The organism is Sphingomonas sp. PP-F2F-G114-C0414 (assembly GCF_003688595.1).
Taxonomy (GTDB): domain Bacteria; phylum Pseudomonadota; class Alphaproteobacteria; order Sphingomonadales; family Sphingomonadaceae; genus Sphingomonas.
The window spans coordinates 285,603-342,810 of record NZ_RCWT01000012.1 but is presented as its reverse complement, the minus strand read 5'-3'; the positions used below and the strand labels follow the sequence as shown (position 1 = coordinate 342,810).

The window sequence follows — 57,208 nt, the reverse complement described above, 5'->3', positions numbered from 1 at the left end:
TCGGGTGCGAGCTGGAACGTCACCGGGTTGCGCGGTTCGACCGGCTTGGCGACCATCGACGGCGCCAGCCGCAGCAGCAACAGGATGATCAGGATATGTGCGACGATCGTCAGGCCGACCGCAACGCTCCGCCGCCGTACCGACCCGCGCGTCTCGATCGACGAAGAATGGTACGCCGACCGCATCGGCTGTCCGCCTACTCGCGCACGGTCGCGCCTGCAACCGCCACCCGCGCCATGACGAAGACTTCATCGAAGCAAAGCCAACTGCCGAGCGCATAACTCTTCGCCTGCCGCAGACCATAAGCGGCGGGATGTTGGACCAGATGACAAGGAGAAATGGTGCACCCGACTGGTCTCCGTTAATCCCGCTGGTTCAATATGTTGCCTTGGCTAACCGGCAGGGTGCCGGTCACGGAATTTTGCGGCTCTCCGACAAACTGGCTAACCGGTCGTGAGCACTCTCGCGCGCTCTTTCAGCGAGGTCACGACAGGCATCCGTGACCGTCCGCGCTCAAGGTCGCACGTCCGTCGTAATAGCAGCAATGCTGGTGGTTCCGAGGCATCCCTGTGGCGCACGCACAACACGTTTCCGAAGGCTGAACACAACGCGCGGATGCGTGCGGCCGAGGCGTTCGAGCATGAGACCAAGCTTCCGGGGAAGCGCAACGGTGCCCTCGGTTCGATCGGGCTCGACGTCCTGCGCTGCCTGCTGCGCCTGCGCGGCCGTAAGGACGGCCGGCTCGATCCGACCTACAAGTGGATCGCTGACAAGATACGCAAATCGCGTAGCGCCGTTGTAGAGGCCGTCGCGCGCCTAAAGGGATGCGGCTTCCCCGACTGGATCGGGCGGTGCGTACCGATCGAGGACGCCCTGCCTGATGAGCAGCAGAGCGAGCAGATCTCGAACGCCTTCATCTTGCTCCAGCCGCCGACGGTGCGCGAGTGCGTGCGGCGCATGCTCCGTAAGCCTAACGAGTTCGTCCCTGCTGTCGCCGAGAAGCTTGCGCGGCAGAAGAAGCTGGACACTGCGACGGTCGTCGACGTGATCGCCGAGGTCGAGAACCCCGAGCTGCGCGCTATCCTCGCCCGCGTCCGCGCCTTCGTTGATAGTGCAAATCCGCCGAGCGGTCACACAGAGGCCCGGTAAGATCTAAATATCGAAGGAACGCCTATGGCGCGCGCAGTTTGAAGCTCCACCAAGCCCCCGAGGCCCCGAACCCAACGGGTTCAGCATCCAGCGACCACAGGTGAGCGTGCCGGCTTGCGCCGTCCCGTGCATCCTGGGGAGGATGCGCAAATTGGGTGCCGTTCAACCCGTTTACTTCGCGCCTCTTTGGTCTGTTGCGAAGTAGGATAGAGAAGTATCGCAGGATATCCGAAGGATGATTACCTTCGCGGGTTCCGAGCATGCCAACGCCATGTGGCATTTGGCATCAGCGTGAGTCCGGCCCAATGGCTTACCCCGCCATTTCGAGGTGCTGTTCTCGGGTATTGTGCGCACGCGGGGCAGTTTCAGCGTTCGTGTTGAAACGTGCAGCCTGTTCGGCAAGCGCCAGCACCTCACTCGATAGAGTCCGCGCAGCAGCGGAGGTTTGCTCCACCATAGCGGCGTTCTGCTGGGTCGAACGGTCCATCGTGCCGATGGCGGCGTTGATCTGCGACACAGCGGTAGATTGAGCTTGGTTGTCATCGGCGATGCGTTTGAGCAGGCCATGCACTTCCACCACATCTGTAGAAATGTCGGCGAGTGCGCCGTCGACCCGCTGCACCATGCCGACTGCCGTGAGGATACCGGCCTGCGTCGCGGTAAGCTGTTCACGGGCCCGGCCGGCCTCCTCCTCTGCGCGCATTGCCAGCGCTGAGACGAGATCCGCAACCACGGCGAAACCGCGGCCCGCGTCCCCGGCGCGGCCGGCTTCCACTGCGGCATTCATGGCGAGGACGCGGGTCTGGAAAGCGATCTTGTCGAGCCCTTCGATCACGTCATCGATGTCCTTGGCGCTGTCCGACACGCGGGTCATCGCCTGCACCGCTTCTCCGGCAACGGTGCGGCCATTACCGACGCTGACAATGGCGCCATCGGCACGTTCCACGGTGCGAATTGCCGATGCGGCGGTTGCTCCGAGCCGGGTATCCATCTGCGCCACGGAGGCGGAGGTTTGTTCGAGACTGGCGGCGTTCGATTCAGTGCGACGCGCTAGGTCTTCGGAAGCGTGCGCGATCTCGCCCGAACCGGTGCTGATCCTGGCCGCACTTTCGCTCACCGCCGCGATCAGAGTGCGCAAGCCCGCCAGTGCGGCGTTGAAGTTCGTTTTGAGTGCAACATAGGATTGCGGGAAGTCGCCGCGAATCTCGGCGGTGAGGTCGCCGCGGTGGAGCGCCAGCAGGCCGCTGCTGAGCGCAGCCGTTACTTCCTGCTGTTCGGCTGCGGACCGGGCATCCTGCGCGGTGCGCGCGGCAGATGCCGAACGGAACTGTTCCACAGCATCGGCGATACGGCCCAGTTCGTCGCGGCGGCCGCGGTGCGGCACGGTTGCCTGTTCCCCAACCGCGAGCCGTGCGGTTACATCCGACACCTCCACCAACGGGCGGACCACCTTGCGGAGCAGCGTGTAGGATGCCGTGATGATCAGCACGAGCAGCAGCGCCGCCAACCCGCAAAGCCAGATTAGCGCCGTCCGCAGCACCGCAGCAGCCTCGACTTCAAGCGCCGACTGATAGGTCGTGGCGGTCGTCACGAGCGCGTCCACCTGCTGGCGGTGCGCGGTATAATAGCCGCTCAGAGTTGCATAGCTGCGGTCCGCCGCAACCCGGTCGCCGCGTTGGATCGCGGGAAGGTAGTTGCTTTCGAGTTCATGCCAGAAGGCGGCAGCGGGGGCGTGGGTGGCCTCGGTGACACCCCGTTTTAGTTCTGGTGCAAGGTTTGCTCCGACCCAGTAATTATGACGGGTCGTATAGTCCGCGTGGAGCTTTTGCAGGCGGGCTCGTACCTCCGCTATCCGTTGCGGCTGTTCACGCAGCAACATGACCTCCAGATAGGGCTCGATCACATATTCCGGCGGCGGAAGGACGTCAGCGATCAGATCGGCCGCCTGTTGCGACTTGACCTGCATGTCACCCCCCATGCGGATCGCATTAACCCTGGTAGCCGCCACTAGGGCCGCAACCAGCAACAAAGTTATCAACGCCGCCGTTCCGGCGCGTACCATGTTCGCGATCGACATCTGCTTCGTAGGCCCGTTTCAGTAATATTCCTACAATCATAGGAGGATCGAGTCAGGGAGCGGGCACTGTTGACTATTTAAGTGCTGACCCGCTTGTTGCAGGGGGGTAATTTGCATCAGGAATGATCGGGTTGCTCCGTCCCGTGCATCCTCGGAAGGATGCAATTCCAGTGGTAAGAAAAACCGTGGGATATCAAAGAGATTGGGGGTGTTCAGCAGCAAAATTTAGGAGGTATTAGGATCGCGGCCTAATAAAATTATCGTCCGATCTCAGATGCTTGAGCGGCAATAACAGCTAGGATTAGTGATGTTATAGTTTTCTCGGGTAGTAAGCTATCCATCGCCCCCATCGGAACGAGCTACGCGAGTGAGTTCCTCGAGTCTGACTGGCGGATGCACAGCGTTTTGTCCTGGCTTATGGATAAATCTGGAGCGCCAGTCCGTGGCGGCGACCGCGTGCGATGCCCAGCCATCGTTCGGAGCTTTGTTTCCACCGTCTGAGCTTATCTCTTCGCACCTCAACTTGAAGCTTTCACAAACTATCTCAGCCTTGTGCAAAAAGCCCAGAGCGGAGACGTCAGCCGGAGTATTTCCCAATTCTCCTGGCGCATCTAGCGCTGCACAATATGAAACCTTATAAAATCCCTGACCAGACCCAATATCTCCACGCCATCTAAGTATGTCTATCTCCTTGCTCAGATAGTTACATTGGCCCATCAAAATATCTATACTTGCAGTTGGCAGTCTAAGTTCAATATCTCTCACATCGGCGGACGCTGCCACCTTTATGCCTATATCATGTTTTTTGTTTATTATAGTCGATATATCTCTTATGAACGTATCACCTCTGCCGTCGGGATTAGAGGCGTATGGCGCTTGAATTCTGATCAATTCTTGAAATTCTGTCGGCATCTTCATTTGCTTGAATCGACCTTCCAATTGCGTTGGATTTGTCGCCCACGGATAACTTGATTTCTCTATCGGCTTTCCAATGGCATCACAGCCGGCGTGAATGATTTGATCGAAGGCATGCTTCGTATGCATGAGAGCTTCGGACACGTGCTGATGATAGTCACACGGTATTTCAGCTAATAATCGAACCTTGAGCGTAGTCATGCCGGTACGCTTGTCAAAGGAAGTAAACTGTTCAGTGTGTTTCGGATTTAGGAAAAAACCATAAATTGCAGTTTGAGCTAGCTCAATAGATTTTCGTGCCCACGTCAGGCTGACAGTGACTGGTTTGAAAAAGGGATCAACTTTGATCATGATTTGTGACCTTACTAACGGGCTGAGTTGAATAGACTGGTACGGTGAGCTGTCCCCATCATCCGGTCAATCGGTGCACTTGATGAGTTGACGGCTTTTGTCAGAGAAAGGCTGATCAACGAGCGCCGGTAGCGGGGAGCCAATTTCGCCGAACCGACCATCCCCATTCCCCCCAAACGTCTCAGTCGAACTTGTGACGTTGCACTACATAGTATTCATCCACGTGCAGCAATTTGCATCCAACCGACAGGCTTAGGATCGCCCCTAAAGGCTAGAGTTTCCGCGATCTGCGGCACATCCGCAAACTGCATCCATAGCCACCCGAAAAGCTCGGGGGCGAGGCGGGGGTTCTTGCGCCATATTTGGGGTAGACGGGCCGAAGGGCGGCGTCGGGCCGCCCCCGCGGGTCGGGGAGGGCGGGACGATGATCAGGTTGCTCCGATCGCTCGAGCCGGTCGTCATGACCGGCCTATGCGTCGCGGGTCTGTCGAGCGGACTCTATGGGATGATCCGGCTGTTCCTCGCGTGAGGCGAGGACCTGATCGAACCGGCGCCAGACCATGTCATAAGTGAGCTTGCCGCGCGCACGGCTCAGTTCGATCATGAGGTCGACGCTGAGCGGCACGCCTACCTCGCGACAGATCCCCGTCAGGTACGTCCGCGCATAGGTCTGGCGTGTATCGTTCTCCATGCTGTGGGTGATGGAACCGAAATCGTCGATGACGATCTGCCAGAATCCATCGAACACCTCGCGGTTCGCCGAATTGCTCGGCGCACGGCCTGCGCAAAGCCGCCGCGCGGCGCTGAGGCCGGTTGCTCGAACCAAGAGATCAAGGCGTGGACCGGTCATACGACCGACAGCGAGGTCGCGCGGTACACTGCAGCGGCTGATCAGCGCACGCTTTCAGACACTGCCGCAGACAAGCTTTTGGCTAACCTTGCGGAAAGGTTAGCCAAAGATGCCGCTAAGGCGTTAAATTAGGGGGAAATAAATGAAGTTTGGTGCACCCGACTGGATTCGAACCAGTGGCCTCTGCCTTCGGAGGGCAGCGCTCTATCCAGCTGAGCTACGGGTGCCGGATGGCTCGCCTAGCAAAGCGTGGCGGGCTGCGCCAGCCGTTTTCATGCTGATCGCTGTCGCGCTGTGTCGGTCGCGCGCGTATTAGTCGCACGAGACGGTGATATGCATCCGTTAGACCTGTGCAAAACGCGTCATGACTCCGTATTTGGCATACTTGGCAAGCTCGCCGTTCCGCCCGTGCTCTTGCCCCGCTCCTTGGGCCGCGGCGTCTTGGGTTTGTAGGCGCACAGGTCGTTGACGATGCACCGCCAGCATTCGGGCGTCCGTGCCTTGCAGACATAGCGGCCGTGCAGGATCAGCCAGTGGTGCGCGTGCAGGCGGAACGGCTGCGGCGTCGCCTTGTCGAGTTTCAGTTCGACCGCGAGCGGGGTCTTGCCGCGGGCGAGGCCGGTGCGGTTGCCGACCCGGAAGATATGCGTGTCGACCGCGAACGTCTCCGCGCCGAACGCGACGTTCAGCACGACGTTGGCAGTCTTGCGACCGACGCCCGGCAGCCGCTCGAGCGCATCGCGGTCGTTGGGCACTTCGCCGCCATAGTCGTCGATCAGCATCTGCGAGAGCGCGATGACGTTCTTCGCCTTGGTGTTGTAGAGCCCGATCGTCTTGATGTGCCCCTTCAGTGCATCGAGCCCGAGCGCGACCATCTTCGCGGGCGTGTCGACCTCGCGGAACAGCGCGCGCGTCGCCTTGTTGACGCCGACATCGGTCGCCTGCGCCGATAGCGCGACCGCAACGACCAGCGTGTACGGATTGACGAACTCGAGTTCGGTCTCGGGATGCGGATCGGCCTCAGCCAGCCTCGCATAGAATTCGACGACGTCGGCCTTTTTCACCGCGTTAGAGACCGAGCACGTCGCCCATCCGGTATCGACCGGCGGGCTGTCCGGCGAGCCAGATCGCCGCCTGCACGGCGCCGCGCGCGAAAATCGACCGGTCATCGGCGCGGTGGTTGAGCTCGATCCGCTCGCCTTCGCCCGCGAAGATCACGCTGTGGTCGCCGATCACCGACCCGCCGCGCACCGAGGCGAAGCCTAGCGTGCCCTCGCTGCGCGCACCGACCAGACCGGCGCGGCTGTCGACGCGGAGTTCCGCCAGCGTCGTCCCGCGGCCCTTCGCGGCGGCCTCGCCGAGCAGCAACGCGGTACCCGATGGCGCATCGACCTTGTGGCGGTGATGCATCTCGACGATCTCGATATCCCAGTCGGCGCCGAGCCGTGCGGCGGCATCGCGCACCAGGATGTTGAGCAGCGTCACGCCGAGCGAGGTATTGCCGGTCTGCAACACGGCGATGTCCGCTGCTGCGGCATCGATCAGCGACTGGTGCTGCGGTGACAGGCCGGTGGTGCCTATCACGATCGCGGTGCCGGCGGCGCGTGCCGCGGCGAGATGTGCCTCGATTGCGGACGGCGTCGAGAAATCGACCATCACGTCAGCAAGCTTTGCGATCGGGCTCGGGTCCTCACCGGCGTCGACACCGCCGGCCAGCGTCGCGCCGGCACTCTCGATCGCATCGGCGATCGCGCGACCCATCCGGCCGGCGCTGCCATAGATGCCGATCGCGGTGGTCGCGGACGCGGCGGGGCGGTTCGGGCGGGCGGAAAGCGTTGTCGTTTGCATGCCGCCGCTCTGCCACAAAACCGGCCGGCGGGGCAGGGTGGTTCTGCCTGTTAGCGGTAAATTAGTGGACGGCGCGCTGCTCGGCGAGGAGTGTGCGGACCAGATCGAGATCGCCGGGTTTGTCGACATCGACCGCCGCGAGACCGTATGGGGTGGCGATCGCGGCGGCGTTCAATCCCGCCATTCGGCCGAGATGGGCGACCGCATCGACCAGCGTCAGCCTGCCCGACAGATAGCGCAGCAACGTGCCGACGCCCAGCCGACGAACGATCCGCCACGGCCGTTTGCGGTCCGCCTCGACCTGCGCCCATAGATCGAGCGCGGCGATCGAGCGCGGGGTGGCGAACTGGAACAGGTTGCAGCCCGACCAGGCGCCATCGGCAAACCGCAGATAGGTGCGTTTGGTCCCCGGCGCCGCGCGTTCGATCACGTCGCGCCGCGCGAGCAGCACCGCGACGTCGGCACGCGGCGGCGCATCCGCCCGGAACCGGCGAACCCAGTCGGGGTGGAGGAGGGCGTGGTCGGCGGTTGTCACCATCAATGGCGTGCCCAGCGCGGCGATGCCCTCGCGCACGCTGAGGCTGGGGCCGTTGGCGGCGGTCAGCACGGTGAGCCCCAACGCGGTCGCCTCCGCGCGGACCGCGTCGTCGGATACCGAGACGGCGATCCGCGTCGCCCCCGCATCGCGCAACGCCCGCGCGACACGCGCGAGCAACGTCTCGCCCTCGAGCACGATCAGCGCCTTGTGCGAAACGCCCGCATACCCCGCGACGGGATCGACCCCGCCGCGCGAGCCCGCCAGGATCAACGCACTGAACCCCTCGCTCATTCCGGTTTCCCCCGCGCGCGCCAGACCCGCCAGAATATGCCGGGCGCGGCGAGGATGGGGTGCTTCTCGCGCCACGGGGTGAGCGGCACGGCGATCCCGGTATGGCGCTCGACCTTCCACAGCCCGTATTGCGCAGCGCCCTCGAAGGTGAACGCGGCACGGACCAGCCGCGCGACGTTGATCGGTTTGCCGGCCCGGCGGCGGCGGCGCCAGGCACGCAGCAGCGCGCGGCGTGTCTCGGCGGCAAGGCTCGGGCGCAGCACGCCCGCGTCGTCGGCGAACGCGATCCCGTCGGCGGTCCACGCGAGCGGCAGCAAGCGGGCGTAGCGGTCCGGATCGAAGCCGAGGATCTGCCCCTCGCGTCCCTTGCGTTCGACGCGCAGCTCGGCGGCGTAGGTCTGGCGGAACAGCGCGCGCCAATAGTCGTCCGCCGTGCCCGCCTCGGGCCCGAGCGCCGCCGCGAACCTTGCCGCAGACTTCGTGGCCTCGCCGATCGCCGCGGCAACCGCATCGGCGACGCTGGAGTCGCGTGCCCAGACCAAGGCCGACGGTTGGACGAACCGTGTCCAGATGGTGGTATCGAGCGACTTGGCCGCGGCGGCCTTCGCAAACGTCGCCATCCGCATCGTCGCGATTTTGGCGCGCAGCGTTTCGCCCGCCATCGCGAATTCGCGGTAGCTGACGGTCGGCCAGATGCCGCGCTCGGGCGGACCGGCGGTCAGCACGTAAAAATCGAGCACCCCTTCGGTCGCGCCGGTCCGCAGGTTCGACCCGTAGAACAGCACCGCGACGACGTCGTCATGGGCGGCGAGAGTTTCGGCGACATCGCGCACCGGCTGAATCGTCGGGGCCGCCAGTTGACGCCGCACGACGTCGGCCAGCACGCTCAAGGGACGACGAAGCGGAGCGGCTTGCCTTCGCGCACGGTCAGGTCGCCACCGGGATAGACTTCGCCGTCGAGGATGAACCCAGAATCCATCGACAGGTCGAGCGACGCCGAATCGATCCGGTGATAGCCCGCACGGTCGAGCCACGCGGCCGGCGATCCGGTCACGATCAGCGGGGTCGCAGCCGCAAGCCAGCGCGGCGGGGCGTCGACCACCAGCGTCTTCAGCCCTTCGCGCGGCGTGCCGAACGGCCGGATACCGACGGGCATATGCTGGAGCGTCGACGCCAGCATCAGATACCGCGCACGATCGGTGTCGGCATTGGCGCCGGCGGCATAGGCGGGCGCCGCGCCACCCTGATACCGGATCCGCATGCGATCGCCCGCGCGCCACGCGCTGTTGGCGCCGCCGAACAGCGTCTGCAGGATCGCCCAGCACAGCGCCAGTCCGACCGCGACGCCGTTGAACGCGCCGGCCCGGTGGGTGCGCTGCGCCAGCGCCGTCGCGTGGACGAACGCACCGGCGCCGAACAGGAAGCCGTGCAGGCGGGTGCCGTCGGTCTTGCGCACCACTTCGATCGGGCTGCGGACCTTGACGGTCCCGTCGCGCGCCGCGGTCAGCGCCTGATCGAGCGTCCAGTCGTCGGGAATGCCGAGATCGAGCGCGAGCGCGTTGGTCTTGCCCGACGGAACGATCGCGACGCGCGGCGCGGCACCGGTCCAGACGCGGGCGGCCGCGGTCAGCACGTCGCGGATCGTGCCGTCGCCGCCGTCGATCACCAGCAGTTCGATGCCGTGGCGCGCGAAATCGGTCAGCACTTCGGCGAGTTCGGCCTGGGTGCGCGGCGTGACCGCGAGCACGGTGCCCGACAGGAACGGCTTGGTCGCCTCGACGCTGCTGCGGTTGCGATGGCTCTTGGGATTGCAGATTATACCGGTACGGATCTTCGCGGCGGCCTCGCGCGGGGTCACGCCGTACCGATCGGCGACGGCCGGATCGAACAGGCCGTCAGGCCGCCATGCCGGCGGCGCCGGTGGCGAGAGCGAAGGCCCGCTGAATGCATTGAAGTTCGAAACGACATTAGCCACGATAGTAGATACCCGTCGCGGCACATAACCGCTACAAATTTGTGTCAGGAAGATTTCCGTTCAATGTCTGTGAACGGGGTTTAGTTCATCGACGATACCGCATCTTCATCCGCACGGTCGTGCCCGAGGGGGGCAAGGCGGTGCGGACCGACGCGAACGATGGCAGTCCGATCGACGTCGGAGCGTCGTTCGAAAAGCCGAATCCCTCCTTCGGCACGAACAGCGTCCGGTTGAAATCATGATCGCTGTTTTCGTCGTGATATTGCGCGATCGCGTAATAGCCGGGCTTCAGCCAGAAACAGGCGCGCGGGCTGGCGGCGGATACGCGCGCCCGGACGAGCTTGCCGCCCTTCGCCAGAAACCGTTTCTTGTCATCGGGATACACCGTGAAGGCGACCTCGCCGACGGCGTTGTGCATCGTCGTCGCTTCCAGGATCAGCCTGGCGTTGCCATTGCCCGGCGTACCTTGGCAGCTCTCGGCCGCATGCGCCTGGATCGGCGCGAGCACCGCCGCCGCGCCCAGGATCATAAGGAATAAAGGGTTCATCAGCAGACTAAGACCGGGTAAAAGTGGCGATACAGCGGCGCGCAGATGACATTTACGCCGTGAACGCAGCCTTTATCGCCGTCTTTGTCGCAGCATGGGGTGCAACGGCATGCGCCGTCGGGCCGGGCTGATTACGCCGCTTCCGCCTCGACGCGTGGCGCGCGGGTCATTCGCGCTGCGGCAAATCCGAGCAGGATCGCGACCGCCACCGATCCGACGCCGACTGCCGCAGCGATTCCCGTCGAACCGTAGGTCGGCATCAGCGCGAACGCCGCGGCGAACAGAAGCAGCACGCCGACTGCGCGGATCGCGAAGACGGTGCCGGCGCGGTGCAGCGCGGTCATCACCGTATCGAGGCTGACGGTCGCGAGGTCGAAACAGCCCGCCGCCGCCAGCCACAGCAGCACCGGATAGGCATGGCCGAACGACTTGCCGCCGACGAGCTTGAGGATCGGCTCGCCGACCAGCGCGACGATCGCCAGGATCACCAGCGCCGCAGCGGTGCTCGCCAGCATCGTCCGGATCAGGATACGGCGCAGGCGCGACGGTTCGGCGGTACGGACGGCGCGGACGATCTCGGGGAAGGCGGCGCGCGACAGCATCTGCGACAGTTTCGCGAGCGCCTGCGCCAGCTGCGTCGCGAGCCGGAACGCGCCGGCCGCGGCGGGGCCGATCGATGCGCCGACCAGCAGCAGCGGGATCTGCTTGCTCGACAGGCCTAGCGTCGCGCTCGCGTTGGTGCTGAGCGAGAAGCGGACGATGCCGGGGTTCTCGTCGCGCACCTGCCGCCACGGGCCCCGGCCGCTCGCGAGCAGGCGCAGGTCGCCGCTTTTCGCGACCATGACCCAATAGGTCGCGGCGGTGACGATCTCGGCGAGTGCCCAGGCGAGCATGAAGCCGCGGATCGTCGGTTCGAAGAGCATCGCCGCGCCCGCGCCGACGAAGCGCATGATCGGCGTCATGCTGTCCGCCACCGCCGACAACGAGAATTTGTCGCGCAGCCGCAGGATGCCGAGCGGGGTCGAGCGGATCGTGATCAGCTGCACCACCGCGAACATCAGCGTGTCGCGCATCAGGTCGGGCGGAATGCCGAACCCGTCGCTCCACGCGAACAGGATCGCGACGGTCAGTCCGGCGCCGACCAGCGCGCTGCACATGTCGAGGATTGCCGACAACCGTAGCAGCCGTGCGAGCCGGGGCGTGTCGCCGTGCTGGATCGGCTCGACGCCGTATTGGACGATGATCTGCCAGGTCTGGAAGCCGACAAACGTCGCCAGCGCCTGCGCGGCACCGGTGATCAACGCGAACCGGCCGAAATCGACGACGCCCAGCGTGCGCGTCGCAAAGCCGAGATAGAAAAGCGACAGGATCGCCAGCACGCTGCGGCTTGCGAGCAGCCAGCCGAGATTGCGCGCGGCCGCGCGGAATATCCCGGTCGTGCCGGCGCGCGCCGACGCATCCGCCGGGGCCGGAGAAGGAGCGGGGTCCTGAACCATCTGCGACCGGCCCCTAGAGTGCGGCGACGACTGCGGCAAGATGCGCGGGGGCGGAGCGCGCCGACGGGGGCGGGGCGCGCAGCCGGGGCGGAGGTGACAAAGCGGCGGGCGGCTCCTAGACCGCGCGCGATCGGGCGGCGGTGCCGCCGTCATGCGAGGGATCGTTCGTCATCTGCGGAATTGCCGGCCTTTACGCGCGAGGTAGCGCTGCCGTCTCGCCCCGCCTCGTCACCGCGCCCCTCATTACCGCGCAGTGCGACGCGATCCTCCACCGCGGGCCCGATGACCAGGGCGTGATGACCGACGGCGATTTCGGCTTCGGGATGCGCCGGCTGAGCATCATCGACATCGAGGGCGGGCATCAGCCGTTCCATTCGCCCGACCACCGCTACGCGCTCGTCTTCAACGGCGAGATCTACAATTTCCGCGAATTGCGGCGCGAGTTGCAGGCGCTGGGCCGCGTGTTCGAGAGTGCGGGCGATACCGAGGTCATCCTCGCCGGCTATGAGCGCTGGGGCGACGACGTCTGGGCAAGGCTCGACGGCATGTTCGCGGTCGCGGTGTGGGATACGCATGCCCGCCGCCTGACGCTCGCGCGCGATCCGATCGGGATCAAGCCGCTCTATTACACCGATCAGGCCGCCGGGTTCGCGTTCGGTTCCGAGCTGAAGACGCTGACCCTGCTGCCCGGCATGGCGTTCGACGTCGATCGGCGCGCACTCCACGATTATTTCAGCTTCGGCCACGTCCGCACCCCGCGCTCGATCTACGCGCAGGTCCGCACCCTGCCGCCGGGCCATGTAATGACCGTCGAGGCGAGCGGGACGCCGACGATGCGCGCCTATTGGACGCCGGCCTATCATCCCGCCGAGCCGCTGTCCGACGCGCAGTGGATCGAGCGCTTCCGCGACGAGTGGCTCGACACGATCGGCAAGCAGATGGTCGCGGATGTCGATGTCGGCGCGTTCCTGTCGGGCGGCGTGGATTCGTCCGCGGTGGTCGCGGCGATGGCGCAGGTCTCGGATCGGCCGGTCCGCACCTTCACGATCGGTTTCCCCGATCCGCGCTTCGACGAATCGCCGCACGCCGAGGCGATCGCGCGGCATCTCGGCTGCCACCACGTCACGCGCACGCTGGAACTGGCGGATGCGCAGGCGATGCTGCCCGAGGTTCAGCATTGCTATGACGAGCCGTTCGCCGATCCATCCGCGGTGCCGACCTGGTACGTCAGCCAGATCGCCGCGCAGGAGGTGAAGGTCGCGCTGTCGGGCGATGGCGGCGACGAACTGTTCTTCGGCTACAAGCGCCACGCGACCGAGCGACGGATCGGGGCGCTGCCGGCCCCGTTGCGTCGACTGGCGCGGGCGCTCGACGCGGTGCCGACCTTGCCGTCGCGGCACGCGAACGCAGTGCTGCAACGCTGGCGGAAGACCACCGGCAGTGCCGCGCTGCCGAACGGCATCGCACGGTTCTTCGCCAAGACGCAGATCACCAACGAAGCTTTCCGCCGCGAGATATTCTCCGCGGAGTTCATCGCCGAGGAGGAGGGCGGGATCGCCGCGCTGGTCGCGGAATATTTCCCCGATCCCGCCGCGATCTCGACCGACACGCTCGAGCAGTTCGGCCTAGCCGACCTCGCGCTCAACCTCCCCGGCGCGATGCTGACCAAGGTCGACCGCGCGAGCATGGCGCATTCATTGGAGGTGCGCGTGCCGATGCTGGGGCAGGGGATGGTCGACCTCGCTCTGTCGATGCCCGCGAACATGAAGCTGCACGGCAAGATCGGCAAATACGTTATCCGCCAGGCGATCGCGCCGTGGTTGCCCGAAGGGATCCTCGACCGCCGCAAACAAGGTTTCCAGATGCCGCTGGCGGCGTGGTTCGCGGGCGATTTCGGCGCGTATGCGGAGCAACTCTGGCGCGACAGCGGCGTGCGCGAGCAAGGCATCTGGCGCGCCGGCGAGGTCGACAAGGTGTTCGCCGATCACCGTGCGGGGAAACGCGACCATAGCCGCTTCCTGTATGCACTGGCGATCTACTGCCTCTGGTGGATCGGACGGCCCAAGAGCGTCGTAACCTGAAGTTTTCCACCCCGGCGGAGGCCGGGGCCCAATTGGGGGACGATGGTAACGGAAGTATGCGCCCGGTTACTCCAACCTTTCCAATTGGGCCCCGGCCTCCGCCGGGGTGGTGTGAGTATTTGGCTAGCTCAAGCCAGCCAACTCGTCAGCGTCTCACCCTTGGCCTTGCGCACCATCGCCTGCACCAGCCTTACCAGATGCACCACCAGCGAGATCGCGGTCCACGCCGCGACCCCGATGATCCCCCAGTCCGGCCGCGTCACCAGCAGCCCCGCGAACAGGATCACCATGTTCGGATTGCGCCGCGCGGTGATCAGCCGGAACCAGCTGTCGAACCGCTCCCAGACATGGATGTGCATTCCGAACCGGACGATGAACGCCCCCTCGATCAGCCGCTGCGCGACATAGCCGAACAGCATCGTCCCGATCACCGCCCAGAACACGCCGTCCTCGAGCGGCCGGCCGTACGGCGCGCACCCCGCCGCCCAGGCCCACCACCAGAACGGCGGATGCACCAGGTCGACCCCGTGGTCCCACGCATTCCCCAGCTTCGACGAGGTGATCGTGCACCGCGCCAGCTTCCCGTCGACGGTGTCGAGCACCATGAAGAACAGACCCGTCGCGAGCCCCGTCCAGAACCAGCCATACCAGAACGCCACCGTCGCGACGATGCACAGTACCGAGCCGAGCGCGGTCACCTGGTTTGGCGTGATCCCGGCGCGCGCGCAGACCCGCGTGATCGCGAGCGCCCATTCCGGCCACAGATACTTGGTGAGCAGGTCGGTGACGCCCTTGTACGCACCGACATAGCTCGCCCGCTCGATCGTCGGCACCGCGGCAGGGGTCAGCAGTTCGGCGAACGGGCGTTCGCGCTTGCGCAACGCCTCGTTGAAGATGCCTTCCTCGGCTTCGGCGGCGATCACCGTCAGCCCGGTCACCAGCGGCGCCTCGCCGAGCATCGCCGCGGTCATCCGCGCACGCTCGTCGACATCCCGGACATGCGCGAGCACGGGTACGCCGGTGCGAGCCACGACGGTACCGGGCCGCGTCTTCAGATACGCGATCCACATCGGGTCGAACGCGTAGGCGAGATTGGCGAGGATCACCGGACCGGTGTCGCCGTCGCCATCGGCCGGCAACCCTTGCGCGACGCCGATCCGCCGGATCCGCTCGGCATTGGTCATGCCCCAGAGCAGCGTGTCGTTCGCCCGGACGGTCCGGAGCGCTGGCGTGGGGGCTGTCGAATCTACCATGCCGCACCCGTTACCCGATCTGGTCGTGAAAGCGAGAGGGGTGGGGACATCCGCTCTCAAGTCCACCACCCCGACTGCACCACCCAGGCGGAGGCCGGGGCCCAATTGGAATGACCAGAGTAAGCTCGCGCAGTCCTTCGTTGGCAACGTCCCCCAACTGGGCCCCGGCCTCCGCCGGGGTGGTGGGGTTTAGCGGAGCGGCGTGTGCTCCAACATCCGAACGATCTCGCCCGCCGCTCTCGCCGCGCCACCCTCGACCGCCCCTAGCGACCGCCCAGCAAACTCCGCCTGAACCGCCGCATACCCAGCATGCAGCAACGCCGACCGATCCACCGCCGCCACCACATCCGCAACGTCGCCAACGACCTCCCCACACACCCACATCGCGTAGTTCGGATCGCCCTCCCAGGCGGCACCCCCCGCGTTGAGAAACACGCAAGGCCGCGGGCGCATCAGGAATTCGATCACCTGGCTCGACGTATCGCCCAGATACACGTCCGCCACGCCGGTGTAGCTCCCATCGACCATCGCGAACCCGTCGATGTCGCAATGCACATGCGGCAAGTCCCCGATCTCGCGCATCAGATCCGCCACCTCGGGCGCGCGCTCGACCAGTCGCTGGTGCGGCGCGAAGATCAGATTGTAGCGCCCGTCCGCGACGATGCGCCGCACCACCTCCGCCCCCCAGCGCCACCAGGACGAGCGATGCTGCTGCCAATGCGGCGTATACAGGACGACCGGCCGCGTATCCGCGAACGGCGGCGCGGCGTGCGTCCGGTGCGTGAAATCGGCCTTCACATAGCCGGTCGCGACGAACCGCTCGGGCGCGAACCCGCGGTCGAGATAGGTCCGCCGCTCCAGTTCGCTCGGCACCAGGGTCAGCGCCGCCGCGCGCCGCCTTGGATCGTCGCGCGCGCTCATCGAGCCGACTCCGTGCGACGTCTTCACGAACTTCGCGCGCAGCGGAAACAGCCGCGGCAGCCACAGGCTTGTCTGCTCGGCACACACGACGACGGTCGCGCTGCGCAGATACGGCAGCAGCCGCAGCAGCATCGGCATCTTCGCCGGCAGCACCGGATTACGCCCGCTGCCGTCGTCCGCAACGATCCGAAATCCCGGCGCGCGGCGAATGCGGACGGTCGGGAAGGGCGCCGTCCACCGCGTCAGCAACGTCTCGTGCACCGACGTGCTCACCCAGAGCTCGATCGGCACGTCCGACCTCACGGCGAGCGCCTCGACGATCGGATACAGATGCGGGATCAGCAGCGTCTCGCCGAGAAACAGGAACGCGACTTTCTGCGTCATGACCCCGAAGCGGCGTCCGCAGACGCGTCATGATCGTGCTGCCACAGCGCGATATCTTCCGGGCGGTCGATCTCCTGCCAGCGGACATCGCCCGCGACCCGCACCGCGCGGACGCCGACGGTTTCCGCGACGCGCCGGACGACAGCGTGATGATACGCGTGGATGCCATCCTCCTCGCCGATCACCGCGCGCAACGCTTCGGCATAGGCGCTGCCGCCGGTCGACACGATCAGCCCAAGCGATCGGTCCGTCGCCTGGTGCCCGACCAGATGCTTGCCGACCGCGACGACAGCGTCGCAGTCCGCCTCGACCAGCATGTCGTCGAGCCCCGGCGTCACCAGCGGCTCGATGACCAGCTTCACGCCCGATCCCGAATCGACGCCCCGATCGGCCAACGCGGCGCGCAAAATCGCGGCATCGAACAGCGTGTCGCCATTCATCAACGCGAACGGCGCCTCGAGATACGCCCGCGATGCCCACACGCTGCCGATGCTGTTAGCAATCGACCAGAACGGGTTGAACACGAGTTCTGTCGGCACGCTACCGTCACGTGCCGCCAGATGCGCCGCGACCTGCTCGATCCGATAGCCGCCGACGATCACCGCGCCGTCGAACCCCGCATCCGCGACCGCGTCGAGCTGATGATCGAGGATCGCACGACCGCCGACCTGCACGAGGCATTTCGGCGTCGTCAGCGTCAACGGCAGCAGCCGCGACCCGTGGCCGGCAGCAAGGATGATGGCCTTCATAGGCGCAGACTTACGCACGAAGTGTGGCAGGAAAAAAGCTGTCCCGTGTTGTGCGGCCATGCTGCACTGCAGCGGAACATCCACGGCCACGCACCGTTGCGCCTTGATGCGCATATTCAGATCGCTTCACATACCCCATGAATGGGTCTGGCTGGAGAGCGTCGCCGTCGTCGCGGCGGCCGTCCTCGTCGCGCTGATCGCGCACTGGCTGACGATGCGGATCGGCGGCCACGCCCAGCGCCGCTCGACCGCCAAGACCGATGGCCTCGTCCTCGCCCGCGTCCGCCGCCCGTTGCGCGCGGTGTTCGTCTCGGTCGCGGTCGCGTTCGTCGCGCGGATCCTGCCGATGGACAACGACGTCGAGGATCTGTGGAAGCAGTTGCTCGGCTTCCTCGTCCCAGCCTTGCTCGGCTGGCTCGCGGTCGCGGCGCTGCGCGCGTTCCAGGACGTCATCGAGATCCGCGCCGACATCTCGGTTGAGGACAATCTCCGCGCCCGGCGGAAACGCACGCGGGCGGCGATTCTCGGACGGATCGGGACGTTCTTCATCGTCTTCATCAGCGTCTGCCTGATGCTGCTGAGCGTCCCCGGCATCCGCTCGATCGGCGTCACGCTGATGGCGTCGGCGGGTATCGCCGGCCTCGTCGTCGGCGCCGCCGCGCAGCCCGCGCTGAAGAACCTGATCGCCGGCGTGCAGATGGCCTTCACCGAGCCGATCCGGATCGACGACGTGCTGATCGTCGACGGCGAATGGGGGCGCGTCGAGCAGATCAACCTGACCTTCGTGGTCATCAAGATCTGGGACGAGCGCCGCCTCGTCGTGCCGGTGTCGAAGTTCCTCGAACAGAGCTTCCAGAACTGGACGCGCGAGACGAGCCAGCTGATGGGGTCGGTGTTCTGGTATCTCGACCCTTCCGCGGATGTGCCGCGGCTGCGCGAGAAGCTGGGCGAGATCGTCACGTCCAATCCGCGCTGGGACAAGAGGTTCTACAACCTGCAGGTGACCGACGTGAAGACGGACTGCATCGAACTGCGCGGGCTGATGACCGCCAAGGACGCTGCGATCGCGTTCGATCTGCGGTGTGATGTGCGGGAAGCGTTGCTGAAGTATATCCGCGAGGAAATGCCTGAGGCCATCCCACGCAACCGCCTGCTGATGGCGCCGGATCCGGTGACGCACTCCCCGTCATCCTGACGAAAGTCAGGATCCAGAGCCACGGAGGGCGCGCCTGTTACTCTGGATCCTGACTTTCGTCAGGATGACGACTGGGGGTGAACCTATGCCTCGACGGACTCCGGTATCGCTTCAAGGGCGGTAATCAACGCCTTACGTCGGCGATGCACTGCGTATGTCCGCGAGGGAATGCCCGAAGCGATCCTACGCAACCGCCTGCTTATGGCGCCCGACCTTTCCACACACGCCCCGTCATCCTGACGAAAGTCAGGACCCAGAGCCAAAAACGATAGCGCTCGTGACCCTGGGTCCTGACTTTCGTCAGGATGACGGAGTGGGTCTGGGAACGGTCCTAAGCCTCGACGTGCTCGGGCACCGCCTCGAGCGCGGTTATGAACAGCTCGCACCACCACATCACGTCCTCCTTGCGGACGTTGTCGATCAGCTTCTCCCAGCGTTCCTTCCGCTCGGCCAGCGGCATCTTCAGCGCCCGGTCGATCGCGTCGGACATTTCCTCGGGGCTGTACGGATTGACCAGCACCGCGTCCTTCAGCTGCGTCGCCGCGCCCGCGAAGTGCGACAACACCAGCACGCCCGGATCCTCAGGATCCTGCGCCGCGACATATTCCTTCGCGACCAGGTTCATCCCGTCGCGCAAAGGCGTCACTAGCCCGACACGCGCCGCGCGGTAGATCCCCGCCAGCACGTCGCGCGGGAAACCCTGGTTGACGTAGCGGATCGGCGTCCAGTCGATGTCCGAATATTCGCCGTTGATCCGCCCCGACATCGAATCGAGGTTCGCGCGGATCTCCTGGTACGTATCGACCTTCTCGCGCGAAGGCGGCGCGATCTGAAGCATGTAGACCAGCCCGCGCCGATCCGGATGCGACCCCAGGAACCGCTCATAGCCGGCAAACCGCTCGGCGAGACCCTTCGAATAATCGAGCCGGTCGACCCCGACGATCAGGCTGCGACCTGTCGCGGACATGTACATCCGCTCCTTGGCGTGCCGCGCCGCGTCGCTGTTCGCCGACTTCTCGAAGTCCGCGGTCTCAATGCCGATCGGCGTGGTGATCGCCTTGATCGTGCGGTCGCCGACCGTCACCCAGCCATCCTCGCCGACCACGCCGTCGAGCTGGCTCGTGACGTAATGCAGGAAGCTGTCGAGCCAGTCCTGCGTCTGGAACCCGATCACGTCGTACGCGAACATCGACTCGACCAGCGCACGGTGGCTCGGCAGCGACAGCAGCATCGCCATCGGCGGCCACGGGATGTGGAGGAAGAACCCGATCTTGTTCTCGACGCCGAGCTTGCGCAGTTCCTGGCCGAGCGGGACGTGGTGGTAATCGTGGACCCACACCAGATCCTCGGGCTCGATCAACGGCAGCACCGTCTCCGCGAACCGCTTGTTGACGCGAGCATAGCCGCTGGAAAAGTCGCGTTCGAACTCGGTCAGGTCGATCCGGTAATGGAACAGCGGCCACAGCGTGCGGTTCGCATAGCCGTTGTAATATTCGTCGAAATCCTGCTCTTCGAGGTCGATCGTCGCGGTGGTGACGCCCTTGCCCTGCTGGAAATTGATGTGCCCGGTGAAGGTCTCGGTGGTCGATCCCGACCAGCCGAACCAGACCCCGCCCTTTTCGCGCAGGGCGGCGAGCAGCGCGACGGCAAGGCCGCCCTGGTTGCCCGAGGGCGCATCGACCGACTGGACGCGGTTCGAGATGACGACGAGGCGGCTCATCGGACGGCACTCCACGGCTTGCTGAGCAGGACCGCGCAGTTGATCAGCCCCACCAGCGAATAGGTTTGCGGATAATTGCCCCACAGCTCGCCGGTATTCGGGTCGATATCCTCCGACAGCAGCCCGGCAGGCGTCCGCCGCGCGACCATCTCGCAGAACAGCGCACGCGCGTCCGCGGTCCGGCCGGTCGCATGCAGCGCCTCGATCAGCCAGAAGGTGCACACGTTGAACGCGGTATGCGGCAGGCCGAAATCATCCTCGGTCGCATAGCGCAGCATGTGGCTGCCGCGCCGCAGACCCTCCTCGACCGCCTTCAGCGTCGACTGGAACCGGGGATCGTCGGGCGCAAAGAAGCGCAGGTCGAGCAGCTGGATCAGGCTCGCGTCGAGATCGTCGCCACCGAACGTCGCGGAGATACGCTGCGTATCCTCGCGCCACGCCGAATGCTCGATCGTGGTGCGGATCGTGTTGGCGCGCTCTTCCCAGAACGTCCGGCGATCCTCGAGCCCAAGAACCTCCGCCGCGTTCGCCAGCCGATCGCACGCCGCCCAGCACATCGCCGCCGAATAGGTGTGGACGTGCGCCTTGGTGCGCAGCTCCCACAGCCCCGCGTCGGGCTTGTCGTACGTCTCCCAAGCCCGGTCGCCAACCAGTTCGAGGCTCTTGAAGTCCTCTTCGCTCGACATCCGGAACAGCCGCTTGTCGAAGAACGCCTGCACGTCCGACAGGATGATCTGGCCGTATGCGTCGTGCTGGATCTGTTCGTACGCCTGGTTGCCGACGCGGACCGGACCCATGCCGCGATAGCCGGGCAGGTCACTCTCGATCCGCTCGATCAGCGTCGCTTCGCCGCCGACGCCGTAGAGCGGCTGGACGTGGCCACCCTTCGACGCATCGACGATGTTGCGCAGATATTCGAGATAGCCCTCGAGCACATCGAGCGCACCCAGCCGGTTCAGCGCCTGGACGGTATAATAGGCATCGCGAATCCAGCAGTAGCGATAGTCCCAGTTGCGCTCCGACCCCTCATGCTCGGGGATCGAGGTGGTGAGCGCGGCGACGATCGCGCCGGTCTCCTCGTGCTGGCACAGCTTCAGCGTGATCGCGGCGCGGATGACGACGTCCTGCCATTCGACCGGCGTCGCCAGCCCGCGCACCCAGTGGCGCCACTCGTCCTTGGTCCGCGACAGCATCGCCTCGGCCGCCTCGTGCAGCACGCCCGCGAAACTCTCGTCGGGGCCGAGGAACAGGTGCATCTGGCGTTCGAGCCGGAACCAGTTCTCGCCGACGATATGTCCGACCGGTGCATCGGTGGTCAGCCGCAGCGTCTGGTCGTCCATCAGGAAGCGGATGTGATTCGAGCCCTGCGTATGCTCGGTCGGCTTCCCCCAGTTCGTCGCGACCCGCATCCTGACGCGAATGCGCGGAGAGCCGGCGACCGGCTTGACGATCCGGACGAAGCTGGTCGGGCGATAGGTGCGGCCTTCGCGCACGAAGCGCGGGCAGAAATCGATCACCTCGACCGCGTTGCCCGCCTCGTCCTCGTGCCGCGTGACCAGGATCGGCGTGTTGCGGATATAGGCCTGCGTGGTTTTCGCACCGCCCTCCAGTTCGATCGCCCAGAACCCGGTCCTGGGCGCATCGCCGCCGAGCAGCGCGCAGAACGCCGGGTCGCCGTCGACGCGGGGCACGCAGCCCCAGACGAACGTGCCGGTCTTGTCGATCAGCGCGGAGACCTGGCAATTGCCGATCGGCCACAGGTTCATGTCGGCTTTTTGGGTAGGTGCGGTCATCGTGTTTCCAACATGGGTGTTTCCAATATGGCAGCAATCCAGTCGCGAAGTGCGGCAACGTCGTTCAGGCGGTAGGTGGCGGCGGTAGGCCGTTGCTCGCCGATCAGCACGCCCGCCCCGCCAAGGTCGCGAGCGGCCTCGAACCCGTCCTCGTCGGTAACGTCGTCGCCGAAGAAATACGGCACGCTGCCGGCCATCGCCGGCGCGGCGATCAGGTCGCGAAGCGCCGCGCCCTTGTCGCCGGGGGTGCGCAGTTCGACCATCATCTTGCCCCGCTGGAGCGTGAGGCCGTGCGTGACGGCAAGGTCCTCGGCGAGGCGGACGGCGGCGGGTTCGAAATCCGGTGCCATCCGGTAATGCAGCCCGGCGCCGAGGCTCTTGGCTTCGTAGACGAGCCCGTTGGCGTCGGCGAAGTCGCGGAACGAGTCGGCGGCGGCTTCGAGCGAGGCAGGGCGTTCGGCGGCCACATGGCCGTCGTCGGGCGTGCGGGTCTCGGCCCCGTGGCTGCCCGCGACCGCGAACAGGTGCGCGTGGCGACCGAGCATCGCGTCGAGCTGCACGATCGAGCGCCCGCTGATGATCGCGACGCGACCGGGGAAGCGCTCGGCGAGCGTATCGAGCGTATCGAGCAGCATCTGGCTCACCACGACCGCATCCGGCGTCGCGGCAAGGTCGACCAGCGTCCCGTCGAAATCGAAGAACAGGCTCACGGCGTCGGGCACGGCAAGGGGCGGCGCGAGGACATCAGTCGCGGGCTGGCGTTCGGCTAGCATCATCCCTGAACCCCTAGCGCCACCGCTCCGTTCCGCTGCACTGCAAAATTGGAACGGGTGCGGTTCGATTTTTGGGGAGGGGGAGGGGGGCTGCGGGTGCGGAACTGCGCCTTGTTGTTCTCCCGCGAATGCGGGAGCCCAGGACCAAGCAGCGCAGCGCCCGTAACCCTGGCTCCCCGCCTCGGCGCGGGAACAAGAAGGAGCCGGACCCTGATGTTCCTATCGCATCCCACCACCCCGGCGGAGGCCGGGGCCCAGTTGGGGGCCGGTAATGAAGCACGTTGCGCGCTATTACCTCAGACGTTCCAGCTGGACCCCGGCCTCCGCCGGGGGGGCGTCAAAGGACGCGCATCTCACTCCCTTTCAGGCCTGCAAACCTTGTTTCCCCGCGAAGGCGGGGACCCAGACTGGACTCCCGCCTTCGCGGGAGAACAAAGCAGCGGGGAGTGGCCCACGTTGGACAGCGCAACCACGTCCCATCGGGATAGCGGCCGAGCAAGTCGGCGGTGCCGGAGCTCGTTGAGCCCCCTCCCATCACCCCACCTGCGACACCTCGCGACACAAAACCGCTGGACTAGCCCCAGCCGCTTGGTCATGCCTGCCGCCCATGTCCCGCGTCCGCGTCCTTCTCTTCGCACCCGTATCCGCGGGCGTCCTTCTTGCCGGCTGCACCGTCGGCCCGGACTACCACCCCAAGGCCGCCGCCGAGCTGGGCGTCCCCGAAGCGTATTCGGTCACTCCCGAGACCAAGCCCGAAGACCTCACCCGCTGGTGGCAGAAGTTCGACGACCCCGTCCTCGGCCAGCTCGTCGAGCAGGCCGCCGCCGCCAACCTCGACATCGCGCAGTCTGTCGCCCGTCTCCGCCAGGCCCGCGAAAGCCTGCTCCAGAACCGCGCGTCGCTGCTCCCGACGGTCAACGGCTCGGCCGGCTACCAGCGCAATGAGAATGTCCGCGGCGGCGGGCGCTCGTTTACGCTGCCCGACGGCACCGTCGTCGACACCGGCGGCGGCGGCGCGAACAGCTTCACGCTCGGCGCCAGCGCCAGCTACCAGGTCGGCGTGTTCGGCGAGATCCGCCGCACCGTCGAGGCGAGCCGCGCGGAGTACGCCGCGTCCGGCTACGACTACGCCACCGTGCTGATCTCGGTCGAAAGCGAGGTCGCGCGCAACTACGTCCTCGCGCGGCTCTACCAGCAGCAGCTCGCCAACGCCCGCGCGTCGCTCGCGATCCAGGACGACAATCTCGAAATCGCCGGCTTCCGCGTCCAGGCGGGACTCGTCTCCAGCGTCGACGCCGAACAGGCGCGTGCCCAGCGCGCGCAGACCGCCGCGACGATCCCGAGTCTCGATCAGCAATATGCCGCCGCCGTGGCGCGGATCGGCGTGCTGACCGCGCAGGCGCCCGGCGCGCTCCGGACGATGATGGCGCCCGTGAAGGCGATCCCGACCGGCCCCGCCGCGGTCGGCGTCGGCATCCCCGCCGACACGCTGCGCCAGCGTCCCGACATCCGCTCGGCCGAGCGGGCGCTCGCTGCTGCCACCGCGCGGATCGGCGTCGCCAAGGCGCAGCTCTATCCCGCGCTCGCGATCACCGGCAACCTGAACACCAACGCGACCTCGATCGGCAGCATCGGCGATGCGATCACCGGCAGCCTGTTCGCTGGCCTGACCCAGGCGATCTTCAACGGCGGGCGTCTCCGCTCGCAGGTCCGCACCAGCGAAGCCGCCGCCGACGGTGCGTTCGCGCTCTACAAGTCGACCGTGCTGACGTCGCTCGAAGACGTCGAGAACGCGGTCGTCGCGCTTCAGGCCGCGCAGGAACGCGAGCGCCAGTTCGCGATCGCGCTCGACGCGTCGAACAATTCCGCGATCCTCAGCCGTAGCCAGTATCGCACCGGCCTCACCGATTTCACCACGCTCAACCAGCAGGAAACCGCGCTTCTGTCCGCCCGCAACGGCGCGACGCAGGCACGCGCCGATGCCGCCACTGCGCTGATCGCGCTGTATGCGGCGCTCGGCGGCGGCTGGGATTCGACCGTCATTCCCGAAGCGCCACCGCGTGCGCAGAACACTTCAGAGGCACGCTGATGGCCGACGCATCGATCGACGATTTCCTCGGCGTAAAGCCGCAGGCCCCCTGGAGGCGCTACGTAAAGTGGGTCGCGATCGCGGTCGGCGTGGTCGTGCTGTGCCTGCTGCTCGCGAAGTGCTTCGGCGCGAAAGAGCAGACGCAATATTCCACCCAAGCGGCGCAGCGCGGCAATTTGACCGTCACCGTGTCCGCCACCGGCAAGCTCGCCCCGACCACGCAGGTCACGGTCGGCTCGCAGCTGTCGGGTCTCGTCACCAAGGTCGTCGTCGACGTCAACGACCGCGTCACGGCGGGCCAGCCGCTCGCGCTGATCGATCCCGAACAGCTTGACGACCAGATCCGCCAAACCAGCGCTCAGCTCGCGGCGAACCAGGCGCAGGTCGCGCAGGCGCAGGCCACCGTCGCCGAATCGCGCGCGCAGCTGAACCGCCTCGAAGAGGTCTCGCGCCTCTCGGGTGGCCGCGTGCCGTCGAAGACCGAGCTCCAGACCGGCCGCGCCGATTACGCACGTGCGGTCGCGGCGCAGAAGGTCGCCGAAGCCAACGTTGTCGCCAGCCGCGCGCTCCTCGCGCAGAACCAGACGCAGCGCGCGCGCGCGATCATCCGCTCGCCGGTGACGGGGGTGGTGCTCGCGCGCCAGATCGATCCCGGCCAGACCGTCGCCTCGTCGTTCAACACGCCGACGCTGTTCGTGATCGCCGAAGACCTCACCAAGATGAAGCTCGAGGTCGCGATCGACGAAGCCGACGTCGGCGAGGTCAAGGTCGGCCAGAAGGCCAGCTTCACGGTGGATGCGTTCCCCGGCCAGACCTTCCCCGCGACGATCACGCGCGTCGATCTCGGCTCTAACCTGACCGTCAGCTCGGCGACCTCGTCGACCACGACCACGGCGACGACCTCCACCGGTCAGGTGGTGTCCTACGCCGCCGACCTGACCGTCGCGAACCCGTCGCTGACGCTGCGCCCGGGCATGACCGCGACCGCGGACATCGTCACCTCGGACAAGCGCAACGTGATGCTCGTCCCCAATGCGGCGTTGCGCTTCAAGCCGAGCGCGGATGGCGCGAAGGATCAGGGCGGCGGCATCGCCGGCTCGCTGACCTTCCGGCCACGCCGCGGCGCCGGCGGCAACGCGCGGACCGCCAAGCTCGATCGCGGCTCGCAGCAGACGATCTACGTCAAGGGCGCCGACGGCACCCCGCAGCCGGTGCAGATCACGACCGGCGACACCAACGGCACGATGACCGAAGTCCTGTCGGGCAATCTCCAGCCCGGCGCGCAGGTCATCATCGGCCAGCTCGCCACCGGCACCGACACGACCAAGACTCCGCGCCGGTCGGGCGGCGCCAGCAAGGGTGCGGGCGGTGGTCAGTAATCCGCCCCCGCTGATAAGTCTGCGCGGCGTCACCAAGACGTACGGTACCGGCGCGACGATGTTCCAGGCGCTCAAGGGCGTCGACCTCGACATCGCGGCGGGGGATTTCGTCGCGGTGATGGGGCCATCGGGGTCGGGCAAGTCGACGACGATGAACATCCTCGGCTGTCTCGACGTGCCGAGCGCGGGGACGTTCACGTTCCAGGGTCACCATGTCGAGACGCTCGACCGCGACCAGCGCGCGCTGCTCCGCCGCAATCACCTCGGCTTCGTGTTCCAGGGCTTCAACCTCCTCTCGCGCACCTCCGCGCTGGAGAATGTCGAGCTCCCCTTGCTCTACCGCGGCGACGAAAAGCGCGCGCGGCGCGATGCGGCGATGGCCAGCCTCGACACCGTCGGCCTTGCGGACTGGTGGGACCACACTCCGGCAGAACTGTCCGGGGGGCAGCAACAGCGCGTCGCGATCGCCCGTGCGCTGGTCACCAGCCCCGACGTGCTGCTCGCCGACGAGCCCACCGGCAACCTCGACAGCGAACGCTCGGTCGAGATCATGCAACTTCTCACGCGGCTTAACGCAGAGAAGAACATCACGGTATTGATGGTCACCCACGAACCCGACATGGCCGCGTTCGCGCGGACGGTGGTCCATTTCAAGGACGGCCTGGTCGAACGCATCGAAAGCCAGCACCGCCAAGGCGAGAGGGTGGACTCGTGAGCGCCTTTTCTTCCCCCCTCCCGCAAGCGGGAGGGGCCGGGGGTGGGCACGCGCTCACCTCGAACGTAACGCCAGCCGTAGCTCCAGCGCGGATCGCGGCGGCAGCGTTTGTCGAACCCGCGAGCCCACCCCCCAACCCCCTCCCGCAAGCGGGCGGGGGGGAAGAAATCTAATGTTCGGCACCACCCTCGTCCTCGCGCTCCGCTCGATCCGCCGGCACATGCTGCGATCGTTCCTCACCATCCTCGGCATCGTCATCGGCGTCGGCGCGGTCGTCACGATGGTCACGCTCGGCAAGGCGACCACCGCCGCGGTGCAGCAGTCGATCTCGTCGCTCGGCACCAACATCCTCCAGATCCGTCCCGGCCAGGGCTTCGGCCGGGGGGGTGGCGGGCCGCCGCCGCCGCCGCTCAAGATGGACGACATCGATCCGATCGCGCGGCAGATCGCCGGCGTCACCGCGGTCGCCCCGACCGAACAGCGCAGCGCCACCGCGATCTACAACGGCGCCAACTGGAGCACCACGATCAACGGCACCACCGGCGCCTATTTCGAGGTCCAGCCCTGGCCGCTCGCGGGCGGCCGCGTCTTCACCGGCCAGGAAGAGGCGGCAGGCAAGGCGGTCTGCATCCTCGGCAACACCGTCATCCAGAACCTGTTCCGCGGCGCCGATCCGATCGGCCAGCGGATCCGCCTCAACGATATCTCGTGCGACGTGATCGGCACGCTCAGCACGCGCGGGCAGGCGGGCTTCGGCGGCGACCAGGACGACGTCGTGGTCATGCCGATCAAGACCGTCCAGCGCCGCTTCACCGGCAACCAGAACGTCGCGGCGATCCTCGTCGGCGTCGATCAGGGCTATGACACGCAACAGGTTCAGGCGTCGCTGACCGACCTGCTGCGCGAGCGTCGCCATCTCGCCGCGGGGCAGGACAACAACTTCAACATATTCGACACCAAGCAGATTTCGGACACGCTGACCGGCACCACGACCCTGCTCACCGGGATCGTCGCCGCGGTCGCCGGGATCAGCCTGGTGGTCGGCGGGATCGGCATCATGAACATCATGCTGGTGTCGGTGACCGAGCGCACGCGCGAGATCGGCATCCGTCTCGCGATCGGCGCGGTCGCGCGCGAGGTGCTGTTACAGTTCCTCGTCGAGGCGATCGCGCTGTCGTGCCTCGGTGGCGTCATCGGTCTGATCGTCGCGCAGGCGGCGATCGCGATCATCGCGCCGCTGATCAAGGTTCAGTGGCTGTTCGTTCCCGAAATCAACATCTTCGCCTTCGCGATCTCCGCGGTGATCGGCGTCGTCTTCGGCTATTTCCCGGCACGACGCGCGGCGGCGATGAACCCTATCGACGCGTTAAGGCACGAGTGATCGCCGCCTTGGGATCGCGGACCAGCGCCTGCAGCCGGTCCAGATCCTCGGGCGTATCGATATCGATCAGTTCGGCGGGCGCGGTCACGACGTGCCGCCCCGCCTGCACCAGATCGCGCGCGCCAGCATCGCCGTCGAGCGTCAGCAGGAAATCGAACCGGTCGCGCCCGAACAGGGCAGGGGGGCTCGGCTTCTCGCCATCGCTCGATGCGACCACCGCGTCCGCGCTGTCGGCGGCATCAAGCATCCGGTAGATATGCGCGGCGGTCACGCGCGGCATGTCCGCCAGCGCGATCAGCACCGCCTCCGCACCCTCATCCTTCGCGCACTGCACGCCGAGCTTCACCGACTGCGACATGCCCGACGAGGGATCGTCGTTATGCACCACCTCGAAATGATGGCTGATGAAGTCGAGCTTGCAGCCGTCGGTCACCACCAGCCGCCGCTTGAACGGAATGTTCTCGAACGCGGTGACGACGTGCATGCCGAGCGGTTTGTTGAGGAACGGGACCTCCAGCTTGTTGGGAATGCCGAACCGCTCCGAGCGCCCGGCCGCGAGCAGGATGAGGAAGACGTTTTCAGCGGCGATCATTGAACGCTCCTATCATCGCCGCCGCGACCGACAGCGCAATCTCCGAGGGTCCGATCGCGCCGATGTCGAGCCCGACCGGCGCATCGATCCGGTCGATGTTCTCCGCCGTAACGCCCTCCGAGGCAAGCCGCTCGCGCCGCGCCGCGTGGCTCTTGCGGCTGCCGAGCGCACCAACATACGCGGCTTCGGACGCGAGCGCCGCGATCAGCGCAGGGTCGTCGATCTTGATGTCGTGGCTCAGCGTCACGACCGCGGTCGAGGGGCCGGGGCGGAGCGCGGCGATCGCTTCGTCCGGCCAGCGATCGTCGAGCGTCACGCCCGGAAACCGCTCCTCGGTCAGGAAGCGCGCGCGCGGATCGATCACCACCGTCTCGATCCCGAGTTCGCGCGCGAGCCCTGCCAGAGCCTGCGCGATCTGCACCGCGCCGACGATCAGCAGCCGGCGCGGCGGATCGTAGCGGTTGACGAACACCTCGCCGGTCTCCAGCGGGCGCGCGTCGCTGTGTCCGGTCGCGAGATCGGTCGTCACGGTCAGCGCATCGCCCTGATCGCGCGCCTCGGCGATCCGGTCGAACAGTTCGGGATCGAACCCCTCGGCGGACACCGGCTGCACCATCACCGCGATCTCGCCGCCGCACGGCAGCCCGACTTCCCACGCCGCCGCATCCGCCACGCCGTAGTTGCGCACCTGGAACGGCGCACCCGCGATCACCTCGGCGGCGGTGGCGAGGATATCGCTCTCGACGCACCCGCCGGAGACCGAGCCCTCGAACCGGCCATCGGCATGGACGAGCATATGGCTGCCCTTGGGGCGTGGCGCGGATCCCCAAGTCGAGACGACCGTGGCGATCGCCATCTTCTCGCCCCTCCAGATCTTCGCAGCAGCGAGCACGCTATCGTTTTCGGCCATGTCTCGTTCTCTTTCTAATCCTCCCCGCACGCGGGGAGGGGGACCAGCGCAGCTGGTGGAGGGGGCCAGCCGCAGACGTTACGCTTGGGGGGAGCCCCCTCCACCACGCCAAGAGGCGCGGTCCCCCTCCCCGTACCGGGGAGGATCAGACGGCAGGCAAACCCTCGAGCAGCTTGTCGAGCGTCACCGGAAAGTCCCGAACCCTCACCCCCGTCGCGTTGTAGATGGCATTCGCCACCGCAGCCCCCGCGCCGGAAATCCCAAGCTCCCCAACGCCCTTCGCCCCAACCGGGTTCGCGGACGTGTCGACTTCCTCGATGAAATGCACCTCAAGCTGAGGAATGTCGGCATTCACCGCGACATGATACTCGCCGAAATCGGGGTTCACGAACGCCCCCGTCCGCGTGTCGACGATGCCCTCCTCGCTCAGCGCATAGGCGATCCCCCACGCCATCCCGCCGGTGATCTGGCTCGTCGCGGTCTTGCGATTGAGCACGCGCCCGACATCGAACACGCCCAGCATCCGCCGCACGCGCGTCTCGCCCGTCACCGCGTTGACCGCGACCTCGACGAAATGCGCGCCGTGGCTCGCCTGGCTGGTGCGCTTGCTCTCGGCACCGGGCCCGGTCTTGCCCATCGCCACGATCGGTTCGCCGCGGACCAGATCGGCAAGCTTCACCGATCGTCCGCTAGCGCTCACGCACCCGTCGTGCAGGCTCAAATCCTCGGGCGCCGCATTCATCCGCAACGCCAGTTCGCCAAGGATATCCTCGCACGCCAGCACCACCGCCGAACACGCGCTGCCCGCGCCGAACGACCCGCCCGAGCCAGCGCTAGGCGGGAAATCGGTATCGCCGAGCCGCACGTTCACCTCGGCCACCGGCAGCCCGAGCATCTCGCCCGCAGTCTGCGCGAGGATGGTGTACGTCCCAGTACCGATATCGGTCATGTCGCACTCGACCGTCGCGCGGCCATCCGCCTCCAGCCGCACGCGCGCCTGCGCCTCGACCGTGAAGTTGCCGCGCAGACTCGCCGCCATGCCGATCCCGACCAGCCATTCGCCCTCGCGCACCGACCCCGGCGCCGGCACGCTTGCAGGCCATCCGAACCGCTCGGCGCCTTGTGTGTAGCAATCGAGCATCCGCCGCGTGGAGAACGGCTTGCCGCTCACCGGATCGGTCTCGGGCTCGTTGCGCCGCCGCAGTTCGATCGGATCAATCCCGAGCTGCTCGGCAAGCTCGTCCATCGCGCACTCGACCCCGAACGTCCCCACAGCCTCGCCCGGCGCCCGCACCGCACCGCTCGCAGGCAGGTCGACGCGCACCAGGTCGGTCTTGAACCGCCGCGCGTCGCCCCGGTACAGCGGCAGCGTCCCGAACGGCACCGGCTCGAGAAACTCGCCATCGTCGTTCTGCGCGACGACGCTCTCATGCCCCATGCCGAGGATCACGCCGTGCTCGTCGGCGGCAATCCGGATCCGCTGCGTCGTGTGCGAACGGTGATGCACCATATACGCGGTCTGGCGACGGGGCAGCGCGACCTTCACCGGCCGCCCCACGACCTCCGCCGCGATCGCCGCGAGGATCGCTTCCGGACCGACGCCGGTCTTGCCCCCGAACCCACCGCCGACATAAGGCGCGAGCACGCGCACCTTGCCCGCATCGATCTTCAGCGCCTTGGCGAGCGTCTTCCGCGCGCCGCCGATCACCTGGTTGCTCGACCGCACGGTGAGTTTGTCGCCGTCCCACCACGCGGTGGTCGCGTGCGGCTCCAGCGCGGCGGGGAAGTGCACGGGCGTCGTGTAGGTCCGGTCGAACGTCACCGCCGCATCCGCCATCACCGCATCGAGATCGCCGTTGTCGATCGGCGGCAGGAAGCCGATTTTCGGCGCGGTGTCGATCGGCTGCGCCTCGACGTCGAACCGATCCTCGCCCGCCTGGGTGCGGACGACGACCAGCGCCGCGGCATCGCGCGCGATCGCCTGATCCTCCGCGACGACGATCGCGACCGGCTGGCCGAGGTGGAGAATGACGTCGGTATCGAACAGCGGCATCGCGCGCGAGTTGGATTCGCCAGCCGGCATGCGCGCGTCGCTATGAATGATGGCGATGACGCCAGGCAACGCCTCGGCGGCGCTCACGTCGATACCGAGAATACGCCCGCTGCCGACCGGCGTGCCGACGATCGCAGCGTAGGCGATGCCGTCGGGCGTGCCCTCATACGCATAGTCCGCCACGCCCGTGACCTTCGCCGGTCCCTCGATCCGGTCGAGCCCGAGCCCGAGAACGCCCTGCTTCGCGCGGTCGAGACCACCCGGCCGAAACGCCGCATCCATCACGTGTTCGTTCATTCTGCGGTCCTCGGGTGGAGGGAAGGATATGGGTAGGGCGGGGACGTTTGACGAGGGCGCCACGCATCCCCCCAGCACCACCCCGGCGAAGGCCGGGGCCCAGTTGGAAAGGTCTTTATAACGGAGGACGATCCTTTGTTATCTTCGTCCCCCAACTGGGTCCCGGCCTTCGCCGGGGTGGTACCTGTTTATGGTATCGTCAGCCCTCAAACAGCCGGCAACTGGTCCAGCAACTTATCCAGCGTTATCGGGAACTCGCGTACCCGGATCCCCGTCGCATTATACACCGCGTTCACCACAGCAGCGCCAGCGCCCGAGATCCCCAGCTCGCCAATCCCCTTCGCGTGGATCGGATTCGCGTGGATGTCGCGCTCGTCGACGAAGTGGACGTCCATCTGCGGCACGTCCGCATTGGCCGGCACGTGGTATTCGCCGAGGTCGTGGTTCACCAGCTTGCCGGTCCGCGTATCGTGGACAAGGTCCTCGGTCAGCGCGGTGCCGATCCCGAAGGTCATCCCGCCCAGGCACTGCGACCGCGCGGTCTTCGCGTTGAGCACGCGCCCCGCCGCGAACGACCCGAGCATCCGTCGCACCCGCGTCTCGCCGGTGATCACGTTGACCGCGACCTCCGCGAAATGCGCACCGAACCCGGCCTGCGACGTCTCCTTCTCCTGCTTGCCTGGCTTGATGTGTCCAATAGCCTCGAGACCCTTGCCGACCAGCTCGCCGATCGGCGTCGAGCGGTTATCGCCGATCGCGTTGCCGTCCTTCAGAGTCAGGCCGTCCTCGTCGACGCCCGCCGCCTTGGCCAGTTTCCCGCGCAGCATCTCGCACGCCAGATACACGGCAGTACCCGAAGACGCCGCGCCCCACGAACCGCCCGAACCCGCCGCCGGTGGATCATTGGTATCACCCAGCGACATCGTGATGTTCTCGACCGGGATGCCCAGGATCTCCGACGCGATCTGCGCGAGAATCGTGTAGCTGCCCGTGCCGATATCGGTCATCGCCGACGACACCGTCGCCGAGCCGTCCGGGTGGATTTCGACCTTGGCGGACGATTCCATCATCATGTTGCCGCGCACCGCAGAGGCGACGCCCATGCCGATCAGCCACTCGCCCTCGCGCCGCGACCCGGCCTTCTGGCGCTTGTCCCAGCCGAACTTCTTCGCACCCTCGTCGAGCGCACGCGTCAGGTTGCGCGACGAATAGGGCACGTCCTTCTCGGGATCGATCTTCGGATCGTTGCGCTTGCGCAGCTCGATCGGATCCATCTCGAGCTTCTCGGCCAGCTCATCCATCGCGCCTTCGAGCGCGAGCATGCCGACAGCCTCGCCCGGCGCGCGCATCGAGCCCGACAGAACGAAGTTCACATCGACCACCTCATGCGTGATCAACCGGTTCTCACCGCCGTACAACAGATGCGTGCCGATACCAGCCGGTTCGAAATAATCCTCGGTTGGCTGGTTCGACGTCAGCGTCTCGTGACCGATCGCCAGCAACTTGCCGTCGGCATCCGCCGCGAGCCGGACATGCTGCTCGGTATTCGACCGCCGCACCGTCGCCTCGAACACCTGTGGTCGCGACATCACCGCCTTGACCGGACGGCCAAGCTGCTTCGCCGCGATCGCCGCCGCGACGCTCTCGGGTGCGATGCCGAGCTTCGACCCGAACCCGCCGCCGATATAGCGCGCGATGATCCGCACCTTCTTCTCCGACAGCCCCAGCGACTTCGCCAGCTGCTGCGCATCCGAGGTCGGCATCTGGTAGGCGCCGTACAGCGACAGCGATCCGTCCTCTTCCCACACCGCGGTCGAGGCATGCGGCTCCATCGCTGCCGAATTCTGGCTCGGCGTGACATAGGTCGAATCGATCGTCACCGCCGCTTCGGCCATCGCCTTGTCGACATCGCCCTGCTTGAAATGCGCGGGCGTCGCATCGTCCGGCGGCGTCCGCGTCTCGTCGCGGTGCGCGGCGAAGTCGTACTGACCCTCGGCCTCGTCATACTCGATCGGCAGGCGAGCCGCCGCATCGCGCGCGACCTCGAAGCTCTCGGCGAGCACGATCGCGACGATCTGGCCGAAGAACGCGATGTCCTTCACGCCCTGCGTCGGTGCATCGGTCGCGCCGCCCTGCGCCGAAACGCGGATGAACTGGTCGAAATCGGTAACGACGTCGATTACGCCGAGGATCGCCTTGACCGCATCGACGTCGATCGAAACGACCTTGCCCGCCGAGATCTTCGTCCCGACCAGTACGCCATACGCCATGTTGGCGAACTGGTATTCCGCGGCATAGGTCGCCGTCCCGGTGACCTTCAGCGGACCGTCGATCCGGTCGAGCGGCTTGCCGATGACGCCCTGGACGCCCGTATCCAGAAGACTGTCCGGATGCGGCTTGTCCATCGTCAGGCTATTCGTAGTGCCAAGACCAAACATGCTTATGCTCCCGTGACGTTGCGCAGCGTCGCGATCAGCGTGCGACGGGCGAGGGGGATCTTGAAGTCGTTCGAGCCGTAGCCCTTGGCATCGGCAAGCAACGCGGTGGCAGCAGCTTCGAACGCTTCATCGGTAGGCGCCTTGCCGACCAAAGCCGCCTCGACCGCCGGGTTGCGCCACGGCATCGGCCCGAGCCCACCGAACGCGAGCGAGGCCGACGCGATCACGCCGTCCTGCACGTCGACGATCGCCGCCACCGAGACGAGCGCGAACGCATAGGACGCACGATCGCGGACCTTGCGATATTCCTGCTTGCCCTTGACCGGTGCCGGCAGCTCGATGTGCGTAATCAGTTCACCCGCTTCGAGCGCGTTCTCGATCTGCGGCGTATCGCCCGGCAGGCGATAAAAGTCGTGGATCGAGATCCGCCGACGATCGCCATCCGCCTTCAGCGTCACGATCGTCGCGTCGAGCGCACGCATCGCTACCGCCATGTCGCTCGGGTGCGTCGCGATGCAATGCTCGCTCGTCCCCAGTACGGCGAGGATGCGGTTGAACCCGCCGATCGCCGAACAGCCGCTGCCCGGCTCGCGCTTGTTGCACGCCGCGGCGGTGTCGTAGAAATAATAGCACCGCGTCCGCTGGAGCAGATTGCCCCCGGTCGACGCCTTGTTGCGCAACTGCCCCGACGCACCGGCGAGCAACGCGCGGCTCAGCACCTCGTACTTGGCGACGACGCGGCGATCCGCTGCGAGATCGCTGTTCGGCACCAGCGCACCGATCGTCAGCCCGCCATCCTCGCGCTCCTCGATCTTCGCGAGATCGAGTCGTGAGATGTCGACCAGCTTGTCCGGCGTCTCGACCTGCAACTTCATCAGGTCGAGCAGGTTGGTACCGCCCGCGATGAACTTGGCGCCGCTCGTATCGATATCCTTGACCGCAGCCTCGGGCGTCGCGGGCTTCTCGTACGTGAAGGTCTTCATGCCACCAGCTCCCCGCGCGCGTTTGCTTCCATCGCGGCGTCCTTCTCGTCCGCGGTCCGGCCTGCGGGCTCGGCACCACCGACTTCGCGGATCGCATCGACGATGTTCGGGTACGCGGCGCAACGGCACAAATTGCCGCTCATCCGCTCCGAAATCTCGGCATCGTCGAACTTCGGGTCGGTCAGGTCGCCCGACGCATGGCTGGCCCAGCCCTTCTTGACCTCGTCGAGCATGCCGACCGCCGAACAGATCTGCCCCGGCGTGCAGTATCCGCACTGATACCCGTCATGCCGCACGAACGCGTCCTGCAACGCGTGGAGATTGCCCGGCTGGCCGATGCCCTCGATCGTCGTGATCTCGTCGTCCTGGTGCATTACCGCAAGCGTCAGGCAGGAATTGACGCGGCGGCCGTTGATCAGCACCGTGCACGCACCGCACTGGCCATGGTCGCAGCCCTTCTTCGAGCCCGTCAGCCCGAGATGCTCGCGGCACAGGTCGAGCACCGACGTGCGAATATCGGGCTCGGCGTCATATGATTGACCATTGATCGTGAAATGCATGGCGGTGCCCCTGGTTGAATGTGCCGGGAATGTACGGATTTCGAGGACTCAACGCCGATGCGACCGATCGTTTCCTATTGCGACAAGCTCTCACGTGTTGGTACGCTGGCGTTCATAGCGCTGAGCGGGCAAGCTGTTGCGATGACGCCAGCTTCTCCCCGATTGTCGCCCCCGATCGTCATCGCGCACCGTGGTGCGAGCGGTCTCCGCCCCGAGCATACGCTGGCGGCGTACTCGCTGGCGATCGACCAGGGTGCGGACTTCATCGAGCCCGATCTGGTGCCGACCAAGGATGACGTCCTCGTCGCGCGCCACGAGAACAATATCGTGGAGACGACCAACGTCGCCGACCATCCCGAGTTCGCTGGCCGGAAAACCACCAAGACGATCGACGGCCAGACGATGACCGGCTGGTTCGTCGAGGACTTCACGCTCGCCGAACTGAAGACGTTGCGCGCGAAGGAACGCCTGCCCAAGCTCCGCCCCGCGAACACCGCGTATGACGGCCAGTTCCAGATCCCGACGCTCGCCGAGATCATCGCGCTCGCCAAGCGCCGCACCACCGAGACGGGCCGGACGATCGGCATTTACCCCGAGACCAAGCACCCGACCTATTTCGCGAAGATCGGCCATCCGACCGACGCGAAACTGGTCGCCGAACTGCGCGAAGCGGGCTGGGATTCGGCGAAGGCGCCGGTCTTCATCCAGTCGTTCGAGGTCGCCAATCTCCAGCGCCTTCGCAAGATGACCAAGGTCCGCTTGATCCAGCTCATGGACGGTGAGGGCGGTCCCGCCGACGGCGCGCAGCCGAGCTACAAGGCGATGATCACGCCGGAAGGCCTGAAAGCCGTCGCGGCCTACGCCTACGGCATCGGCACGAACAAGGGCATGCTCTGGACCGACGCGAGCCCCACCACGCTGGTCGCCGAGGCTCACGCGGCCGGCCTGCGGGTCCACCCCTGGACCTACCGCGCCGAAAACTATTTCGAACCGACCCGCTTCCGCCGCGGCACCGACCCCGCCGCCCACGGCGACATCGCCGCCGAGATCGACGCAGCCCTTGCACAAGGTATCGACGGTTTCTTCACCGACTTTCCGCTATACGGGGCCCAGGCGCGCGACCGGGCGCGTGCAGGAGTAAAGTAAATGCGTAAGGTTCTTCCCGTACTCGCGGTGCTGCCGTTCCTCGTAAGTGGCTGCATCAGCACCGCAACCTCGATCGTGAAGGCACCGTTCCAGGTCGCCGGCAAGGCGGTCGACTGGACCACCACCAGCCAGGAAGAATCGGACCGCAACTACGGCAAGAAGATGCGCAAACAGGAAGCCGAAGAAGGCAAGCAGCGCAAGGAACTCGCGAAGCGCTGCAAGAAGGACCCACAGCGCTCGGAATGCGGCCAATACCAGGACTACCGCGCCGGGAATTGAACTCCCTTCTACCACCCCGGCGAAGGCCGGGGCCCAGTTGGGAAACAGAAGTAACGTTAGCGCTGCGCTCAGTCAGCAACGTCCCCCAACTGAACCCCGGCCTCCGCCGGGGTGGTTCCCCAAGCCAATGTTCCCTGACTTCCTTGTTCTCCCGCGAAGGCGGGAGCCCAGTCTGGACTCCCGCCTTCGCGGGAGAACAAGCTCAAAACCACCCCATCACAGTAACTGGAAACGGCGTCCACCACCCAACCCGAACCCCCGCAAACCGAAGCGCATCCCCCGTCCAAGCATTACACGTCCGCACCGCGCTATACCGCCCATTAGCCTCGTAAAACGCATCATACCCCGCATACCCCCGATACCGCGCACCCCCATCGCGAAAGCTCGCCCGGATATACGCCGCCAACCGCCGATACTGCGCGGGCGTCACCACAATCTCCCGAGCCCCGTCGCCCTTGCGCGGCCTCGGCAGGTGGTCGACATGCATCAACGTCCGCGTGCTACCGAATGCCGCGCCGACCACGGTCCGCAGCTTCACGTCGGCCCAAGTCGGCGTCTCCAGGTAGAAGCTCTTCTCCCCCCACCCGAACGCCACATGATCGAACGCCCCATACCGCGGATCGCGCAAATCCTCCGCCCGAGCCACCCCGCGCCAGTCCACCCCAGCTGCCACCTTCGGCACGATGATCCCGGTATGCACGCCGTTGCTCTCGACGAAGATATGCACGCCCTCGGCCGGCGCCCGCCAGTCGCGATTGCTCGGGATCGACCCGCCGACCAACCCCGCCACCGCATAGCTCGCAACCACCCCGAACACCGCCGCGATCGCCCGTAAAATCCATGTAACCCAGTGCGTTTCCGTCTTCATTCCGTCATGCTAGACCAGCCGGATGGCCAATGACACACACGTACTGAGCACCCCACCCGAAGGCGCGCCCGACTGGACGATCCCGCAGAACTGGGCGGACTACACCGCGGAGGATCACGCGACCTGGGACACGCTGTTCGCGCGCCAGTCGAAGCTGCTCCCCGGCCGCGCCTCGAACGCCTGGCTGCGCGGGCTCGACGTGCTGAAGCTGTCGAAGCCCGGCATCCCCGATTTCGAGGAGCTGTCCGAGCGCCTGACCAAGCTCACCGGCTGGTCGGTCGTCGCGGTCCCCGGCCTCGTCCCCGACGACGTGTTCTTCGACCACATGGCGAACCGGCGCTTCGTCGCGGGCAACTTCATCCGCCGCCCCGACCAGCTCGACTACCTCCAGGAACCCGACGTCTTCCACGACGTGTTCGGCCACGTCCCGATGCTCGCCGACCCGGTCTTCGCCGACTACCTCGCCGCCTACGGCCGCGGCGGCCAGCGCGCGCTGGGCTTGGACGCGCTGAAGTATCTCGGCCGGCTCTACTGGTACACGGTCGAGTTCGGCCTGATCGCCGAACCCGAAGGCCTGCGCATCTACGGCTCCGGCATCGTCTCCAGCTATGCGGAAACGCGGTTCGCGCTCGACGATCCGAGCCCCAACCGGATCGCGCTGGACCTGGCCCGCGTGATGCGGACCGAATATCGGATCGACGATTTCCAGCAGAACTATTTCGTCATCCCGAGCTTCGAGGAGTTGTTGAGACTGACGGTAGAGACAGACTTCGCGCCGCTGTACGAGGAGCTGAAGGCGCTCCCGGATATCCCGGTCGTGCGGATCGAGCCGGGGGATGTGGTGATCACCGAGGGCACGCAGGAGTACGCAACGTCGAAGGCGTCCGCTGAGACCGCATAAGCTCCGCTCAAAAAGGCTACTACCCAGGAGAGGCCACCACCCCGGCGAAGGCTGGGGCCCAGTTGGGATAGCGGTGCGGTTCTATCGCAAGGGTTCACCCAACTGGGCCCCGGCCTCCGCCGGGGTGGTGCCGCAAGTGGAGGAAAGCGCAACCGTCCCCAAAGAATGTTCCCCCGCGAAGGCGGGGGCCCAGACTGGACCCCCGCCTTCGCGGGGGAACAAGCTTTTGCTGGGAAGGGGTATTCTAGATATCCAGCGCCCACCCATCACGCCCCTTGGGATCGAACGGCCCCTCCGCCACGAACCTCACCGCCCCGGCGCGCAACCGAAGCACACTCCAATCCCCCCGCCGGTCGACCGCCTCCAGCGAACACCCGCAAGCCTCATACGCCGCGACAACCCCAGCCCGCTGCGTCTCCAGCAACCCCGCCAACACGATCGTCGCCCCCACATCCGAAATCGAAGCGATCTCCGGCGCCATCGACACCAGCGGCCCGGCAAGAATATTCGCGATCACCAGATCATACGGCGCGCGAGCCACGATCGCATCGTCCAGCGTGCCATCCGCCACCACCAGATCGATCCCCTCGACCCCGTTAAGCGCCGCATTCTCCGCCGTCACATCGATCGAGACCGGATCGATATCCGTCCCCATCACCGTCGCCCCGGGCCAAAGATGCGCCGCCGCAAACGCCAGCAACCCCGTCCCAGTCCCGATATCGATCACGTTCGCAAACGTCGCAGCCGCCAACCCGTCGAGCATCGCTAGACACCCGCTGGTCGTCTCGTGATGCCCCGTCCCGAACGCCCGACTGGCCTCGATCAAAAACGCCCGCTTGTCCGCCGGCGCCGCACCCGCATGCGCCCCGGTATGGACGAAGAACCGCCCGACCGACAAAGGCTCCAGCCCAGCCTGGCTCATCGTCACCCAGTCCGCATCGCCCAACCGCTCGACCGCGATCTCGGCCCCCGCCGCACTCGGCACCAGCGCGCGCACCGCCGCGACGGTGTCGGCCGCCGGCTCATGCTCGAAATACGCATCGAGCCGCCACGATTCGACGTCGTCCTCGATCTCTTCCGTGGTCATCAATACGCCATCGATCGTCAGATCGTCGCTCGCATCGATCGCCTCCGCCTCCGCGCGCGTGCAGGGGAGGGTGAGCTTCCAACTATCGGACATAGCTCGCCCCATTCACGTCGATCACCGAGCCCGTCATCGAAGCCGGCGCCTCCAACGTCAAAAACTTCGCCGCCGCCGCGATCTCGTCAGGCGCCGCGACCCGCCCGAGCGGAATATCCGCCAGCAACGCATTGCCGCCCCGGCTCGACAGATAGTCCTCCGCCATCCCGGTCATCGTGAACCCAGGGCACACCGCAAACGCCAGAATGCCCTCCCGAGCATACCCCCGGGCGATCGTCTTGGTCATCGCTACCATCCCGGCCTTCGACGCGGCGTAATGCCAGTGCGCCGGCGAATCCCCGCGATACGCCGCCCGGCTCGCGATATTGACGATCCGCCCACCAAACCCGCGCGCCTGCCAGTGCAGCACCGCCAACCGGCACAGCTCGGCCGACGCGGTCAGGTTGATCCGCATCGTCCGCTCCCACTGCGCGGTCCAGTCGTCGTCGGCGAGCGGTGCCGCCTCGAACACCCCCGCATTGTTGATCAGCACATCGATCGCGCCGCCAGCCTGTTCCAACGCAGCGTTCCACAACGCAGTCGGCCCCGCAGGATCGCTGAAGTCGGCCGGGATACCGCTAGCGGTCCCGTGTCCGATGACGGAAGCGCCCGCACCGGTCAGCGCCGCATGAATAGCCGCGCCGATACCACGACTGGAGCCGGTAAGAAGAATGGTCATGACTAAGCTCTAGCGCCGCAGGCCGTATCCGTCATCAAGCCGAAGAAGGAATGGTTCACGCGGAGGCGCGGAGGTGATGCGCGTTGGCCAGGCGCTGCGTATGACAACGAGAGTTTCGAAGAACCTCCGGTTCCGCCCTCCGCGTCTCCGCGTGAACCCATTACTCGCTTCCGGCGCCTCTCAAGCCACGCTAGCCGAAAATCCGTCCGCCGCACCGCGCAGCTCGCCCAGCTTGTCGTCGACCTCGCCGAACTGGCGGCCAAGCCCGTCGATCTCGGTAGCCACGCTCTCGGTGTCCTCGCGGATCGCGGCGATCGTGGTCGACATCGAATCCGCCGCCAGCGCGGTTTCGTCGACCGCGGCGGTGATCGCGCACACGGTCTGCGCCTGCGCTTCCATCGCATAGCGGATGCGGCCGGCGGACTCCTGCACGTCGGCGACCGTCGACTTGATGATCGCGTTGGTCTCGACGGTCGCGCGCGTCGCCGCCTGGATCGCGGCGATCTTCGCGGCGATGTCGTCGGTCGCCCGCGCGGTCTGGCTCGCGAGCGATTTCACCTCCTGCGCGACGACCGCGAAGCCGCGCCCCGCGTCGCCCGCGCGCGCCGCCTCGATCGTCGCGTTCAAAGCCAGCAGATTGGTCTGCCCGGCAATGTTCCGGATCAACCCGAGGATCGAATCGATCGATTTGGCATGCTCGCTCAGCGCGTCCGAGGTCCCGACCGCGAGATCGGCCTGGACCGAGGCACGGTCGGCGATCCGCGCGGCGGACTCGACCTCGACGCGCGCGTCCTCGATCGCGCGGATCAGGCCGGCGGCGACCTGCGCTGCTTCGCGCATCGCGACCGCGGATTGCTCGGCGGCGGCGGCGACTTCGCTCGCCTTGCCCAGGACGCTGCGGGTCGACGACGATGCGCCTTCCGCCTGGATCCGGATGCGCGCGCCGAGGGCCGCGGTATCCTCGATCGACGCAGCGATCGACTCGCGAAAATCCGCCGCCCGCGCGCCGCGTTCGCCCCGCGCCTGCGCCGCATCGGTGGCGCCGAGATGCGACGCCATCAGGTCCGCCTCGATCAGCGCGAGGCGCTGGACGATATCGCCCAGCCTCTGCATCTGCGCGGTATCGGTGCCCATCCGGTCCGCCACCAGGCTCAGCGTCACGCTATGCGCGAACGCCAGCGACGACAGCAGAGCGGGCAGGGGAATGCCCGATTTGCGCGAATCGTCGGCATGGCCGATCGCGATCGCCTTCCAGGCCTCGTCATAGGGCGACTGGTATTTCAGCCGCGCGTACTCCGCACTGGCCGTGATACGGCGCGCCAGTCGCTCGGGCGTGAAATACGCCACGACGTGACTCACCGCCTCCAGCGACAAATAACGCTGCCAGAACGTCTCGGCGATCCGGCGATGGTCGGCGTCGTCGAGCAGCGCGGTCAGCGTCGCGCAGGTCGGCGCGATCAGCCCGTCCCAGTCGTAATCGCGCACGCGGTCGCGCAGCGATCGACTGTCGCTGTCCCAGGCCGCGGGAAGTAGGGGGCGGGGCGACGCGCTGGCGGGTGTTGCAGTCATCGGGGTTCCTATGCAGCGACCTTGGCCACGAAATCGCCCGCGCTGTTCTTGAGATGGCCGAGCCGTCCGTCGAGCACGTCGAAGCCGCGACCGACGCTGTCGATCTCGCGCGCGACCGTTTCGGTGTCCTCGCGGATGGTGGCGATCGTGGTCGACATCGAGTCCGCCGCCAGCGCCGTCTCGTCGACCGCGGCGGTGATCGCCGTCACCGTCTGTGCCTGCGCCTCCATCGCGTAGCGGATCCGGTCGGCGCTCTCCTGCACTTCGGCGACGGTCGACTTGATGCTGGCGTTGGTCTCGACCGTCCCCCGCGTGGCCGACTGGATCGCGGCGATCTTGGCGGCGATGTCGTCGGTCGCCCGCGCAGTCTGGTTGGCGAGGCTCTTCACCTCCTGCGCCACCACGGCGAACCCGCGCCCGGCATCGCCCGCCCGCGCCGCCTCGATCGTCGCGTTCAGCGCGAGCAGGTTGGTCTGCCCGGCGATGTCGCGGATCAGCCCAAGGATCGATTCGATCGACTTGGCATGGTCGCTCAGCGCCTCGGACATGCCGACGGCCTGGCCCGCTTGCACCGAGGCGCGATTGGCGATCTCGGCGGCGGCCTCGACTTCGGTGCGTGCATCCTCGATCGCGCGGATCAGCCCGGCGGCAGTCTGCGCCGCCTCGCGCATCGCCACCGCGGATTGTTCGGCGGCGGCGGCGACTTCGCTCGCCTTGCCCAGCACCGCGCGGGTCGAGGCGGAACTGCGCACCGTCTGTTCGCGCAACGTATGACCCTCGTGCGTCGCAGTCTCGACCATCGCCGCGATCCCGTCGCGGAACTCGGTCGCCAACTTGTCGCGTGCGTCCTGCGCCGAATGCGCGCGATACGCGGTATAGATCGCGACCGTGATCTCGCCCTCGAGCGCGGACAGCCGCATGAGCGTGTCGATGTACACCGGCAACGTCTCGCTGCTGCGATCGACCCGGCGCATCAGCACGTCCAGCGCAGCGCGATCGCTCGCGCTGATCATCGATAACAGCGCCATTGGCGACACGTCGGCGGCGTAGGCCGCTGCGACCGACCGTTCGATCGACTCGACCCAGCCGCGACCCGCGGTATCGAGGAAGCGGTTGCGCAGGAACGTGCAGCCGATCGCGATCATTTCCTCGGTCTTGTGCGCCGCCCAGACCCGTTCCTCGGAGAAACAGCGCTGCCACTGTTCCCAATACGCCTTGGAGACCGCCGCGATCTCGGGTTCGATCGCATCCCACACCGCGCGGCTTGCGGCGGTCAGCGAGCCGTCGAAGTCGAACGCCCGCAACCGCGCCGGAAGGTCGATGGTGGCGGCAATCGCGCCGGTCATCGGCATGTCTGTGGTCAAGGCGGTAGACTCCGGAAACGGGTTTTGCCCGTCCAGCGCTAAGGCCTATTGATTAAAAGCTGGTTAGGGATGGACAGTAACGGCGGCGACGGTTTCGCGTGCGCGTTCCTGGGTAGCCAGGACGTGTCCAGCCATTGCCTTGGGTTATCGGACCGGCCCCAATGGGTTGCATCGCAGCACGCGGTGGCTAATAGGTCGCCCAATCTCTATATTCTGGACCAAGCTGTTCTTGGTTCGTCATCTTCTGGTTCGAGGACTCCGCCCTTGGCATCGCGCAATCCGGCACGCCCGCTTTCTCCCCATCTGCAGGTCTATAAATGGGGCCCGCACATGCTGGTCTCGATCCTGCACCGCGTGACCGGCAGCGGGATGGCGACCGTCGGCAGCCTGCTGCTCGTCTGGTGGCTCGCCGCGATCGCCGCGGGCGATCAGGCGTACGCGACCTTCGTCGACGTGTTCACCACCGACACCGGCCGGCTCAACATCCTCGGCTATATCGTCGCGGTCGGGCTGACGCTGTCGCTGTTCCAGCACATGATGACCGGTATTCGCCATTTCGTGCTCGACACCGGCGCGGGCTACGAACTGAAGCGGAACAAGATGGGTGCGATCGCGACGATGGTCGCGTCTGTCGCGCTGACGGTCGTGTTCTGGCTCTACATGGGGATCAAGTAATGGGTTCGGGTACGGCAATCGGTCGCGTCCGCGGCCTGGGCAGCGCCAAGCACGGCGCGCATCACTGGTGGCAGCAGCGCCTGACGGCGGGCTCGAACCTGTTCCTCATGCTCTGGCTGATGATCTCGGTCGCGCGGATGCCCGGCTATGATTACGCCGCGGTCCATCTTTGGCTGCAATCGGCCTGGGTCGCGGTGCCGATGGCGCTGTTGATCCTGTCGGTGTTCTATCACTTCCGTCTCGGTCTTCAGGTCGTGATCGAGGATTACCAACATGGCGAGAGCCGTGTCGTGACGATGATCCTCCTCAACCTGTTCACCTTCACGCTGGGCGGCATCGCCCTGTTCGCGATCCTGAAGGTCGCCTTCTCCGGAGCTCCCGCGTAATGTCAGCTGCCTACAAGATCATCGATCATACCTATGATGCGGTCGTCGTCGGTGCCGGCGGCTCCGGCCTGCGCGCGACGATGGGCATCGCCGAGAGCGGCCTGAAGACCGCGTGCATCACCAAGGTCTTCCCGACCCGCTCGCATACCGTTGCAGCCCAGGGCGGCATCGCGGCCAGCCTTGGCAACAACTCGCCGGATCACTGGACCTGGCACATGTTCGACACCGTCAAGGGATCCGACTGGCTCGGCGACCAGGACGCGATCGAGTATCTCTGCCGCGAAGCGCCTCAGGCGGTCTACGAACTCGAGCATGCCGGCATGCCGTTCAGCCGTAACGAGAACGGCACGATCTATCAGCGTCCGTTCGGTGGCCACATGCAGAACATGGGCGAGGGGCCGCCGGTCCAGCGCACCGCCGCCGCCGCCGATCGCACCGGCCACGCGATGCTCCACGCGCTGTACCAGCAGAGCCTGAAGTACAACACGGACTTCTTCGTCGAGTATTTCGCGCTCGACCTGATCATGGAGAACGGCGTCTGCCGCGGCGTCATCGCGCTGTGCATGGAAGACGGCTCGATCCACCGCTTCCGCAGCCACCAGACCGTGCTCGCCACCGGCGGCTACGGCCGCGTGTATTTCTCGGCGACCTCGGCGCACACCTGCACCGGCGACGGCAACGCGATGGTGCTCCGCGCCGGCCTGCCTTTGCAGGACATGGAGTTCGTCCAGTTCCACCCGACCGGCATCTACGGCGCGGGCGTGCTCATCACCGAGGGCGCACGCGGTGAGGGCGGGTACCTGACCAACTCCGAGGGCGAGCGCTTCATGGAGCGCTATGCCCCGTCGGCGAAGGACCTTGCCTCGCGCGACGTCGTCAGCCGCTCGATGGCGCTCGAAATGCGCGAAGGCCGCGGCGTCGGCAAGAACGGCGACCACATCTTCCTGCACCTCGATCACATCGATCCCAAGGTGCTCGCCGAGCGCCTGCCGGGCATCACCGAGACTGGGAAAGTCTTCGCCGGCGTCGATCTCACGCGCCAGCCGCTGCCGGTCACGCCGACCGTGCACTACAACATGGGCGGCATCCCGACCAACTTCCACGGCGAGGTCGTCAACCTCGTCGACGGCAACCCCGACGCGGTCGTCCCCGGCCTGTTCGCGGTCGGCGAAGCAGCCTGCGTTTCGGTTCACGGCGCCAATCGCCTCGGTTCGAACAGCCTGATCGATCTCGTGGTGTTCGGCCGCGCGACCGGCCTGCGGATCAAGGACACGCTGAAGCCCGGCACGGCACACGCGCCGCTGCCCAAGGGCTCGGAAGACCTCGCGCTGACGCGTCTCGACCATTTCCGCAATGCGTCGGGCGGTTCGCCGACCGCGCAGATCCGTCTCGACATGCAGCAGACCATGCAGAAGCATTGCGCCGTGTTCCGCGACACCGAGCTGCTGAACCAGGGCGTCGAGAAGATGGCCGGGATCTACAGCCGGATGACCGACGTCGCGGTGAAGGATCGCAGCATGATCTGGAACACCGATCTGGTCGAGACGATGGAGCTCGACAATCTGATCGGCCAGGCGGTGGTGACGATGAACTCGGCCGCCAACCGCACCGAGTCGCGTGGCGCACACATGCACGAGGATTTCCCCGAGCGCGACGACGCGAACTGGATGAAGCACACCATCACCACCTTCAACGGCTGGGGCGGCAAGGGCGGCGAGACCAAGATCGATTTCCGCCCGGTCCACGACTACACGCTCACCGACGACATCGACTACATCAAGCCCAAGAAGCGGGTATATTGATGAAGCGGATGTTTCGATGACGTGGGCCATCATCGCGATTGGGTTCCTCGTGCCCGTCGCGGTGGGGCTCCTGACGCGCTTCCAACCGATGATCGCCGGCTTCCTGTGGCCGGTGGTCGTCGCGCTACTGACCGCGATCTACGTCTTCGGCATCGAACCCCGCGGCGTGGGCGAAGAACCGCAAAAGATAGCGATCACCTTCTACGCGCTCTTCTCGCTGGTAGGTGGCGTGCCGGGCGGCCTCGTAGGCTGGATCCTTCAGTACAAGCGCACGAGCCGAGAAGCCTAACTCCTCTCCTTGTTCTCCCGCGAAGGCGGGAGCCCAGTCTGGATCCCCGCCTTCGCGGGGAAACAAGCTTCAGGCGCAACGCCGACGACTAATCGATCCGCCCTGCCGCGATCTTGTACACCAGATTCCGATCCCGCCGCCCGACTGCCACGACGATCACCGTCACCAAGCCATCATCGACCCGGTACACAAGCCTATACCCCGCCGCTCGTAGCTTGATCTTGTAGCACCCGGTCATCCCGCTCAGCCGCGCACTCGCAATATGCGGCTCGCCCAACCGCTCGGTCAGCTTCGCCTTGAACTGCTCGCGAACATTGGCGCCAAGCTTCTCCCATTCCCGCAGCGCACTCGGCAGGAAAGCGAGACTATAGGTCGCCAAGCGACACCGCGACCGGCACCTCGTCGGCCCGCGCCCGCACCAGGTCTGCCAGTTCGACGTCCTCCAACCGGTCCATCAATTCTTCCCAAGCCGCCGCCGGCACCAGGTACGCAGCAGGCGTATTCCGATTGAGCACGGCGACTGGAAATCCACCCGCAGCCTCGATGACTCCAGACGGATTCTTCTTCAGGTCACTGATGCTCACCGTTGCGCCGGCAAATATGGTCTCAATCATGACCAGTCTATAGCACGTCGAACAGGTCAGACCAAATCGCCGTGCTGATATGCCGCAACTCATTCGGAACCCTGTTCCCCCGCAAAAGTTTGCCGCGGCATGACCGACACATCCCCCGCTTCGAACGCCCGCAACTACCCGTTGCTGGCCGCCCCCCACGTCCACCTCCACGGCCCCGTCGACGATGCGATGTACGACACTTTCAAGTCGCAGCTCGTCGCCGCACCCACCGAGGGCCCGCTCGTCGTCTCGATAACCACGCTCGGCGGCGACCCCGAAGTCGCGCGCGCCATGGGTGACAACATCCGCCTGCTCCGCGAATATACCGGCCGCGAGACGCTCTTCCTCGGCAAGGTCGCGGTCTATTCTGCCGGCGCGACGTTCATGTCCGCCTTCCCGGTCGACAGCCGTTTCCTCACGCGGAAAAGCCGCATCATGATCCACGAGCGCCAGATGCAGAGCACGATCGAGCTCAACGGCCCGCTCAACACGCTGTCCTACACGCTCAAGGCCAAGCTCCACGAGATCGAGGACTCGATCAACATCCAGGAGGAAGGCTTCCGCGCGATCGTCGAGGGCTCGAAGGTATCGCTCGAGGAGTTGAAGAAGAAAGCCCCCTCCAACTGGTATATCGAAGCCGAGGAAGCTCGCGACCTCGGGCTCGTCCTCGACATCATCTGACCCGGCACGCGCAGGTAACGCGACAGCGGGTGTGACGCATGTTGCACCCGCGAAGCTAAGGATTTGCGGGGAGGGCCCCTGTCATGTATCGGCTCTGACAACCTATAATCACACCACGGACGGACCGCTCGCAATGGCCGAATTCTCGCTCCCGAAAAACAGCGTCGTCAAGAAGGGCGTCAAGCACGCCTCGACCAGCGGGGGTAAGCGTCTCAAATCGTTCAAGGTCTACCGCTACGATCCCGACAGCGGTGAGAACCCGCGTTACGACACGTTCGCGCTCGACCTCGACGACACCGGCCCGATGGTGCTCGACGCGCTGATCAAGATGAAGAGCGAGCAGGACTCTTCGCTCACCTTCCGCCGGTCTTGCCGCGAGGGTATTTGCGGCTCGTGCTCGATGAACATCAACGGCAAGAACGGCCTCGCCTGCACCACCGCGATCGAGGATTGCAAGGGCGAGGTCCAGATCACGCCGCTGCCGCACATGGACGTGATCAAGGACCTGGTCCCCGACTTCACGCATTTCTACGCGCAGTACTCGTCGATCAAGCCGTGGCTGCAGACCGTCACCCCGCCGCCCTCGGGCAAGGAGCGCCTCCAGTCGCCGGAAGACCGCTCGAAGCTCGACGGCCTGTACGAGTGCATCCTGTGCGCCTGCTGCTCGACCTCGTGCCCGAGCTACTGGTGGAACGCCGACAAGTTCCTCGGCCCCGCGATCCTGTTGCAGGCCTATCGCTGGCTCGCCGACAGCCGCGACGAGATGACCGGCGAGCGTCTCGACGAACTCGAGGATCCGTTCCGCCTGTATCGCTGCCACACCATCATGAACTGCGCGAATGCGTGCCCCAAGGGTCTCAACCCGGCCAAGGCGATCGCCGAAATTAAGAAGATGGAAGCCGAACGGATCGTCTGATCCCGTGGGGAAGGGGGCGTGTTTCATACCCTCTTCCCCGCCCCAATTCGATTTTCCCCTCCGGTCCCTCTCTCTCGTCCTGCTCCCCCTCCCGTTCGTGCTGAGCGAAGTCGAAGCACACGCCAGGGGCGGGGGATGGAATTTCCCAATGCCCTTCGACTTCGCTCAGGGCGAACGGTGTGGGGATCGAAGGACAGGTTCGTGACCACCGCTACTCCCCAACCCCATTTCGTCGAAGCCGAAGACCCAGCCAACCCAGGCTGGCGCAGCTGGTCGCTCTCCGACCCCACCCGCTTCAACACCCTGCTCGGCCCCATGCTCTACCGCGTCGACGGCCACACCGTCCGCGTTCGCATCACCCCCGAGCATCGCCACTCCAATCTCCAGAACAACGTCCACGGCGGCGCGCTCCTTGCGTTCATCGACGTAGCCCTGTTCGCCGCCGCCAGAGGTTTCGGCCTGATCACCGCCGGCACCGCGGTCACGCTCGATCTCAACACGCAATTCATCGGCGGCGGCCGCGTCGGCGAGCCGATCGAGGCGCAGGTCGAAGTCCTCAAGGAAACCGGCCGCCTCTTGTTCCTCCGGGGTCTCGTGGTGCAAGGGGACGACGACACGAAGATCGCCGCCTTCTCGGCCACGATCCGCAAGCCGTCCGGCAAGCCCCCAAGGGCTGACACCGCCACCTAACACCACCCCGGCGAAGGCCGGGGCCCAATTGGGAAACGATCAGTGTTGAAGCGTCCCGCTCCGTTATCGAAACCTTTCCAATTGGGCCCCGGCCTCCGCCGGGGTGGTGTGAGGACGGCGGCGTGACCGTCCTCAAGGCTTACGAAGCCCTCGTAGCCTCAGGCGAACTCCGCCCCGATCCCGAACAGGCCGCCGCCGCCGCCCGCCTCAACACCCTCGCCACCGAACTCGCCACCCCCAAATCCACCGGCTTCTTCGCGCGCTTCTCCAAGAAACCAGACCCCCGCGGAGTCTACCTCTGGGGCGGCGTCGGCCGCGGCAAGTCGATGCTGATGGACCTGTTCTTCGCCAACGCGCCCGTCGATAAGAAACGCCGCGTCCACTTCGGCGAGTTCATGCTCGAGGTCCACGCGCGCATCGCCGCCGAGCGCCGCAAGGAGGTCGGCGACCCGATCGTCCCCGTCGCCACCGCGATCGCCGACGAGACGCGGCTGCTCGCGTTCGACGAGATGATGGTCACCAACAGCCCCGACGCGATGATCCTGTCGCGGTTGGTGACGTCGCTGCTCGATTCCGGCGTGACGATCGTCACTACCTCGAACCGCCCGCCGTCCGATCTCTACAAGAACGGCCTCAACCGCGAGCATTTCCTGCCCTTCATCGCGACCATCGAGCACCGCCTCGACGTGCTCCCGCTCAACGGCCCGGTCGATTATCGCCGCGACCGGCTCGGCAGCCAGGACACCTGGCTCGTCCCCAACGGCCCCGAGGCCACTGCGCAACTGTCCGCCGCATTCTTCCGCCTCACCGACTTCTCGACCGACGACAGCGAGCACGTCCCGGCCGAAGACCTGATCGTCCAGGGCCGCACGCTGCGGGTCCCGAAATCGCTCAAGGGCGTCGCGGTGTCCAGCTTCAAGAAGCTGTGCGGCGAGGCGAGGGGCGTCGCCGACTACCTTGCCATCGCGCGCAAATTCCACACGGTGATCCTGGTGGGCATCCCCAAGCTCGGCCCCGAAAACCGCAACGAGGCGGCGCGGTTCGTGGCGCTGATCGATGCGCTGTACGAGCACAAGGTCAAGCTCCTTGCCGCCGCCGATGCGCAACCCGGCGACCTCTACGAAAGCGGCGATGGCAGGTTCGAGTTCGACCGCACGATCAGCCGCCTCGAAGAGATGCGCTCCGAGGACTATCTCGCCGAGGGCCATCTCTAACTGTCCGAAACACCACCCCGGCGAAGGCCGGGGCCCAATTGGAAAGGTCGCAGTAACAGCGCGCGGTGCTTCGTTAGCAACGTTCCCCAATTGGGCCCCGGCCTCCGCCGGGGTGGTTCGATTTGGATGGCTACACCTTATTGCACATGCGAACGAGTTGCAATAACAACCCGCTTTTGTCCTTTTAGCGGTTGCCGTAGCGGGATAATGCGCGTAACCGGCGTCACCAATCACCCCGCACATCAGACGGAGACGGATTGGAATGGCTCGCAAGAAGATCGCGCTGATCGGCGCCGGCAACATCGGCGGTACGCTCGCGCACCTCGCAGCACTCAAGGGCCTTGGCGATATCGTCCTGTTCGACGTCGCCGAGGGCATCCCCCAGGGCAAGGCGCTCGACCTGTCGCAGTGCGGCCCGGTCGAAGGCTTCGACTCGCAGATCACCGGCTCGAACGACTACGCCGACATCGCCGGCGCGGACGTCATCATCGTCACCGCCGGTGTGGCACGCAAGCCCGGCATGAGCCGCGACGACCTGCTCGGCATCAACCTCAAGGTCATGAAGGCCGTCGGCGAGGGCATCAAGACGAACGCCCCCGACGCGTTCGTGATCTGCATCACCAACCCGCTCGACGCGATGGTGTGGGCGCTCCGCGAGTTCTCTGGCCTGCCGCACCACATGGTCGTCGGCATGGCCGGCGTGCTCGACTCGGCGCGCTTCAGCCACTTCCTCGCCGACGAGTTCAAGGTCTCGGTGAAGGACGTCACCAGCTTCGTGCTCGGCGGCCACGGCGACACGATGGTCCCGGTCATCAGCTACTCGACGGTGTCGGGCATCCCGGTCCCCGATCTCATCGCGATGGGCATGTCGAGCCAGGAAAAGATCGACGCGATCGTCAAGCGCACGCGCGGCGGCGGCGGCGAGATCGTCGCGCTGCTGAAGACGGGCTCGGCATACTACGCGCCGGCGACCAGCGGCATCGCGATGGCGGAGGCGTATCTGTACGACCAGAAGCGCGTGCTGCCGGCCGCGGCATATGTTTCGGGCGAGTACGGCCTGGACGATCTGTACGTCGGCGTGCCGGTGGTGATCGGTGCTGGCGGCGTCGAGAAGATCGTCGAGATCAAGCTGGATGATGAAGCGAAGCAGAACCTTACCGTGTCGGTCGATGCGGTGAAGGAGCTGATCGTGGCCTGCAAGGGTATCGATGGTTCGCTGAACTGATTTGAAGACGTGAGCTAAACCAATCTGCTGTTCCCCGGCGAAGGCCGGGGCCCAGTTGGGAGAACTCCCGAGATGGATACCGCCTTCTGCGTCTACATCATGGCCAGCAGGCGTAACGGGACGATCTATCTCGGCGTCACCAGCAATCTTCCCAAACGCCTATGGGAGCATCGCAACGGTGTCGTCGCAGGGTTCACTAAGAAACATGGTTGTCATCTGCTCGTCTGGTACGAGGTTTATGACGATCTGGACGCCGCCCGGCAGCGCGAGCTGCGGATGAAGGAATGGAAACGGGACTGGAAGGTGAAAGAGATCGAAGGGATGAACCCGAACTGGGATGATCTGTTCGATACGCTGACGCCAAACTGATCCGCCTTCCCAACTGGGCCCCGGCCTCCGCCGGGGAACAAGAGAGAGAAAATTAGATGAGCATCCTCGTCGACAAGAACACCAAGGTCATCACGCAAGGCATGACCGGCGAAACCGGCAGCTTCCACACCAAGGCGGCGCTGGAATACGGCACGCAGATGGTTGGCGGCGTCACGCCCGGCAAGGGCGGTACGACCCACCTCGACCTCCCCGTTTACAACACCGTCGCCGAAGCCAAGGCGATGACCGGCGCGACCGCGTCGGTCATCTACGTGCCGCCTCCCTTCGCCGCCGATTCGATCCTCGAGGCGATCGACGCCGAGATCGAGCTGATCGTCGCGATCACCGAGGGCATTCCCGTGCTCGACATGGTCAAGGTCAAGCGCGCGCTGTCGGGCTCCAAGTCGCGGCTGATCGGCCCGAACTGCCCCGGCGTGCTGACCCCCGGCGAGTGCAAGATCGGCATCATGCCCGGCTCGATCTTCAAGAAGGGCTCGGTCGGCGTTGTCAGCCGTTCAGGCACGCTCACCTATGAGGCGGTGTTCCAGACGTCGAACGCAGGCCTTGGTCAGACGACCGCGGTCGGCATCGGTGGCGATCCGGTCAACGGCACGAACTTCATCGACGTGCTCGAGCTGTTCCTCGCTGACGACGAGACCCAGTCGATCATCATGATCGGCGAAATCGGCGGCGACGCAGAAGAGCAGGCGGCACAGTTCCTCCGCGACGAAGCCAAGCGCGGTCGGTCGAAGCCGATGGCAGGCTTCATCGCCGGTCGTACGGCACCTCCGGGCCGTCGCATGGGTCATGCCGGCGCGATCGTGTCGGGCGGCAAGGGCGACGCGGAGAGCAAGATCGCGGCAATGGAAGCTGCCGGGATCCGCGTTTCGGAAAGCCCCAGCCTGCTCGGCGAGACGCTGCTGAGCGTGTTGAAGGGTTAAGTTAGAGTAAGATTGTTCCCCCGCGAAGGCGGGGGCCCAGTCTGGGTCCCCGCCTTCGCAGGGACACAAAGAGGACGGTTGTGATGGGCTACGAAGGCCAGGATTTCAGCGATATCGCAGCCGGCGTCAGCCCGGCGTTCGTGGAGACGCTCTACGCCAAGTTCAACGCGGACCCGGCCTCGGTCGAATCCGGTTGGCGCGCGTTCTTCGAGGGGCTCGAAGGCTCCGCGCAGGGCCCGAGCTGGGAGAGCGCCCGCTGGCCGCTCACCACCACGGACGACCTGACCGCAGCGCTCGATCCGACCCAGATGGAGCCCGCGCCCAAGCCCGCAAAGGGGAAACCAGCCCCCGCCGCAGCGGCCCCCGCGCCCGTCTCGAAGGAAGAGATCGCCAAGGCCGCCGCCGACGCGATCCGCGCGCAGCTGCTCGTCCGCACCTACCGCGTCCGTGGCCATCTCGCCGCCAACCTCGATCCGCTCGGCCTGTCGAAGCGCGAGATGCCCGAGGATCTGAAGACCGAATATCACGGCTTCTCCGACGGCGACATCGACCGGAAGGTCTATCTCGGCGGCACGATGGGCTTCGAATGGGTCTCGATCCGCGAGCTCGTCGACACGTTGCGCAAGAATTACTGCGGCAATGTCGGCCTCGAATACATGCACATCTCCGACGTCGAGGAGCGCCGCTTCCTCCAGGAGCGCATGGAGGGCCAGGACAAGGCGATCGAATTCTCCATCGACGGCAAGAAGGCGATCCTCACCAAGGTGATCGAGGCCGAGCAGTGGGAGAAGTTCCTCGGCAAGAAGTATGTCGGCACGAAGCGCTTCGGGCTCGACGGCGGCGAATCGATGATCCCCGCGCTTGAAAGCGTCATCAAGTATGGCGGCCAGATGGGCGTGCGCGAGCTCGTCATCGGCATGGCGCATCGCGGTCGTCTCAACGTGTTGGCGAACGTGATGGCCAAGCCGTTGCGCGTGATCTTCCACGAATTCGCCGGTGGTTCGGCCAACCCCGACGACATCGGCGGTTCGGGCGACGTGAAGTATCACCTCGGCACCAGCACCGACCGCGAGTTCGACGGCCACAAGGTTCACATGAGCCTGGTCGCCAACCCGTCGCATCTCGAAGCCGCCGACCCGGTCGTGCTCGGCAAGACGCGCGCGATCCAGACGCTCACCAACGATCTCAAGGATCACACCGCGGCGTTGCCCGTGCTGATCCACGGCGACGCGGCGTTCGCGGGGCAGGGGATCGTCTGGGAGTGCCTCGGCTTCTCCGGCATCCGCGGCTACAACACCGGCGGCTGCGTCCACTTCATCATCAACAACCAGGTCGGATTCACAACCTCGCCGCAGTTCGCGCGCTCGTCGCCCTACCCGTCGGACGTCGCCAAGGGCGTCCAGGCGCCGGTCTTCCACGTCAATGGCGACGATCCCGAGGCGGTCACCTTCGCGACCAAGATGGCGATGGAATTCCGCCAGAAGTTCCACCGCGACATCGTCATCGACATGTGGTGCTATCGTCGCTTCGGCCACAACGAGGGCGACGAGCCGTCCTTCACGCAGCCGCTGATGTACGACATCATCCGCAAGCACCCCGGCGTCTCGACGGTCTATGGCAACCGCCTGATCAAGGAAGGCGTGATCGACCAGCCCTGGATCGACGAGAACGTGAAGCAGTTCACGCTCCGCCTCGAGGGCGAGTTCGAAGCCGGGTCCTCGTACAAGCCGAACAAGGCGGACTGGTTCGGCGGTCGCTGGACCGGCCTCAGCGCGCCCACCGACGGCGCGTCGGCGCGCCGCAACGTCGAGACGGGTCTCAGCACGAAGTTGTTCGACTCGCTCGGCCGCACGCTCACGACCGTCCCGGACAGCGTGAAGATCCACAAGACGCTCAACCGCGTGATCGATGCCAAGCGCGAGATGTTCAAGTCGGGCAAGGGCTTCGACTGGGCGACCGGCGAAGCGCTCGCGTTCGGCGGCCTGCTCTCGGAAGGGTACGGCGTCCGCCTGTCGGGCCAGGATTCGGGTCGCGGCACCTTCTCGCAGCGCCACGCCGTCTGGGTCGACCAGACCGACGAGCACAAGTACGTGCCTTTGCAGGAGATCGAGCACGGTCGTTTCGAAGTGCTCGACAGCCCGCTCAGCGAATACGGCGTGCTCGGGTTCGAGTATGGCTATGCGCTCGCCGACCCGAAGACCTTGGTCCTCTGGGAGGCGCAGTTCGGCGACTTCGTCAACGGCGCGCAGATCATGATCGATCAGTTCATCACGTCCGGCGAATCGAAGTGGCTCCGCGCCAACGGCCTCGTGATGCTGCTCCCGCACGGCTATGAAGGGCAGGGGCCAGAGCATAGCTCCGCACGTCCCGAGCGTTTCCTTCAGTCGTGCGCGGACGACAATATCCAGGTCGCGAACTGCACCAGCCCGGCGAACTATTTCCACCTGCTTCGCCGGCAGATGCACCGCAACTTCCGCAAGCCGCTGATCGTGATGACGCCGAAGTCGTTGCTGCGGCACAAGCTGGCGGTGTCGAACGCGGAGGATTTCCAGGGCGACAGCCACTTCCGCCGCCTGTTGTCGGATACCAATCCGGCCGCCGACGTCGATACGAAGCGTCTGGTCCTGTGCACCGGCAAGGTCGCCTACGACCTGATCGAGGCACGCGACGCGGCGGGCGACACCGACACGCAGATCGTCCGCGTCGAACAGCTCTATCCCTTCCCCGGCAACCCGATCGCCGAGCGCGTCGCACGGATGCCGAACCTGGAAGAGATCGTCTGGGCGCAGGAAGAGCCGAAGAACAACGGTTACTGGTTCTTCGTCGAGCCGCTGATCGAGGAGGCGCTGGCAACGGTCGACTCCCGCGTGAAGCGCGCGCGCTATGCGGGCCGCAACGCCTCGGCATCGCCCGCGACCGGCCTGATGAAGCGTCACCAGGCCGAACAGGGCGCGCTCGTCGCCGACGCGCTCGGCCACTCCGTCCGCGACGAAATCCGCCGCACCCGCGCAAACTGATTGAACCCGCTCTCTGTTTTCCTGCGAAAGCAGGAACCCAGGGAGCGGCAGAGTAACCCTAGGCCCCTGCGTCCGCAGGAGCACAAAAGGTAGAAGCAAA

Annotated in this window: 52 protein-coding genes and 1 tRNA gene (1 of these 53 running past the window's edge); 22 read left to right on the top strand and 31 right to left on the bottom strand. The window is 65.9% G+C overall.

Annotation, left to right across the window (positions count from 1 at the left end):
- Positions 1-185 carry the 5' portion of a hypothetical protein gene (locus C8J47_RS13530; RefSeq protein ID WP_121886069.1) on the bottom strand. It extends 601 nt beyond the left edge of the window, so only the first 185 of its 786 coding nucleotides appear in the window; the start codon lies at positions 183-185; its stop codon lies beyond the left edge, outside the window.
- A 268-nt stretch (positions 186-453) separates the two neighbouring features.
- Between C8J47_RS13530 and C8J47_RS13525 the strand changes: the two genes are divergently transcribed.
- Positions 454-1,149, top strand: coding sequence for a hypothetical protein (locus tag C8J47_RS13525; RefSeq protein ID WP_147454334.1), 696 nt, complete (start codon positions 454-456; stop codon positions 1,147-1,149).
- Positions 1,150-1,459: 310 nt separating this feature from the next.
- Here C8J47_RS13525 and C8J47_RS13520 read toward each other — a convergent pair whose 3' ends face one another.
- The 11 genes from C8J47_RS13520 to C8J47_RS13470 form a co-directional block, all read right to left on the bottom strand.
- Positions 1,460-3,226 (bottom strand): methyl-accepting chemotaxis protein, encoded by a 1,767-nt coding sequence (locus C8J47_RS13520; RefSeq protein ID WP_259467550.1) that lies wholly within the window; start codon positions 3,224-3,226, stop codon positions 1,460-1,462.
- 333 nt (positions 3,227-3,559) lie between these two features.
- Complete coding sequence (locus C8J47_RS18960) at positions 3,560-4,492, bottom strand: hypothetical protein (protein ID WP_147454333.1); 933 nt, start codon at positions 4,490-4,492, stop codon at positions 3,560-3,562.
- A 469-nt stretch (positions 4,493-4,961) separates the two neighbouring features.
- Positions 4,962-5,342: a hypothetical protein gene (locus C8J47_RS19220; RefSeq protein WP_183129108.1), complete on the bottom strand. Its 381-nt coding sequence runs from the start codon at positions 5,340-5,342 to the stop codon at positions 4,962-4,964.
- Between the two features lie 150 nt (positions 5,343-5,492).
- A tRNA-Arg gene (locus tag C8J47_RS13505) sits at positions 5,493-5,569 on the bottom strand.
- Positions 5,570-5,704: 135 nt separating this feature from the next.
- Complete coding sequence (gene nth, locus C8J47_RS13500; protein ID WP_121886065.1) at positions 5,705-6,406, bottom strand: endonuclease III; 702 nt, start codon at positions 6,404-6,406, stop codon at positions 5,705-5,707.
- 4 nt (positions 6,407-6,410) lie between these two features.
- Positions 6,411-7,190 carry a 4-hydroxy-tetrahydrodipicolinate reductase gene (gene dapB, locus C8J47_RS13495; protein WP_121886064.1) on the bottom strand — a complete coding sequence of 260 codons (780 nt, stop codon included), beginning with the start codon at positions 7,188-7,190 and terminating at the stop codon, positions 6,411-6,413.
- 61 nt (positions 7,191-7,251) lie between these two features.
- Positions 7,252-8,019: a nucleotidyltransferase family protein gene (locus C8J47_RS13490; protein ID WP_121886063.1), complete on the bottom strand. Its 768-nt coding sequence runs from the start codon at positions 8,017-8,019 to the stop codon at positions 7,252-7,254.
- Positions 8,016-8,903, bottom strand: a complete 888-nt coding sequence (locus C8J47_RS13485) for a hypothetical protein (protein WP_259467573.1) — start codon at positions 8,901-8,903, stop codon at positions 8,016-8,018. Before C8J47_RS13485 ends, C8J47_RS13490 begins: the two co-directional genes overlap by 4 nt.
- A 2-nt stretch (positions 8,904-8,905) precedes the next feature.
- A complete protein-coding gene (locus C8J47_RS13480; protein WP_220683377.1) occupies positions 8,906-9,994 on the bottom strand; it encodes a diacylglycerol kinase family protein in 1,089 nt (362 codons plus the stop codon).
- A gap of 85 nt (positions 9,995-10,079) precedes the next feature.
- On the bottom strand, positions 10,080-10,523 hold the full coding sequence (locus C8J47_RS13475; RefSeq protein WP_259467549.1) for a DUF2141 domain-containing protein: 444 nt from the start codon (positions 10,521-10,523) through the stop codon (positions 10,080-10,082).
- 149 nt (positions 10,524-10,672) lie between these two features.
- Positions 10,673-12,037, bottom strand: a complete 1,365-nt coding sequence (locus C8J47_RS13470; RefSeq protein ID WP_121886060.1) for a lipopolysaccharide biosynthesis protein — start codon at positions 12,035-12,037, stop codon at positions 10,673-10,675.
- A gap of 140 nt (positions 12,038-12,177) precedes the next feature.
- Here C8J47_RS13470 and asnB point away from each other — a divergent pair, with 140 nt between their 5' ends.
- Positions 12,178-14,118 carry an asparagine synthase (glutamine-hydrolyzing) gene (gene asnB / locus C8J47_RS13465; RefSeq protein ID WP_259467548.1) on the top strand — a complete coding sequence of 647 codons (1,941 nt, stop codon included), beginning with the start codon at positions 12,178-12,180 and terminating at the stop codon, positions 14,116-14,118.
- Between the two features lie 128 nt (positions 14,119-14,246).
- Here asnB and C8J47_RS13460 read toward each other — a convergent pair whose 3' ends face one another.
- From C8J47_RS13460 to C8J47_RS13450, 3 genes are all read right to left on the bottom strand, one after another.
- On the bottom strand, positions 14,247-15,371 hold the full coding sequence (locus tag C8J47_RS13460; protein WP_121886059.1) for a CDP-alcohol phosphatidyltransferase family protein: 1,125 nt from the start codon (positions 15,369-15,371) through the stop codon (positions 14,247-14,249).
- Between the two features lie 189 nt (positions 15,372-15,560).
- Complete coding sequence (locus C8J47_RS13455; RefSeq protein ID WP_121886058.1) at positions 15,561-16,676, bottom strand: hypothetical protein; 1,116 nt, start codon at positions 16,674-16,676, stop codon at positions 15,561-15,563.
- Positions 16,673-17,425, bottom strand: a complete 753-nt coding sequence (locus tag C8J47_RS13450) for an NTP transferase domain-containing protein (RefSeq protein WP_121886057.1) — start codon at positions 17,423-17,425, stop codon at positions 16,673-16,675. Before C8J47_RS13450 ends, C8J47_RS13455 begins: the two co-directional genes overlap by 4 nt.
- 106 nt (positions 17,426-17,531) lie before the next feature.
- Here C8J47_RS13450 and C8J47_RS13445 point away from each other — a divergent pair, with 106 nt between their 5' ends.
- A complete protein-coding gene (locus C8J47_RS13445; RefSeq protein ID WP_121886056.1) occupies positions 17,532-18,620 on the top strand; it encodes a mechanosensitive ion channel family protein in 1,089 nt (362 codons plus the stop codon).
- A 331-nt stretch (positions 18,621-18,951) separates the two neighbouring features.
- Here C8J47_RS13445 and C8J47_RS13440 read toward each other — a convergent pair whose 3' ends face one another.
- The 3 genes from C8J47_RS13440 to otsB are packed head-to-tail and all read right to left on the bottom strand — an operon-like array spanning position 18,952 to position 22,909.
- A complete protein-coding gene (locus tag C8J47_RS13440; protein WP_056047374.1) occupies positions 18,952-20,340 on the bottom strand; it encodes a trehalose-6-phosphate synthase in 1,389 nt (462 codons plus the stop codon).
- Positions 20,337-22,133, bottom strand: a complete 1,797-nt coding sequence (locus C8J47_RS13435; protein ID WP_121886055.1) for a glycoside hydrolase family 15 protein — start codon at positions 22,131-22,133, stop codon at positions 20,337-20,339. The genes C8J47_RS13440 and C8J47_RS13435 overlap by 4 nt, the downstream gene beginning before the upstream one ends.
- Positions 22,130-22,909 carry a trehalose-phosphatase gene (gene otsB, locus C8J47_RS13430; protein ID WP_259467547.1) on the bottom strand — a complete coding sequence of 260 codons (780 nt, stop codon included), beginning with the start codon at positions 22,907-22,909 and terminating at the stop codon, positions 22,130-22,132. The genes C8J47_RS13435 and otsB overlap by 4 nt, the downstream gene beginning before the upstream one ends.
- A gap of 604 nt (positions 22,910-23,513) precedes the next feature.
- Between otsB and C8J47_RS13425 the strand changes: the two genes are divergently transcribed.
- The 4 genes from C8J47_RS13425 (at position 23,514) to C8J47_RS13410 (ending at position 28,470) form a co-directional block, all read left to right on the top strand.
- Entirely contained in the window at positions 23,514-24,995 is a 1,482-nt protein-coding gene (locus C8J47_RS13425) for an efflux transporter outer membrane subunit (RefSeq protein WP_121886054.1), read from the top strand.
- Positions 24,995-26,374: an efflux RND transporter periplasmic adaptor subunit gene (locus C8J47_RS13420; RefSeq protein WP_121886053.1), complete on the top strand. Its 1,380-nt coding sequence runs from the start codon at positions 24,995-24,997 to the stop codon at positions 26,372-26,374. The genes C8J47_RS13425 and C8J47_RS13420 overlap by 1 nt, the downstream gene beginning before the upstream one ends.
- Positions 26,375-26,432: 58 nt before the next feature.
- A complete protein-coding gene (locus C8J47_RS13415; RefSeq protein WP_121886245.1) occupies positions 26,433-27,089 on the top strand; it encodes an ABC transporter ATP-binding protein in 657 nt (218 codons plus the stop codon).
- A gap of 172 nt (positions 27,090-27,261) precedes the next feature.
- Positions 27,262-28,470, top strand: coding sequence for an ABC transporter permease (locus C8J47_RS13410; RefSeq protein ID WP_121886052.1), 1,209 nt, complete (start codon positions 27,262-27,264; stop codon positions 28,468-28,470).
- Here the strand turns inward: C8J47_RS13410 and C8J47_RS13405 are convergent.
- The 6 genes from C8J47_RS13405 to C8J47_RS13380 form a co-directional block, all read right to left on the bottom strand.
- The gene (locus tag C8J47_RS13405) at positions 28,445-29,062 is read right to left on the bottom strand and encodes a nucleotidyltransferase family protein (protein ID WP_121886051.1); all 618 of its coding nucleotides are present in this window, start codon (positions 29,060-29,062) and stop codon (positions 28,445-28,447) included. The two genes, C8J47_RS13410 and C8J47_RS13405, sit on opposite strands and share 26 nt — an antisense overlap.
- Entirely contained in the window at positions 29,049-29,972 is a 924-nt protein-coding gene (locus C8J47_RS13400; protein WP_121886050.1) for an XdhC family protein, read from the bottom strand. The genes C8J47_RS13405 and C8J47_RS13400 overlap by 14 nt, the downstream gene beginning before the upstream one ends.
- Positions 29,973-30,117: 145 nt before the next feature.
- A complete protein-coding gene (locus C8J47_RS13395; protein WP_121886049.1) occupies positions 30,118-32,322 on the bottom strand; it encodes a xanthine dehydrogenase family protein molybdopterin-binding subunit in 2,205 nt (734 codons plus the stop codon).
- Between the two features lie 206 nt (positions 32,323-32,528).
- On the bottom strand, positions 32,529-34,760 hold the full coding sequence (locus tag C8J47_RS13390) for a xanthine dehydrogenase family protein molybdopterin-binding subunit (RefSeq protein WP_121886048.1): 2,232 nt from the start codon (positions 34,758-34,760) through the stop codon (positions 32,529-32,531).
- 2 nt (positions 34,761-34,762) lie between these two features.
- Positions 34,763-35,743, bottom strand: a complete 981-nt coding sequence (locus C8J47_RS13385; RefSeq protein ID WP_121886047.1) for a xanthine dehydrogenase family protein subunit M — start codon at positions 35,741-35,743, stop codon at positions 34,763-34,765.
- Positions 35,740-36,303 (bottom strand): 2Fe-2S iron-sulfur cluster-binding protein, encoded by a 564-nt coding sequence (locus C8J47_RS13380; protein ID WP_082441359.1) that lies wholly within the window; start codon positions 36,301-36,303, stop codon positions 35,740-35,742. The genes C8J47_RS13385 and C8J47_RS13380 overlap by 4 nt, the downstream gene beginning before the upstream one ends.
- Before the next feature lie 141 nt (positions 36,304-36,444).
- On the opposite strand from C8J47_RS13380, the gene C8J47_RS13375 reads away from it, so the two are divergent.
- A complete protein-coding gene (locus C8J47_RS13375; protein ID WP_121886244.1) occupies positions 36,445-37,449 on the top strand; it encodes a glycerophosphodiester phosphodiesterase in 1,005 nt (334 codons plus the stop codon).
- A complete protein-coding gene (locus C8J47_RS13370; RefSeq protein WP_056047410.1) occupies positions 37,450-37,728 on the top strand; it encodes a hypothetical protein in 279 nt (92 codons plus the stop codon).
- A gap of 202 nt (positions 37,729-37,930) precedes the next feature.
- On the opposite strand, the gene C8J47_RS13365 is transcribed toward C8J47_RS13370, so the two are convergent.
- Positions 37,931-38,596, bottom strand: coding sequence for a TIGR02117 family protein (locus C8J47_RS13365; RefSeq protein WP_121886046.1), 666 nt, complete (start codon positions 38,594-38,596; stop codon positions 37,931-37,933).
- 22 nt (positions 38,597-38,618) lie between these two features.
- Here C8J47_RS13365 and phhA point away from each other — a divergent pair, with 22 nt between their 5' ends.
- Entirely contained in the window at positions 38,619-39,497 is an 879-nt protein-coding gene (gene phhA, locus C8J47_RS13360) for a phenylalanine 4-monooxygenase (protein ID WP_121886045.1), read from the top strand.
- Positions 39,498-39,741: 244 nt separating this feature from the next.
- On the opposite strand, the gene C8J47_RS13355 is transcribed toward phhA, so the two are convergent.
- The 4 genes from C8J47_RS13355 to C8J47_RS13340 all read right to left on the bottom strand — a co-directional run bounded on the left by C8J47_RS13355 (position 39,742) and on the right by C8J47_RS13340 (position 44,277).
- Positions 39,742-40,677, bottom strand: coding sequence for a 50S ribosomal protein L11 methyltransferase (locus C8J47_RS13355; RefSeq protein WP_121886044.1), 936 nt, complete (start codon positions 40,675-40,677; stop codon positions 39,742-39,744).
- Positions 40,667-41,356 (bottom strand): SDR family NAD(P)-dependent oxidoreductase, encoded by a 690-nt coding sequence (locus C8J47_RS13350; RefSeq protein ID WP_121886043.1) that lies wholly within the window; start codon positions 41,354-41,356, stop codon positions 40,667-40,669. Before C8J47_RS13350 ends, C8J47_RS13355 begins: the two co-directional genes overlap by 11 nt.
- Positions 41,357-41,536: 180 nt before the next feature.
- Positions 41,537-42,925: a methyl-accepting chemotaxis protein gene (locus tag C8J47_RS13345; protein ID WP_121886042.1), complete on the bottom strand. Its 1,389-nt coding sequence runs from the start codon at positions 42,923-42,925 to the stop codon at positions 41,537-41,539.
- Positions 42,926-42,933: 8 nt separating this feature from the next.
- A complete protein-coding gene (locus C8J47_RS13340; RefSeq protein ID WP_121886041.1) occupies positions 42,934-44,277 on the bottom strand; it encodes a methyl-accepting chemotaxis protein in 1,344 nt (447 codons plus the stop codon).
- A gap of 276 nt (positions 44,278-44,553) precedes the next feature.
- On the opposite strand from C8J47_RS13340, the gene sdhC reads away from it, so the two are divergent.
- The 4 genes from sdhC to C8J47_RS13320 are packed head-to-tail and all read left to right on the top strand — an operon-like array spanning position 44,554 to position 47,441.
- Positions 44,554-44,964 (top strand): succinate dehydrogenase, cytochrome b556 subunit, encoded by a 411-nt coding sequence (gene sdhC / locus C8J47_RS13335; RefSeq protein ID WP_259467546.1) that lies wholly within the window; start codon positions 44,554-44,556, stop codon positions 44,962-44,964.
- Positions 44,964-45,350, top strand: a complete 387-nt coding sequence (gene sdhD, locus C8J47_RS13330; RefSeq protein ID WP_120299369.1) for a succinate dehydrogenase, hydrophobic membrane anchor protein — start codon at positions 44,964-44,966, stop codon at positions 45,348-45,350. Before sdhC ends, sdhD begins: the two co-directional genes overlap by 1 nt.
- Positions 45,350-47,152: a succinate dehydrogenase flavoprotein subunit gene (gene sdhA / locus C8J47_RS13325; RefSeq protein ID WP_056047438.1), complete on the top strand. Its 1,803-nt coding sequence runs from the start codon at positions 45,350-45,352 to the stop codon at positions 47,150-47,152. The genes sdhD and sdhA overlap by 1 nt, the downstream gene beginning before the upstream one ends.
- A 16-nt stretch (positions 47,153-47,168) precedes the next feature.
- A complete protein-coding gene (locus C8J47_RS13320; protein ID WP_121886039.1) occupies positions 47,169-47,441 on the top strand; it encodes a hypothetical protein in 273 nt (90 codons plus the stop codon).
- 88 nt (positions 47,442-47,529) lie between these two features.
- On the opposite strand, the gene C8J47_RS13315 is transcribed toward C8J47_RS13320, so the two are convergent.
- Positions 47,530-47,820 (bottom strand): type II toxin-antitoxin system RelE/ParE family toxin, encoded by a 291-nt coding sequence (locus C8J47_RS13315; RefSeq protein ID WP_056060678.1) that lies wholly within the window; start codon positions 47,818-47,820, stop codon positions 47,530-47,532.
- Positions 47,807-48,055: a type II toxin-antitoxin system Phd/YefM family antitoxin gene (locus C8J47_RS13310; protein ID WP_107964063.1), complete on the bottom strand. Its 249-nt coding sequence runs from the start codon at positions 48,053-48,055 to the stop codon at positions 47,807-47,809. The genes C8J47_RS13315 and C8J47_RS13310 overlap by 14 nt, the downstream gene beginning before the upstream one ends.
- Positions 48,056-48,154: 99 nt before the next feature.
- On the opposite strand from C8J47_RS13310, the gene C8J47_RS13305 reads away from it, so the two are divergent.
- The 8 genes from C8J47_RS13305 (at position 48,155) to C8J47_RS13270 (ending at position 57,108) form a co-directional block, all read left to right on the top strand.
- On the top strand, positions 48,155-48,736 hold the full coding sequence (locus tag C8J47_RS13305; RefSeq protein WP_121886038.1) for a ClpP family protease: 582 nt from the start codon (positions 48,155-48,157) through the stop codon (positions 48,734-48,736).
- 133 nt (positions 48,737-48,869) lie between these two features.
- On the top strand, positions 48,870-49,652 hold the full coding sequence (locus C8J47_RS13300) for a succinate dehydrogenase iron-sulfur subunit (RefSeq protein ID WP_107952059.1): 783 nt from the start codon (positions 48,870-48,872) through the stop codon (positions 49,650-49,652).
- A 201-nt stretch (positions 49,653-49,853) separates the two neighbouring features.
- Positions 49,854-50,342 (top strand): PaaI family thioesterase, encoded by a 489-nt coding sequence (locus tag C8J47_RS13295; RefSeq protein ID WP_259467545.1) that lies wholly within the window; start codon positions 49,854-49,856, stop codon positions 50,340-50,342.
- A 122-nt stretch (positions 50,343-50,464) separates the two neighbouring features.
- On the top strand, positions 50,465-51,556 hold the full coding sequence (gene zapE, locus C8J47_RS13290) for a cell division protein ZapE (protein WP_121886036.1): 1,092 nt from the start codon (positions 50,465-50,467) through the stop codon (positions 51,554-51,556).
- A gap of 262 nt (positions 51,557-51,818) precedes the next feature.
- The gene (gene mdh / locus C8J47_RS13285) at positions 51,819-52,781 is read left to right on the top strand and encodes a malate dehydrogenase (protein WP_121886035.1); all 963 of its coding nucleotides are present in this window, start codon (positions 51,819-51,821) and stop codon (positions 52,779-52,781) included.
- 72 nt (positions 52,782-52,853) lie between these two features.
- Complete coding sequence (locus C8J47_RS13280) at positions 52,854-53,150, top strand: GIY-YIG nuclease family protein (protein WP_121886034.1); 297 nt, start codon at positions 52,854-52,856, stop codon at positions 53,148-53,150.
- 56 nt (positions 53,151-53,206) lie between these two features.
- Positions 53,207-54,091, top strand: coding sequence for a succinate--CoA ligase subunit alpha (gene sucD, locus C8J47_RS13275; RefSeq protein WP_093396778.1), 885 nt, complete (start codon positions 53,207-53,209; stop codon positions 54,089-54,091).
- 83 nt (positions 54,092-54,174) lie between these two features.
- Positions 54,175-57,108, top strand: coding sequence for a 2-oxoglutarate dehydrogenase E1 component (locus tag C8J47_RS13270; protein ID WP_121886033.1), 2,934 nt, complete (start codon positions 54,175-54,177; stop codon positions 57,106-57,108).
- Positions 57,109-57,208: the final 100 nt, after the last annotated feature.

What these genes read in the sequence shown, in the direction of transcription:
- C8J47_RS13270 (WP_121886033.1), top strand. Translation starts at nt 54,175, where the DNA reads ATGGGCTACGAAGGCCAGGATTTCAGCGATATCGCAGCCGGCGTCAGC.
- sucD (WP_093396778.1), top strand. Translation starts at nt 53,207, where the DNA reads ATGAGCATCCTCGTCGACAAGAACACCAAGGTCATCACGCAAGGCATG.
- C8J47_RS13385 (WP_121886047.1), bottom strand. Translation starts at nt 35,743, where the DNA reads ATGAAGACCTTCACGTACGAGAAGCCCGCGACGCCCGAGGCTGCGGTC.
- sdhA (WP_056047438.1), top strand. Translation starts at nt 45,350, where the DNA reads ATGTCAGCTGCCTACAAGATCATCGATCATACCTATGATGCGGTCGTC.
- C8J47_RS13420 (WP_121886053.1), top strand. Translation starts at nt 24,995, where the DNA reads ATGGCCGACGCATCGATCGACGATTTCCTCGGCGTAAAGCCGCAGGCC.
- C8J47_RS13375 (WP_121886244.1), top strand. Translation starts at nt 36,445, where the DNA reads ATGACGCCAGCTTCTCCCCGATTGTCGCCCCCGATCGTCATCGCGCAC.
- otsB (WP_259467547.1), bottom strand. Translation starts at nt 22,909, where the DNA reads ATGATGCTAGCCGAACGCCAGCCCGCGACTGATGTCCTCGCGCCGCCC.
- C8J47_RS13405 (WP_121886051.1), bottom strand. Translation starts at nt 29,062, where the DNA reads ATGATCGCCGCTGAAAACGTCTTCCTCATCCTGCTCGCGGCCGGGCGC.
- C8J47_RS13310 (WP_107964063.1), bottom strand. Translation starts at nt 48,055, where the DNA reads ATGATTGAGACCATATTTGCCGGCGCAACGGTGAGCATCAGTGACCTG.
- C8J47_RS13400 (WP_121886050.1), bottom strand. Translation starts at nt 29,972, where the DNA reads ATGGCCGAAAACGATAGCGTGCTCGCTGCTGCGAAGATCTGGAGGGGC.
- phhA (WP_121886045.1), top strand. Translation starts at nt 38,619, where the DNA reads ATGGCCAATGACACACACGTACTGAGCACCCCACCCGAAGGCGCGCCC.
- C8J47_RS13490 (WP_121886063.1), bottom strand. Translation starts at nt 8,019, where the DNA reads ATGAGCGAGGGGTTCAGTGCGTTGATCCTGGCGGGCTCGCGCGGCGGG.
- C8J47_RS13280 (WP_121886034.1), top strand. Translation starts at nt 52,854, where the DNA reads ATGGATACCGCCTTCTGCGTCTACATCATGGCCAGCAGGCGTAACGGG.
- C8J47_RS13435 (WP_121886055.1), bottom strand. Translation starts at nt 22,133, where the DNA reads ATGACCGCACCTACCCAAAAAGCCGACATGAACCTGTGGCCGATCGGC.
- C8J47_RS13345 (WP_121886042.1), bottom strand. Translation starts at nt 42,925, where the DNA reads ATGACTGCAACACCCGCCAGCGCGTCGCCCCGCCCCCTACTTCCCGCG.
- C8J47_RS13445 (WP_121886056.1), top strand. Translation starts at nt 17,532, where the DNA reads ATGCGCATATTCAGATCGCTTCACATACCCCATGAATGGGTCTGGCTG.
- C8J47_RS13450 (WP_121886057.1), bottom strand. Translation starts at nt 17,425, where the DNA reads ATGAAGGCCATCATCCTTGCTGCCGGCCACGGGTCGCGGCTGCTGCCG.
- C8J47_RS13350 (WP_121886043.1), bottom strand. Translation starts at nt 41,356, where the DNA reads ATGACCATTCTTCTTACCGGCTCCAGTCGTGGTATCGGCGCGGCTATT.
- C8J47_RS13340 (WP_121886041.1), bottom strand. Translation starts at nt 44,277, where the DNA reads ATGCCGATGACCGGCGCGATTGCCGCCACCATCGACCTTCCGGCGCGG.
- C8J47_RS13370 (WP_056047410.1), top strand. Translation starts at nt 37,450, where the DNA reads ATGCGTAAGGTTCTTCCCGTACTCGCGGTGCTGCCGTTCCTCGTAAGT.
- C8J47_RS13380 (WP_082441359.1), bottom strand. Translation starts at nt 36,303, where the DNA reads ATGCATTTCACGATCAATGGTCAATCATATGACGCCGAGCCCGATATT.
- sdhD (WP_120299369.1), top strand. Translation starts at nt 44,964, where the DNA reads ATGGGTTCGGGTACGGCAATCGGTCGCGTCCGCGGCCTGGGCAGCGCC.
- C8J47_RS13300 (WP_107952059.1), top strand. Translation starts at nt 48,870, where the DNA reads ATGGCCGAATTCTCGCTCCCGAAAAACAGCGTCGTCAAGAAGGGCGTC.
- C8J47_RS13415 (WP_121886245.1), top strand. Translation starts at nt 26,433, where the DNA reads ATGTTCCAGGCGCTCAAGGGCGTCGACCTCGACATCGCGGCGGGGGAT.
- C8J47_RS13365 (WP_121886046.1), bottom strand. Translation starts at nt 38,596, where the DNA reads ATGAAGACGGAAACGCACTGGGTTACATGGATTTTACGGGCGATCGCG.
- C8J47_RS13320 (WP_121886039.1), top strand. Translation starts at nt 47,169, where the DNA reads ATGACGTGGGCCATCATCGCGATTGGGTTCCTCGTGCCCGTCGCGGTG.
- C8J47_RS13425 (WP_121886054.1), top strand. Translation starts at nt 23,514, where the DNA reads ATGTCCCGCGTCCGCGTCCTTCTCTTCGCACCCGTATCCGCGGGCGTC.
- C8J47_RS13470 (WP_121886060.1), bottom strand. Translation starts at nt 12,037, where the DNA reads ATGGTTCAGGACCCCGCTCCTTCTCCGGCCCCGGCGGATGCGTCGGCG.
- C8J47_RS13355 (WP_121886044.1), bottom strand. Translation starts at nt 40,677, where the DNA reads ATGTCCGATAGTTGGAAGCTCACCCTCCCCTGCACGCGCGCGGAGGCG.
- C8J47_RS13460 (WP_121886059.1), bottom strand. Translation starts at nt 15,371, where the DNA reads ATGGTAGATTCGACAGCCCCCACGCCAGCGCTCCGGACCGTCCGGGCG.
- C8J47_RS13440 (WP_056047374.1), bottom strand. Translation starts at nt 20,340, where the DNA reads ATGAGCCGCCTCGTCGTCATCTCGAACCGCGTCCAGTCGGTCGATGCG.
- C8J47_RS13305 (WP_121886038.1), top strand. Translation starts at nt 48,155, where the DNA reads ATGACCGACACATCCCCCGCTTCGAACGCCCGCAACTACCCGTTGCTG.
- C8J47_RS13455 (WP_121886058.1), bottom strand. Translation starts at nt 16,676, where the DNA reads ATGACGCAGAAAGTCGCGTTCCTGTTTCTCGGCGAGACGCTGCTGATC.
- C8J47_RS18960 (WP_147454333.1), bottom strand. Translation starts at nt 4,492, where the DNA reads ATGATCAAAGTTGATCCCTTTTTCAAACCAGTCACTGTCAGCCTGACG.
- C8J47_RS19220 (WP_183129108.1), bottom strand. Translation starts at nt 5,342, where the DNA reads ATGACCGGTCCACGCCTTGATCTCTTGGTTCGAGCAACCGGCCTCAGC.
- C8J47_RS13475 (WP_259467549.1), bottom strand. Translation starts at nt 10,523, where the DNA reads ATGATCCTGGGCGCGGCGGCGGTGCTCGCGCCGATCCAGGCGCATGCG.
- C8J47_RS13520 (WP_259467550.1), bottom strand. Translation starts at nt 3,226, where the DNA reads ATGTCGATCGCGAACATGGTACGCGCCGGAACGGCGGCGTTGATAACT.
- dapB (WP_121886064.1), bottom strand. Translation starts at nt 7,190, where the DNA reads ATGCAAACGACAACGCTTTCCGCCCGCCCGAACCGCCCCGCCGCGTCC.
- mdh (WP_121886035.1), top strand. Translation starts at nt 51,819, where the DNA reads ATGGCTCGCAAGAAGATCGCGCTGATCGGCGCCGGCAACATCGGCGGT.
- C8J47_RS13390 (WP_121886048.1), bottom strand. Translation starts at nt 34,760, where the DNA reads ATGTTTGGTCTTGGCACTACGAATAGCCTGACGATGGACAAGCCGCAT.
- C8J47_RS13395 (WP_121886049.1), bottom strand. Translation starts at nt 32,322, where the DNA reads ATGAACGAACACGTGATGGATGCGGCGTTTCGGCCGGGTGGTCTCGAC.
- C8J47_RS13410 (WP_121886052.1), top strand. Translation starts at nt 27,262, where the DNA reads ATGTTCGGCACCACCCTCGTCCTCGCGCTCCGCTCGATCCGCCGGCAC.